The sequence below is a fragment of the Spongiivirga sp. MCCC 1A20706 genome (assembly GCF_046524175.1).
GTDB lineage: Bacteria > Bacteroidota > Bacteroidia > Flavobacteriales > Flavobacteriaceae > Spongiivirga.
The window spans coordinates 691,798-749,468 of sequence record NZ_JBEFZF010000002.1 but is presented as its reverse complement, the minus strand read 5'-3'; the positions used below and the strand labels follow the sequence as shown (position 1 = coordinate 749,468).

The window sequence follows — 57,671 nt, the reverse complement described above, 5'->3', positions numbered from 1 at the left end:
TGGTGATTGGAGTCTTGCGCTTCCTGATGTAAATGCACTACGCGATCGTGCTGATGTTGCTGCATTAGGTTCATTGGATGCTGACAGCTTCCTTGCAGAAAGAGGTAAAGAAGTTTTCCAAGAGTCTAGCAGAAGAACCGATCTTATTCGATTCGGCAGATGGGGAGACACATGGTGGGAAAAAACTAACAGTGATGCTTTCAGAACTGTTTTCCCAATCCCTCAACCACAAATAGATGCTTCTTCTGGTTCTTTAACACAGAACACCGGATACTAAAAAAGAATCATTTTTATATTAAAAAGGGTTGGTCGAAAGAACAACCCTTTTTATTTTGCACTCATAGTAATATGAAGCGATATATTTTAATAGCATTGGTTATTATTTCTTCCTGCACTGAGAATAAAATGCAAGAAGAAAAATTATTTGTTCTGAAGCAGCATACAGGCATTAATTTTAATAATCAACTTTCTTATGACGAAACCTTTAATCCTTATCTATATAGAAACTTCTACAACGGTGGAGGCGTTGCAATAGCTGACATTAATAACGATGGCTTAGATGACATCTACCTAACCGGAAATATGGTTGATAATAAGCTGTATTTAAATAAAGGAGACTGGCAGTTTGAGGATATTACCGAATCAGCAGGGGTCGATTGTCCAAATGTGTGGTCCAGTGGAGCAACTTTCGTCGATATTAACAACGATGGATTTCTTGATTTATATGTATGTAAAGCCGGAAAGCCAGAAGGTCAAAATAGAAATAATCAATTATTCATAAACAACGGAGACCTAACATTTGCTGACGCATCGAAAGAATACGGTTTAGACATTACAGGGCTATCCGTACAGTCAGCTTTTTTTGATTATGACAAAGATGGTGATCTAGATTGTTACTTGTTAAACAATTCTATTAAAGCGATCGGTGCCTTTGACCTTATTAAAGATCAGCGCAAGATTTATGATCCTGAAAATAATGGCAACAAATTACTCCGTAATGACAATGGCTATTTTGTAGATGTCACCAAGGAATCTGGAATTTACGGCAGCAAAATTGGATTTGGTTTAGGGGTTACACTTGGTGACTTCAACAACGATAACTGGCCTGACCTCTATATTGCAAATGATTTTTTTGAAAAAGACTACCTATATATAAACAATAAAAAAGGTGGGTTCACCGAAGAGTTAGAAAATTACTTCCAATCCATATCTATGGGAGCAATGGGGGCGGATTATGCTGATCTTAACAACGATCTTCAGTCAGATATTGTTGTTACCGAAATGCTTCCAAAAACAGAAGAAAGAAAAAAAACCAAAACTGTTTTTGAATCCTGGGACAAGCAACAACTAGCCAAAAAACAAGGCTATTACAATCAATTTTCAAGAAATACCCTTCAACGAAATATCGGAAATGGTAAATTCCTTGAAATAGGCAGGCAGTCAAATATCTCCCAAACAGAATGGAGCTGGGGATCATTAATATTGGATATGGATAATGACGGTTTAAAGGACATTTTCATTACTAATGGTATTTATAAAGATCTGTTAGATAGAGATTATATAGCGTATGAAGCAAACGATGAACAGATTAGACAAAAAATAAAAAAAGGTGGAAAAAGTATTATTACCGATCTGATTGATGCCATGCCCTCAAAGGCAATTAGCAATGTCGCCTTTAAAAACAATGGTAATTTTGATTTTGCAGATAGCAGTAAAGAATGGGGGCTAGATTTACCAAGTTTTAGTAATGGCAGCGCATATTCAGATTTAGACAATGATGGAGATCTCGATCTTGTAGTGAATAACGTAAACATGCCATCATTTATTTATGAAAATACTACAGACTCACTAAAAAACAGAAGCGTAAGTATTCAACTAATAAAAGATCAATCTTTTGCGGTAGGTGCAAAAGTATATATAAAGACCAGTGACGGAACAGTACGCTTTGCCGAAAATTACACCACAAGAGGATTTCAAAGCAATGTATCTCCCACTATTCATTTAGGAGTAGGCGATGCAAAAGTAATTGACTCTTTATGGGTTAAATGGCAAGATGGATCAATCACAGTAAAGACAGATTTACAAACCAATAAGAAGTATAAAGTAAATAAAGAAGACGCTACTTCATTTAACGCTTCTTCACCTCCAACTATTTTAAGTTCATCATTATTAAATAAACATGATCCTTTATTTCAATTTACGCATGTTGAAAATAAGAATGTTGACTTCAACAAAGAACGTCTAATCCCTCAAATGCATAGTAATGAAGGACCGGCACTTGCTGTAGCCGATTTAAATCATGACGGTATTGATGATTTCTTTATAGGAGGAGCTAAAAATCAATCAGGACGATTATTCATTTCATCACCAACTGGCTTTGATGAAATTACATCACCATTTATAGAAGAGATTAATTCTGAAGATACCGATGCCATTTTTTTTGATGGAGATGGTGATAATGACTTAGACTTATATATTGCTCATGGAGGAAGAGCTTATTCGCAATATTCTACCTCATTAAATGATACGTATTACACAAATATCAATAACACCTTTGTAAAATCTAAGAAAGCGTTATCATTTACAAAAACCATTGCTTCCTCAGTAGTAACAGCTAGTGACTATGATAAAGATGGTGATATCGACCTTTTCGTAGGCGAACGATATAAAACCAACTTATATGGACAGCCATGTTCAGGTCTCATTTTAAAGAATGACGGCAAAGGTAATTTCACAGAACTTAGACCTGAACAATTTAATGATATTGGCATGATAACAGATGCTGCATGGGTTGATATCAACAACGATGGTTGGAACGATCTTGTAGTATCAGGAGAGTGGATGCCCTTAAAAGTATTTATTAATGACAAATCCAAGCTGGTAGACAGTAATAAAGAATACAATTTAGATGCTACTAAAGGAATTTGGTCATCTATAGCAATAGTTGATATTGATAAAGATGGTGATAGTGATATTATTGCAGGAAATTTAGGCAGGAACAACTTTTTCTCTTCGGAAATGAAAATGTACATTGCCGACTTTGATAAAAACGGCTTCAAAGAGCAAATAATATGTAAAAAAGAGAACGGTAAATACTACCCTATTGTCGAAAAAGATGAACTTGTAACGCAACTTCCATACTTAAAAAAAAGGTTTCTTTATTATAAAGATTATGGCAAGGCAGATATTGAAAGTATTTTTACAACAGAAGCACTAAAACAAGCCCAACAATATACTATTCAAACACTCTCAAGTACTATTTTTTTCAATCACGACGGGAAGTTCATTGCTAAAAAACTTCCCAATGAGGTACAATATTCTCCAGTTTACAGCATAACCTATGGTGATATAAACGATGATGGTCATTTAGATTTGTTTTTAGGGGGAAATCAATATTTAGTTAAACCTCAGTTTGGAAGCTATGATGCATCAAAAGGATGGGCTATATTTGGACCCTTTAATAAAGACACCCCAATAGATAAGCCTAAAAACTTAGGTATAGAAGGGCAAATTCGAAACCTAAAATGGGTTACAACAAAAAACAAAAAAATACTAGTTGCAGCTATTAATAATAATCAAACAAACTTTTACACTATTAATGAAAAGTAAATATCCCCTATGTATTATGCTACTTATACTTTTGATAAGTAGTTGCAAACAAAGTGAATATTCAAAACTTGTTAAAAGGGAAATTGCCACTGAAAGAGTGAATGATTCACTGTTTTTCGGACTCAAAATTGGAGATAGCAAGCAAGAGTTTTTCGACAAATGTTGGAAACTTAATAGCCAAAAACTAGTAAAGCACGGTCCTTCCAACAATTTCGTTCAATATAATCTTCCTTCCAGAAAGAAGGATAGTGCGAATAAAAAACTTACCATGCTTTTCTATGGTATTTTTAATGAAGAAAAGACAATGACAGGATTAGATCTAAAATTTTATTATGATTCTTGGGCTTTATGGAATGAGTCTGCACATTCAGACAAACTACTTCCTGTAGTCAAAGACAGCTTATTAAAATGGTTTCCGGGAAATAACTTTATCAAAATACCCTTGAAAAAAGGTCAAGAAGAAGTATTCGTTAAAGTTGACGGCTATAGAAGAATTTTAATAGAATCTCCTGTTAATAACAGAGAAGTTGATGCTAGAATTGATGATTTACGATTTATCTTAAAAGACTAAAAATTGAAAGACTTACATATCAAACTTTTAAAAACACTGTTTTTATCTTTCCTTATTGGTTTAACGTCATGCGAATCGAAAAAAACAGCGGAAGAGCAAACGCTGTTTTCCCTACTAGATTCAACGCAAACGGGTATTAGCTTTGCTAATAACCTAAGTTATGATAATGATTTCAACGTTTATAAATATCGTAACTTCTACAATGGTGGGGGTGTTGCGCTGGGGGATATTAATAATGATGGGCTAATCGATATTTATTTTACCGCCAATCAATTATCAAATAAGTTATATCTAAACAAAGGTAACTTCCAATTTGAAGATATATCTGACAAATCAGGAACTATTGGATCAAAAGCCTGGTCTACCGGTGTTTCAATGGTCGATATTAATGCTGATGGTCTCCTTGATATATATGTTTGTAATTCAGGAGATGTGAAAGGAGATAATAAACAGAACGAATTGTTTATAAACAATGGAGATTTGACCTTTACCGAAATGGCATCAAAATATGGTTTAGACGATAAGGGATTTTCAACACATGCATCTTTTTTTGATTTTGATAAAGATGGTGATCTAGATGTATACCTATTAAATAACTCATATCAGGCTATCGGTAGTTTTAATTTACAGCGAAATGAACGGCCCAAGCGAGATCTTTTAGGTGGTGATAAACTAATGGAAAACGTTAACGGATCGTTTATAGACATAAGCGAAAAAGCTGGGATTTATGGCAGTGTTATTGGTTTTGGACTAGGTGTTACGGTAGCGGATGTAAATAATGACAATTGGGAAGATATTTATGTCTCTAATGATTTTTTTGAAAGAGATTATTTATACATAAATAATCAGAATGGAACATTCACCGAGTCTCTTACAAATCAAATGAAATCAACAAGCGGGGCTTCAATGGGAGCTGACGCAGCAGATGTTAATAACGATGGATACAACGATATTTTCATTACAGAAATGCTACCATCAGAATATGAGCGACTTAAAAGCGTCACCACTTTTGAGGATTGGAATAAGTATCAATACAACGTTAAAAATGGTTACTATCATCAATTTACTAGAAATACCCTCCAATTAAATAACACTAACAACACATTTAGTGAAATAAGCCGACTGAGTGGTGTACATGCTTCTGATTGGAGCTGGGGTGCGCTTTTTTTTGATATGAATAATAATGGAAATAAAGATCTTTTTATTGCAAATGGAATATATCGAGATCTGACGGACCAAGATTATTTGCAATACATATCCAATGAGGAAGTCATTAAATCTATTGTTACCAATAATGAGGTAGATTATGCAAGATTAATTGAAATCATTCCATCTAATCCGGTATCAAATCACTCTTATATTAACAAAGGAGGTTTAAAATTTGAAAGAGATTTTAAAACCGGTATCAATACTAAGGGTTTTTCAAATGGCTCAGCTTATGGAGACTTGGATAATGATGGAGATCTTGATCTTGTCGTGAACAATGTTAATATGTCTTGTTTTGTTTATAGAAATAATACAAGAGATAAGGATTCTACCAACTACCTAAAACTGGTATTAAAAGGAGAAAATAAGAATACCTATGGTGTTGGCTCTAAAATTAAACTAATCACCAAAAATGAAAAACTATTATTAGAGCAACAGCCTATTCGTGGTTTTCAATCGAGCATGGATCCTAGGCCCAACTTCGGCCTCAATAACGCCAACAACATTTCATTGGTTGTTGATTGGCCCTCTGGTAAACAAACCTTACTAGAAAACGTAACTCCAAACCAAACACTCATAGTTGAAGAAAAAGATGCTCTTGTAAGAGATAACGCTTCTAAAGCGGATAAATCTACTGTTCTTTTTAATAAAGAGAAAACGCTTCCATTCAAACACGAAGAAAATAAGTTTATCGATTTTCACCGTGATCGTTTACTCTATCATATGTGTAGTACTGAAGGACCTAAGATGGCCAGTGCCGATATCAATGGCGATGGCACCAAGGATCTTTACATAGGCGGCTCTAAAAACAATACCCCTACCATAATGATCTCTAAAAATGGTACCTACGAAACTTTAAATACTTCCGATTTTGATTCATCTAGGTCTTCCGAAGATGCTGCCAGCATTTTCTTTGATGCTGATAATGATGGAGATCAAGATTTATATGTGTGTAGTGGTGGTGTGGAATTTTCGCAATATTCAACCGCTTTCCTAGATCGATTGTACTTCAATGATGGAAAAGGAAACTTTACACTGTCAAAGCAAAAATTACCTTCAAAAACAAATTTTGTTAGCAGTAGCACAGTCATCAATGCAGACATTGATAATGATGGAGACCAAGATATTTTTGTTGGTCAACGTACCATTCCACTTAAATTCGGTTTACCAGGATCTGGCTTTATACTTAAAAATGATGGTAATGGAAATTTTACAGATGTAACAAATTCCGCAGCACCGGATCTTCAAGATATTGGTATGATTACGGATGCTTTATTTGAAGACATCAATGGCGACAACCTCAAAGACCTCATTATCGTAGGAGAATTTATGGGAGTTGAACTATTTATTAACAATAATGGTCAATTCAATAGAATGAAAGATAATTATACCTCAACCCTAAAGGGTTGGTGGAATACAATTCATGCAACCGATATTGATAATGATGGCGATCAGGATTTTATTTTAGGTAATCACGGGCAGAACAGTCAGTTTAGAGCAAGTACGAAAAAACCTTTAAAATTATACATCGGTGATTTCGATAAAAATGGGTTTTCTGATCCTATTCTCACCTTTACCGCTGATGATGATAAAGATTATCCTTTTGCCCTACGTCATAATTTAATTGATCAACTCAAACCACTGAAAAAGAAATTTCCCGATTACAAATCGTTTAAAAACGCCTCAATCACCGATATTTTTTCTCAAGAACAACTCCAAGCTACTAAAGTAATTGAGGCAAACATTCTTGAAAGTATTGTTTTGGTGAATAAGGGTAATTTAGAGTTTGAGGCAATAAAACTGCCTATAAGTGCCCAGTTATCACCCATATATGCAATAAATAGTGGAGATTTTGATAAGGACGGTGATAATGACATACTTTTAGGAGGTAATCTTTATAATGTTAAACCAGAAGTCGGACGATATGATGCTACTTTTGGTATTTTCTTAGAAAATAAAGGAAATCTGACATTTCAATACCATCAATCGGGTAAAGGCTTCTTTGTTGATGGAGAGATTAGAGACATTATTGTAAAAGATAATGAAGTAATTGTATCAAGAAATAGTGATTCCCTTAGCACATTTAAATATTAAAAGATCAATGAATCATTTCAATTTCAAATTGATCGTATCTTTTTTTACAACTTTATTAGTATTAGGTTGTTCTAAAGAACAGGTGAAAGAAAACGAGACTAGTTCAAAGTCTCCTATTTATTTTAATGAAGTAAATCCAGATTCCAGTGGAGTCTTGTTTTCAAATGATCTTTATCATAAAAGCGACCTAAACATTATTGAATACCTGTACTACTATAACGGAGGTGGTGTTGCCATTGGGGATATCAACAACGATGGGCTTGAGGACATTTACTTTACTGCAAATCAAAAGCCTGATAAACTGTACTTAAACAAAGGCAATTTAACATTTGAAGATATTACTGAAAATGCAGGGATCAAAATAGATTCGACATGGTCAAGTGGAGTAACCATGGCCGATGTTAACAATGATGGATATTTAGATATCTATGTTAGCAAAGTGGGAAATTATAAAAGTTTGAAAAGTGTAAACCAATTGTATTTAAACAACGGAGATACCACATTTACAGAAAGTGCAAAAGAGTATGGGCTTGACTTTTCTGGATTTTCGACACAAGCTTCGTTTTTTGATTATGATCAAGATGGGGATCTAGATATGTATTTAATGAATCACTCTATTCACACTCCCAGAAGCTATGGCAATATTAAAAAGCGGAAACAGAAAGATAGTCTCTCTGGAGATATTCTTTATGAAAACCAACTGGAAAAGAAAATCAAAGGTTTTGTGGATGTTACTGACAGTGCCGGAATATATAGCAGTGCATTAGGGTATGGATTGGCACTAATAACATCCGATATTGATAACGATGGTCTTGTGGATATATATGTAGGCAATGATTTTCACGAAAATGACTACTTATATATCAACCAAGGGGATAAAACTTTTAAAGAAGAAAGTGAGAAATTATTAAACAGCACATCCCGATTCACAATGGGTGTCGATACGGGTGACCTCAATGAAGATCTTAAGACGGATATCTTCACCTTGGACATGATGCCTGATGATGCTGAAATATTCTTAAAGTCAGGTGGAGAAGATACCGACAAAGTCAGTCAAATAAAAGAAAATTTTGGATTTCAAACCCAATATGCTCGCAATCATATGCAACTTGGGGGTGATTCCAATTTCTCTGATGTAGCGTTGCTTACCAACACGCATGCTTCAGACTGGAGTTGGTCTGCCCTAATAGAAGATTATGACAATGATGGTATCAACGATATTTTTGTGACAACAGGCATTTATAAACGCCCAAATGATCTTGATTACATCAATTATTTGAGTAGTGTAAACTTTGCATCGTATGATCAGACAAAACTCGATGAAATTGAAAAAGAGCTCATTGACCAAATGCCAACCTTAAGCATTGCAAACGCGATTTTTAAAAATAATGGCAGATTACAATTTACCAAACTTTCAGAAAACGCAGGTTTAAAACCATCATACTCGAACGGTGCCGCCATTGCTGATTTGGATAATGATGGTGATATTGACATCGCAGTGAACAATATAAATCAAACTGCTAGTATACTTGAAAATCGTTCGCACTCTAGTAAACGTAATTTCGTTTCTTTTTCTTTAAAAGGTAACGAGGAATACTTTAATGTTTTGGGTACCAAAATCAAAGTGTACACCGGTGGAGGTAAATTTGTCAAGGAATTAACCGGATCCAGAGGGTTTCAGTCATCTTCAACGCATAAAATACATTTCGGACTTGGCTCATACACTAAGATTGATTCCATAAAAATTTTCTGGCCTGATGGAAAATTACAAACTGAAAAAAATGTACCCGTAAATCAGGAAAATCTCATTACTCGTACTACCAATTTAAAATCCAGTGACCAAAAATCTAATAAGGATTTAAGTTATGAGATTTTTCCTTTTACCCATCTCGAGAATAACTATCTAGACTATGAACAGGAAGCGCTAATTCCTGAAAAATTATCAATGGAAGGACCAGCAGTTGTTCACGATGATTTTAATGGCGATGGGGTAAGCGATCTATTTATTGGCAACAGTAAAAATCAGATAGCACAATTATATATCAATGACAATGGCAACTACGTTAGGATAAATAAAAGCCAGTTTGCTATTGATCAGTTTTCAGAAGATGTGGACGCAGCTTCATTTGATTTTGATAATGATGGCGACTTAGATATTTATGTAATAAGTGGAGGGAACGATAAAGTTGAGGGAGATTTTAGCCTTCAGGATAAGGTATACATTAATGACGGTACTGGGAATTTTAAAAAACTGAAATCTATCCTACCAGCCACAAATGGCGGGAGCATTTCGGTAGGTGACTTTAATAATGATGGTTTTGATGACCTTTTTATAGGCAGTAGGTCTATGCCCGGAGGGTATGGCTTATCACCATACAGTTTTATTTTAAAGAATACGGGTAAAAACAGCTTTGAGATTCTGAAAAAAGAGCGTTTCGGCATGATCACAGATAGTGAATGGGCAGATGTTAATGGAGATTCTCTAATAGACTTAATTCTCGTTGGAGATTGGATGCCCGTAACGATTTTAATAAACAATGGAGATGATACATTTATCAATAAAACCGCCGAACTAGGTTTGGGAGATACCAATGGAATGTGGAATACTATTGAAATAGCTGATATCGATTCCGACGGAAAAGTTGATATTATTGCCGGCAATGCAGGTTTAAATATGAAGTGGAAAGCATCAAAAGAAAAACCTGTAAAACTATATATCGATGACTTCGATAATAATGAACAACCAGACCCTATCATATTCTATGATCTTAACGGCACTTATGTGCCCTTCGCTTCAAAAGATAAATTGGCAAGTCAAATGCCTTTTATTAAGAAGAAATTTACAAGTTATTCGGATTTTTCAAAAGTGAACACTATTGAGGATCTGACAGGAAAAAAAGAAAATGAAATTCTAGAAACTAGATATATAAAAGAATTGCGTTCGATGGTTTTCTATAATAAAAGCACAAAATTTGACGCGATGCCATTGCCTGTTGAAGCACAAATGAGTAGCATTGAAGATATCATTGTAGTGCCTGAAGAAAAAGGTACCTTAAAACTTATTTATGTTGGTAATAATAATAGATATGTAACAGAACTGGGCAATAATAATTCTAACGCTGGTGGCGTCTTTTATAACTATAATAACTCAAATTCTTTCAGTGCTCATCATAAACTACCAATACCAGCAAATATCAACTCCAGAAAAATTGTTAAAATAGGTAATCAAAGATATTTGGTAATTGTAAATAATGACAAATCCTATACCTTTGAATTACCTTAAAGTAACTTACTAAGTTCTTGATCATAAAATGAACAGGGTTCTCCTAAATGTGTTAAAATGAAGATTATTAAGATTTATAAAAAATGGATCGTACCATCTTTACTACTTGTTTTTATAAACACAGGTTGTAAAGAAAATACTGCATATAAAGAAATACTAAACAACCCGCAACTTTTTCATAATTCTATGAAGAAGCTAACAGACGTAATTGTTTATGACATTTTTTCCCCTCCCGTTGCTTCTAGGGTTTACATGTATCCTAGTGTAGCAGCGTATACTGTTGTTCAAAAAGGTAATACAGAATTATTTAACCCGATTGAACAGCAAATTAATGAATTGAAAGCCATTCCTGATCCAACCGACGAAAATGTAAACTTTAACCTGGCTGCACTTCATGCGTTTACTGAGGTAGGTAAAGATCTTATTTTTTCAGAAGATAAAATGACGGCCTATCAAAACAACATGTATGACAGTTTGACCAAAGCAGGACTTCCCAATAAAGTACTTGTTGCCTCAAAAGAGTATGGGGAAATTGTTAAAAATCATATTCTAGAATGGGCGGATAAGGATATGTATAAACAAACAAGAACGTATCCTAAGTATACCATATTAGAAGAAGATAAATTTTGGAAACCAACACCTCCCGATTACATGGATGGTATTGAACCGCATTGGAATGTGATGAGGACTTTAGTATTAGATTCTGCAGGACAGTTTCCACCAAAACCGCCGTTAGCATTTGACTTGACTGACGACAGTGAATTTAAAAAGCAACTTCTAGAAGTTTTTGAAAAAGGCTCAGGCCGAAATGAAGAAGAAAAGGCGATCGCTAGTTTCTGGGACTGTAATCCATATGTTTCTCATCATAGAGGTCATGCCATGTTTGCAACGAAAAAAATAACACCCGGAGGACATTGGATAGGAATTACAAAAATTGCCGCTACAAAGTCAAATAGTGATTTTGCCGAGACCGTAAATGCATATACAAATGTTTCAATTGCACTATACGATGCCTTTATTAGTTGTTGGGATGAGAAATGGAGAAGTCTTGTAGTAAGGCCGGAGACCCTGATAAATCAACATATAGATGAAGAATGGGTGCCTTTACTACAAACACCCCCATTCCCGGAATATACTAGTGGGCATTCGGTAATTTCAAGAGCTGCCGCAATCACTTTAACCGATTTATATGGTGATAATTTTGAATTTCTTGATACGACAGAATTAGAATATGGTTTGCCCGCGCGTAGTTTTAAATCATTCATTCAAGCTTCAGAAGAAGCGGCTATCTCTAGATTGTATGGAGGTATACATTATATGATGGCAATCGAAGAAGGTGTTAATCAAGGACAAAAAGTCGGAGAATTCATAGTTGATAATCTCCAAACCAAAAAAGAGGCACCAAAGGTGACGGCCATTGAATAACCCAAACAAATATGATGCATGAGATTGATTTGTTTATTATTCGTATGCTTATCTAGCTGTCAACAAGACTTCGGTCAACTGCAATATATCACCAAATTACCTGACGATCTTAAAGAAAATTCAGGTATTGCATTGCTCAACACAGATGGTTTGTATTGGTTTATTGCCGATTCTGGTAATAAAGATCATTTATACGGAATTGATGCTGACGGTAAAATTCAAAGGGACATAAATATAAAAGGCGCCAAAAATACCGATTGGGAAGATTTAACTTCAGATGAAAATGGCTCCATATATATTGGTGATTTTGGCAATAACAGTAATAAACGTAAAAAATTGTCAATTTATATTGTTCCGAATCCCGAGAACAATAAAAAAACGAACCTAGAAGCGGAAGAAATTAAATTTAGCTTTCCTGAGCAAAAGAAATTCCCACCTAAAGCAAAAGACTTTCTTTATGATGTGGAAGCATTTTTCTATTTAGATGGGCAGTTATACCTATTTACAAGAAACCGAACTTCCAAAAAACATTTTGATGGAACGTCATTGGTTTATAGGGTACCGGCTAAAGCCGGAGAGTACAAAGCAGAGCTTCTAGGTAGGATTAAAACATGTGAACAATCCAAACAGTGTCAAATCACCTCTGCGGCCATTCATACCGATACGAAAAAAGTTGTACTACTGGGGTATAACAAAATATGGGTCATCGATTCTTTTGATGAAAAAAACATCGGTTCAACCAATCTACAGACCATCTCTTTAGACCATTTTTCACAAAAAGAAGCTATTTGCTTTTTAGATGAGACTACACTTTTGATTTCTGATGAACAATATCAACTTGGAGGTCAAAACCTATATTCTTTTAAGCTAAATTAAATTTCACTTTTTTATTTAATTGATCTTCAGGCTTTTATGTTTTTTAAAAAGCTGACAATTGTCATTAAATAGAGCGTATTCGTTTACGAAATTTGAAAGGTTAATCCTTCATTATGAAAAATCGATTACCTCTTCTGTTTTTTATCCTATTTATTTCTAACCATTGTTTTTCTCAATTAAAAATTGACGCAGATATTCGACCTCGCTTTGAATATCGCCATGGTTTCGGCAATCTATTTCCAGACAATGCCGACCCTGCAGCGTTCGTAACGCAACGATCAAGACTTAATATTAATTACGCTTTAGATAACCTTTCATTAATGGTTGCCGTACAAGATGTAAGCACCTGGGGAGATACCAGACAAATACTTCCTGTTGATGGTAATGATTCATTTTCCCTATTTCAAGCTTGGGCAGAGTTACGATTAGATGCGCATTGGTCTACCAAGTTGGGGCGACAGGTTATTTCCTATGATGATGAGCGTATTTTTGGTGGTCTCGACTGGGCAATGCAGGGTAGATTTCATGATGCCACATTGGTAAAATTTGAAAAAGAGGGGTTTAAAGCTCATTTCGGATTTGCATTCAGCCAGCAAACCGCAACCCAAAATGAAGGCACTGCATTCAATATCACTGGGTTTTTCACCTACAAAGCGATGCAATACGCATATTTAAAAAAGCAATGGGAAAAATCATCGGCTAGTTTTCTGTTTTTAAATACGGGCTTTCAAAAATTCACCGGGGTTAATAATGACATTGCTGACGGCACTTTTTATAGACAAACGACCGGTGGTTTTTTTAGTTTCCCCTTAGGCTCGTTAAAAATGAATGGTTTTGCCTACTACCAATTTGGTAAAGCTACAGCGACTGCAGATTTAAGTGCCTATGACCTATCATTAGAAGCCATTTACAAACCATCAAAAACAGTGTATGGTCTAGGGTTTGAAATTTTGAGCGGTACAGATCAAGGCAGCACAGGTGATAACAATTCGTTCTTCCCTCTTTATGGAACCAACCATAAGTTTAATGGATTTATGGACTATTTCTATGTAGGAAATCACGCAAATAATGTTGGATTAAATGATATTTACGCAAAAGCAGTATTTAAAACTGGAGAGCGTTCAACATTGCTTATAAAGGGGCATTATTTTCTATCTAATGCAGAATTGGCTAATGACGCTGATAGCTATTTAGGAACTGAAATTGACATTGTTTTTACCCAAAAGGAGCTCATCAAAAATGTAGTTTTAAATCTGGGATACTCACATATGTTCGCGGGTGAAAGTATGAGCTTAATAAAGGGAGGGCGACCAAATGACAACACTAATAATTGGGCTTGGGCGCAACTACTTATTCGACCTACACTGTTTAATTCTGCAAATAATTGATAAACCAAGGATTGATTAATCGTTTATATATCGATTTTTCACTAAATTGAACAACCTAACTAACTCAAAATCAAATGACAATAAAGGATCGTTTTCTACCAAAAAAGGGATCAAATTGGCGATCCATAGCTGTATTGATGCTAGGTGCGTTTTTGGGTTTAGGTCTGTTTGTCGCTAAAGAAGCTGAGGTAGTATCATATTTATCTGACGACCCTCAAGCATGTATTAACTGCCACGTGATGACCTCAGTTTATAAAAGCTGGTCCAATAGCTCACACCATAAGGTTGCGAGTTGTAACGATTGCCATGTACCGCAAGACAATGTGGCAAAAAAATATTACTTCAAAGCTAAAGATGGATTATATCATGCTTCCGTTTTTACCGCCCGCAATGAACCACAGGTGATTCGAATAAAAGAAGATTCAGAAGCAGTAGTACAGCAAAATTGTATTCGTTGTCATGTTGGCCAGGTGACGGATAGTAAGCTAACGGCTTATTTAGACGATCATATCGAGAACCGAACAACAAGAAAATGTTGGTCATGTCATCAAAATGTACCGCATGGAGATGTTCATGGAAGCAGTTCTATAACCTATCATATAGCACCAAAACCTACTGATGAACTGGATAAAAAAACCAAAATTCCTGAATGGCTCAAAGAAGCCGTAAAGGAAAAATGAAATATATTTTTAGATTATGAAAAACTGGGTATTACTTGTAATTACTATTATTGTTGTTTTCGGTTTAGGCCTTTTAGCCTCTAGTGTTGTAAACAGAAAGTCTGAAGCACAGTTCGCTTATGCTCCTGAGCTTAATATATCAGAAAACGAGCCTAGAAATGAAGTTTGGGGTAAAAACTTCCCGAAAGAATATCAATCGTTTTTACAAACTGCAGATACATCCTTCGCCACGTACCAAGGTGGGTCAAAAATGCGTGATGTACTAGAAGAAGATCCTAGATTAGTAATGCTTTTTGCAGGTTACGGCTTTGCCAAAGATTATAACCAAGGAAGAGGACATCAATATGCAATTGAAGATTTACATAATTCATTACGAACAGGTGCTCCGACAGGACCAGATGATGGCCCAATGCCTTCAACCTGTTGGACTTGTAAAAGCCCTGATGTCCCTCGGCTAATGAATGAAAAAGGAATAGCAGAATTCTACTCTGGGAAATGGGCTTCAAAAGGAGAAGAAGTCGTTAATGCAATAGGTTGTGCCGATTGTCATAATCCGAAAGATATGGGATTACGTATTTCTAGACCAGCGCTTGTGGAGGCGTTTCAATCGATGGGAAAAGATATAGAAAAGGCAACCCATAACGAAATGCGTTCGCTTGTTTGTGCGCAGTGTCACGTAGAGTACTACTTTGATAAGAAAAAGCCAGGAGCAGAAGGCGTACCTTATCTCACGTTCCCGTGGCAAGGTGGTATGACAGTTGAAGCAATGGAAAAGTATTATGACGATCTAAATTTTAAAGATTGGACCCATGCAATTAGTAAAGCGCCAATGTTAAAGGCACAGCATCCTGGCTATGAAATTTTCATGACCGGTATTCATGCAGAACGTGGTGTATCATGTTCAGACTGTCATATGCCCTACCGCACCGAAGGAGGTATTAAGTTTACAGATCACCATGTTAAATCTCCTTTGGATAATGTTGCAAATTCATGCCAAGTATGTCACCGTGAAGAAGCTACAGAGTTGATTACAAATGTTTATGATCGTCAACAAAAAGCTGCCGAAAATAGATTAAAATTAGAAGATGCACTAGTAAGAGCACATCTTGAAGCTGGCAAAGCCTGGGAATTAGGCGCCACCGAAGAACAGATGAAAGACATTCTCCAAGACATAAGACATGCGCAATGGCGATGGGATTACGCGTCTGCGGCCCATGGTGGTTCATTCCACTCTCCTGTTGAAACGGCTAGGGTTATAGGAAGTGGCACCAATAAAGTTCAGGATGCTAGATTGAAGCTTGCCCGTTTATTGGCTTCATTAGGTTTTAATGAAGAACTCCCACTACCCGATATTGACACAAAAGAAAAAGCTCAAAAGTATATTGGTCTAGATATTGAAAAAATGGAAGCCGACAAAGAACGATTTACCAAAAATCTTGTTCCTAAGTGGTTGGAGAACGCTAAAAAACGTGAGGCCGCATATGATAGCAAAAAAGTAAGTTCTATTAATTAAAATATAGTATAGTATACTTCAACTAAAATATCCCAGGCACTAGTTGCTGCCTGGGTTTCTTATGAAAAAAATATACCATTTTCTTTTCTCCCCATCCTGGGCCGTTTTTCTACTTGTTGCATTTGCTGTGGCCATGGCAGCTGCAACGTTTATTGAAAATGACTTTGGCACTTCCACTGCTAGAGTTCTAGTGTATAATGCCTGGTGGTTTGAACTTATCATGCTATTGCTTGCTATCTGCTTCATTGGTAATATTTATAAATATAGATTATGGCGTAAAGAAAAATGGGGTATCCTTCTATTTCATCTTGCATTCATAATCATAATTATCGGAGCAGGCATAACCCGCTTTACTGCTTATGAAGGTGTGATGCGTATTCGTGAAGGTGATACTTCAAATACCATCATTTCCGATAGAAATTTTATTCAAATACATATTCACGATAAGGAACAACCAAAACAGCTTACTAAAGAGTTTTATTATTCTGCAGTAAAAGACAATTCTTTTAGTATAAAAACAAAATTCAGAGACACCCCTATAAACATCACTCATAAGCGATTTATTGCGGATGCAACACCAGAAATTGTGAATACGAACGCGGAAGGTGAAGCCATCATTCAACTTGTTATATCATCCGGTAGCGGCCGTGAAACTGTCTTCCTAAAAAAAGGAGAAGTTGAGTTTATTGGAACTCATAAACATGAATTAGCATTTGATAGTTCAAGTGAGAGTGCCATCCAAATAAGTGAAAGAGAAGGACAGCTTTTTTTGAAGACACCACATGAAATAAGTTATTTTAGGATGGCTGAACAGATTGGTGGTACTGTTTTAAAAGATAGTATGCAACCGCTACTACTGCGAACATTATATCGTTCAGGTGACTTTTCATTTGTCCCCATGTCGTATCATCAAAATGCAACTATAGATTTTGTTAGCAATGCAGAAAAACCAAAGGATAATAACGAGTTAAAGGAAGATGCAATTGTCTTATCCGTTTCTATTGATAACACACAAAAAGATGTTAACCTTTTTTACAGAGAAGGTCATTTACCAATTTGGCAAGATGTTGAAATAAATGGTGTTTCCATGTCATTAGCATACGGCGCTATACCCATTAATGTCCCTTTCGGAATTAAATTACGTGATTTTCAACTAGAGCGCTATCCTGGTTCAACCAGTCCTTCCTCCTACGCCAGTGAGGTAAGTGTTGTTGAAAATGGAAAGGAAGCGCCTTACAGAATATTTATGAATAACGTGCTAGACCATGGCGGTTATCGTTTTTTTCAAGCCAGTTATGATACTGATGAAAGAGGAACCGTTTTATCGGTTAACCATGATCAATGGGGTACTTATGTTAGCTATCTAGGCTATTTTTTAATGGGATTAGGTATGTTTTGGACGCTTTTTGGAAAGGGTTCTCGTTTTGTAGAAATAAACAAAAAACTGAAAAAGCTTAAGCAAAAATCGTCTATTGCTGTCTTTGCTCTTTTGCTGTTAAATGCTAGTACTTTAATAGCCAATGATAGCGATTCACTAGCTTTTAAGATAAAAGAACGTATTAAACTGCAAGAAATAGAAATTAACCATGCCAATTTATTCGGCAGGCTCATGGTGCAAGATCTTGATGGACGTATTAAACCTATCAATACTTTGGCTTCAGAGTTTTTACGAAAAGTTTCTAGAAAACCCTATTACAAATTTGAATTAGGAAATCAAGAAGTAAGATTCACTGCTGATCAGGCTTTTCTTGCCATGCATGCTGACCCAAAAGCTTGGCAAAGTATTCCACTTATAAAAATGGACAAGAAAAAAGGAGGTGAAATTCTAAAACCTTTGATAACAACCAATCAAGGTTTAGTATCTTTTAATGGGTTGCTGAATAATGATGGTAGTTATGTATTAGCCGATGCTGTGGAATTAGCAAATGCTAAAAAACCAGCTAACAGAAGTGAACTTGATAAAGAAATACTGAAAATTGATGAACGCTTCAATATACTTTTCAACGTTTTTTCAGGCAACTATTTAAAAATCTTTCCTAAAAAGGATGATCACAATAATTCGTGGTTTGGACCTACCCATCATTTTAATGACTTTCCGAGAGAAGATGCGCAGTTTGTACAAACCATCTTACCATCATATTACAACGATATAAAAAATAACGACTGGAATGCGGCCACTAGCAAACTTGCTTACATAAAAACATATCAAGATGTACTGGGAAAAGAAATTATCCCTAACAACAAACGTGTGGCAGCTGAATTATGGTATAACGAACTTAATCTAAATTTCTGGCTCTTTCAGGTATTTTTCACGTTGGGATTCGCTCTTTTAGCTTTGGCAATTGCAAGGATTTTTAGAAATAACAAGTTCATCAGCATACTTTGGAATACACTAGTTATCCTATCACTAATAAGTCTCATTTTGTTTACGGGAAACATCATCCTAAGATGGTATGTTGCGCAACATGCACCTTGGAGTAATGGCTACGAAATGTTAGTCTTTGTCGCTTGGGTACTAATGCTGTGTGGTATTCTTACCTACAGGAAATCTGACTTTGCTTTACCGTTGGCAACATTATTTACAGGTGCTTTGCTATTTGTAAGTTATTTGGATTGGTTAAATCCTGAGATTACGAACCTCATGCCGGTACTAAAATCATATTGGCTAAAGGTGCATGTAGCGACCATAGTAAGTAGTTATGCTCCGTTAGCTTTGTCAGCAATTCTTGGGTTGATGGCTTTGTTACTAATGATTTTTAAAACTGAGAAACATGCGAAAACTATTACGGTAAAAATTAAAGAGCTTACCTATATTAACGAAATATCAATGACCATCGGACTATTTGTTTTAGCCGTAGGAACCTTTTTAGGTGGTATATGGGCCAATGAAAGTTGGGGGCGTTATTGGGCGTGGGACCCCAAAGAAACCTGGGCTTTAATTAGTATTATTATTTATGCTGCGGTGTTACATCTTCGTTTTATTCCTGGTTTACGAAGTCGTTATACACTTAATACGGCTAGTGTTTTCGCTTTTGGTTCTATCATCATGACCAGTTTTGGGGTTAACTACTATTTATCTGGGTTACATAGCTATGCAGCTGGCGATCCATTACCAATACCAAAGTTTATTTATGTTTTGGTATTTTTGGTAATATTGGTTTCAGTGATTGCATATTTTAGAGTAAAGCAAAAATCGATATCAACTACGAAATAATCTTATCTGAAAAAGTCGAGAATACTACTAATTATTCCTCCCCCCTTTTTCATACTACTTTCTTCACGAGTTTGTAACCAAATATTACCCTTTCCTTTTATCCCGTATAAGAAACCTTCCCCACTACTTACCAATTCTTTAACCCCCCGCGTCACAGCTCTAACTTCTAAGCTTTCATCATATGCCAATAAGTAGTCTTCATCAACCCAAATCTCCTTCTCAGTATCTATAACTTTTTCAATAATTTTTCCATAACCAATAAGCACTAACTCACCCTTTCCTTTAGTTCTCATCTTAAATCCATCCCAAAAGTTTTTAAAAGCACTCTGCTTAATCATAGTTAGCTCAACTTCACCAATACGCGCGAAGTGAGCCGATGGTTCAATTATAATAGGTCTTTTATCACTTACATCGAGCTTTAGAAGTTCGCCATTCTTATCTGGTGTAAACAACAACGATGTTTTCGATTTTGCTTGATATATATTATATCTAAAACTTTTGCCTTCAAAAATTCTAAGTATCCAACTATTCAAATTTTTGACTTCGTATTTTGTACTTATGCTATAATCTCCTTGAGCAAAAATCATTGAACCCCTTTCGGTGAGAATATGTTCTCCCTGATCCAATTCAACTTGCAAATATGTATTTGGGTAAGATGATATTTCTGAACGCATAGAAAGCTATAACTATATTAAAACCCAAAACCAAAACGGAATGCGAATCGACCGCCATCATCTGACCCAAAAAATGAGACGTTCGCGGTTAACATATTTACAGCGTTGATAAAAATACCACCCCCCGCAGCAGTGTTAAACGGAGTACGAACCTCCCCAGGAATCCATACTTTTCCGTAGTCGAAGCCAGCGTATAATCCTAAGTTTAAAGGTACTAACCCTGATTTTATCTTCTTTATATTAATACGCAAATCAGTATTCTGATAAAAAGAACTCTTCCCCGTAAAGCGTTGATTTCTATATCCACGAGGTCCATCATTAGCTCCAATACTAGCGGCTTGATAAAATTCAAAATCGTCACCAAATGTTAAGTGACTTTTTATCTTGGTTGCCAATACTACCGCACCACTGGGTACCAGTTTGTGATCGAATGATAAACTAGGAATCAAATAAGCAAAAGCTCTTCTGGTATCATCGGCGTTTACCTTAAAACCACCGTGCAACTCTGCCCCCATACCCAAGGTTGGAAAAGCAATGTTATCTGCATTGTTAAAAGTATATTTTGCATCGGTACCAAAGAAGTTTTTAGAAATTTCTCCTGTGGTATTTAAAAACTGATTAATAAAACGATCCTCTGTTTGTTCTACCTCAACATTTTCATAAGAAACCCCAACCTGAAACTTAGCCCCTAATTCGCCACGCCAAACCAACGAGGGTGCAAAACGAGAGGTTGATAGTCGGACCCTATTAAAATTAAGCCCTAGCTCATCATCATTATTTTCCGTTTCATTACCAAAACCAAAAAAGTTAATCGCATAATTCGAACTTGTAAAAAGCCCTTCAATCATAAAATTCCACTTACCAAATACTTTGGCAAATTCTCCTTCGTATGCTAACGAGAAACCACTTGTGGCAAAAAAGTAATTGGCTCTTAAAGTATGTTGCTGAGTGAATGGGTTTCTGGCAAAACCGTTGTATATAAATTTATTATTAACCCCTATTTTAAATCCATCATCGGGGTTAAACCCAATTACCGGTATTAGTTGATTAATGTTATTTTTAAGTTTTTTGTAGTCATATACATTGGTTTCATAATCGTTGGTTAGATGAATGTTTGCTTTATTACCGATTATTTCGCTCTTCTTCGATATGAAATCATACACATGGGTGCGTCCATCTCCATTTAACACATAGGTGTCTTTATTTTGCCCTCCAATTAATCGAACTTTTATTTTGCTTTTCCAACCTTTAAGTACTTCAAAATGGTCATCATCATCTAAGCCATATATCCATATTTCTTTCGTATCTGCTTTTTTATAAATCCGCTCGTGAAATTTTGTTGCTTTCTTTCCTTTTTTAATTCGAAAGGCCGTCACCTTTATGTTGCCATTCTGTAGTGCTTCAATATCAAACCAATCGTCTTTGTCGGTACCTTTTACCACAGTAAAGCGATTCATATGTTTATAATATTCATCCGATATTTTTTGCAAATTGCGCAAACGACCTTTTAGCTTTAGCTTAATTTCGGTAATGGTCTGGTCTTGAACCTCCTCCGGCATTTGCCTAAATGCATCGTGAATAACCTCATCGGTCAATCCATTTTTGATTGCCTGTACCTGAGCATCCCAAACCGATTTATCAGAACTATCAATAAGTGCCATGTCGAGTGGATACGGCTCTACATTAAACCATTTGGTGCTTTTTAACTTTTCATCATACGAAGTAAGTAAACGGATAGTAGGTATGATTTTAACCCCTAAACCAAGTAAAAACCCATCAGACATTATAGAAAATGCCTGATCTCGATCTCTTGGCACAGGCCTATACACTATGTGGTTATCTTCTTTAAATTCAGCCCATCGCCATTGATCTTCATGGCGATCCCAATCGCCAATTACCATATCAAACAGTCGCGCTCTTATATATGATTCTTCATCAATCTTATATTTCTCATCTTTTCTAAGATTCTCAAACAGCTCATCGGTGCTAATTAATTCGTCACTATTTCCGAAACTTGATTTATCACCATGCCCGGAGGCTGCGCGCTCTTCAATCATGTATAATTCGTCTCCGAATTCATTGTTATACTCGTTTAATGCCGCTTGTTTGGGCACAAAGTATAAGGTAGGGTTTGTGTGAAATACTTCAACTTCATCGGCCAATTTACCGATAACAAATGGTGCATAGGGATGAGATCCCGTAAATACATCAAGCAGTAGCTTCTCGGTATAGGTGTTTTCAAACTGTCCCTGGATATACTGATCTTTAAAGGCTACCGCCTGTAAATATTGTAAGGCGCTTTTTCTTAGGGCTCGCATTACATACTCTCGACCATCCTTATCTTCTAATCGCAACGATTTAGATTGATGCCCACCGCCTTTTCTAATTGGTGTAAGTCCGCCAAACAACGTATCTAATAAAACTGTAGGTGCGTTGACCTTTGTACCATAGTACTTGCGATAACGCTCTCCCCACATGCCTTTAAAAAACCTTCCTTTAGTCACTTCCTCTTCGGTATAAATCGAAGCTGAAACGCTTGTTGGTATTTCCTCTTTAAAATCAGTATAAATTTGCGTGTTTTTCGGCTTTAAAACCTCGGTACTAAATACTTCTTTTGTATCATTTTCATCCACACCATAAAATCGGACGAATGAAGAACCATCCTTAAAAATATCAAGACGTGCAAACCCATTTTTACCATACGAGAATTGACCTCCGTCAACTGTTCTTGTTGCCGATTCCTTAGAGCCCGAACCGCTAACTATTTGAACCGTATTATCATTGACTATATATTGTAACGAATGTTCATGTCCGGATACGATAATCACTTTTTCAGATTCTTGTGCCAATGTTATAATGCGCTTTCTAAGTTCGCGATACCTTTTGTGTTGAAGATCTTGTGGTGATATACCTCCTGTTTTTCTGATTAAGTTAGCAATAGATCCTAAGATTGGTAGTGGTATGCCTTTCCCTGTAGGATAAAACTGTTGTTTTATTGAATATTGACCACCGTGAGGCCCATTTGTAAACATAGGGTGATGTGCCGCTAAAATGGTTGTCCGACCTCTGTTTTTTTTGATAAGACCTTCTAGCTCATCGAAAAACTTCGTACGTGTTTTTATCTCGCAATTATCGTTAATTGTCGGATGATTATCCCAATTAGCTAAATACCATTGAGTATCTATAGCAATCACAACAATATCATCATTTACCTTTACTTGCTTCAAAGGGCACCCATCTTCTGGAAAAAACACCTTTTTACTATTGAGCTTCTTTTCAATATACTTTTGCTGTCTACTAAGCCCATCAAGACCGTCACTATACCAATCATGATTACCGGGAATAAACATTGTTTTTCCTTTAAAATTTGCAACCGCATCTGTTTGTACGTCCAATTGATGTTCGGCAATTTTTCTATCCGGATGTGCTTTATCCGGTAATCCGTCTGGATAAATGTTGTCTCCTAAAAAAATGGCTGTACTGTTTTTAGAAGCCTGACCAAGGGCTACTTTAAAGGCAGTAATAGCTGGAGCAGTTTTATTCATTTCTGATAAACCGGCATCTCCAAGCAAGTAAAATGAGTGAGTAATCGTCTTTCCTTTAGGAAAGGATACCTTTTTCTCTTCGTCTAAATATTGAGGTTTAAAAGTGGCACAAGCACCTAGAAATAATGTGATTACAAGATAATAAAGCCCCCTTTTACCCATAAATCGATTACTGATAATTAATGTTTAAATTCGTACTAAATTAATTCTTTTGTATGGAACAGCTTCTCATAGATACTGAAAACTATGTTATTTCACTCTTGAAAGAAAAACTATCACATAAGTATATATACCATAATGTTTACCATACCATTCGAGTAGTTAAAAATATAAACACTCTTATCTCGAAAGAATCATTAACTGATGATGAGAAAACTATCTTACAAATAGCTGGTTGGTTTCATGATACAGGATTTACAAAAGCGCATGAAAATCATGAAGAAAATGGAGTGGCAATCGCCACAAAGTTTTTAGAATCTAAAAACGTAAATCAAGAAATTATCGACGGAGTGACTCGCTGTATTTTAGCTACTAAAATGAATTCAGAACCAAGTTCATTGCTAGAAAAAATTGTAAAAGATGCAGACTGTTCCCACTTTGCGGCTAAGAGTTACACGGAAACTAACGAGTTGCTTAGGGAAGAACTTGACCAGCTAGGTATTAAGTCATTTTCAGACATGGAATGGGCTAAAGAAAATGCTCGTTTTATGAGTTCGGAGCATCAATATTATACCAAGTATGCACAAGAAAAATGGCAAAAGGGAAAAGAGCGCAATCTGGCTTTACTTTATAAAAGAATTAAAAAACTAGAGCAACAAGCTGATAAAAAGAAACATAAAGAAGAAGAATTCGCTTTTAAAAAGAAAAAAGCTACGATGCCCGAGCGTGGTGTCGAAACAATGTTTCGGGTAACTTTAAGAAATCACATTACATTAAGTGATATTGCCGATACCAAAGCCAATATTTTGCTGTCAGTAAATGCTATTATTATCTCTTTAGCACTCTCTAACTTGATTCCTAAACTGGACAACCCTTCAAACCAATACCTAATTGTACCAACCGTTATTTTTATCATTTTTAGTGTAGCTTCCATGTTTTTGTCGGTATTAGCCACACGTCCAAATGTGACAAGCGGGCAGTTTTCTAAAGAAGATGTAACGAATAAAAAAGTGAACCTGCTTTTTTTCGGAAACTTTCACAAAATGAGGCTTGATGATTTTGAATGGGCCATTCAGGAGGTTTTAAAAGATAAAGATTACTTGTATTCTTCAATGACCAAAGACCTTTATTTTTTAGGAAAGGTGCTGCATAGAAAATATAAAATACTACGACTCACCTATGCTATATTTATGATAGGCATTATCGTATCGGTAATTTCTTTTGGGATTGCTTTTAAGTTTTTTAGTATGCAATAGGGGAAATAGTAATATCAACGAAACTAGGCCTCTAACTCCTTCATTAGATCGTTGTACGTATATAGCTTTTCATCCTTATCACTACTATAAAGTACATCTGCTCGAATGGCTTTTAGCCCGGTAACACCTTGTAAGTCTTCCAGCTCGACTATTTCAATTCGCTTGTCTAGATAATTTTTAGACTGAAGGAATCGTATATAATCTAGGTATTCAATCTCGTCGCTTTTTTGAGCATATACTATTGTGATCTTTCCTTTTTCAGTGATACGCTTGGTAGTACCTTTAATGATCGCTTTATCAACTCGTTTTTTAACTACTTCATAACGAGCATTATAGGTTCCATCGACGTCAAATTGCTTTTCGTCCATTCTGAAACTAATACTTAGCGGACTACTAAACACCAATATCATTGATGCTACATCTAGTTGCATCGGGAAATCAGAGCGCATATGGTAGTATTCATTTTCCATTTCGCACATGACTTGTAATTGCCACAATCGCAGATTTCTAAGATAAAGAGGGTTGAAACTATCCTCCTTAGTTATCGATTCTCCGATATACATATTATGCTCAACACCATCTGTTTTAAAGCGCTCAAAATAATGTGGATACATTTCCTGGGCACCTTTTTGTTTCTCGTCTAGTAATTCAGCCATACGCTGATTAACCATTGAAACGGTATTATCGTAATCTTTCCGATGTTTATAAACCAATCCTAAGCTATCATCTAATAACTTATAATAGTTTTCAACTTTTTCATATAAGTCAGATCTTTTCTTCTCTAAATGTTCGAATAACGGATGTACCTCGCTATGCAAGAACTCTGATATTTGTTGCTCGCTATCTACCTGAAAGAAATTTTGAATCCCGCCAAGTATTCTATCTATTTGATACGACAATTGATCGTAAATGGGCAAAGGCTCAAACTCAACTGCTGCTTCAATAACACCTTTTGCTGCATTTAACTGCTCTGTTAAGTCAAATTTTGTAGCTTGATTTCTAGCATCTGATGATCCTTTTATATCGATCTGGCCATATAAAGGATATACATTATCAAACGAAATATTACTAAACACCGGTTTTTCGCCTTTGTACTCACTCTTTATAAAGTTCTTAGCTTCTTTCTCAAAACGCCAATATACACTTGGGTGAATCGAGGTACACTCTCGTTGAATAATTGCCTCTATTTCGTTTTCTTCTTCGTTCTTTGAGCGTTGTACCGATGAAACAATAAAAGGCATAATATCCTCAAGCTTATGCGCCACAACGCTGTTTAGCATTCTTGCCTTTTTCGAAACCAACTCTATAATACCTAATAGCTCATCTTCAAAAACAATAGGAGCAAAAACTACACTTTTAATACCATTTTCATATAATGCCTTGTATGGATTTTGACCATTAGACATTTTATAATACTTATCTACATCTGAAATGGCAAAATAGGTTTTTTCAGTGATAAGTGCTCCGTACGATCCTTTACATAAAATATCGTTACAAGAAGTTTGGTCCTTGTCAAATAGCAAATAGCTCTTTATACCTTTTCCGTAAACACGTTCGAAGGTTTGTTCTTCTTTATTAAAAACAGAAAACCCTACTTGAAGGTCCGGAATATTGAAAAACGACTGAAATACCCCATGAAAGTCTGTCATGAAATTCTCACTTTGCCGTTTATCAGCCTTAATTAAAGTCGATTTAATATTGGAAATAGAAACATCAGCGGTAGCATCAAACATATTGGCTATTATGAAACCTCTCGAGTCATAACTATCTACCGGAAACTTTTCTTTCCACAATGCTATATTCTCAAAATTATCCATCAACTCATCAACATCATCTTGAGTAATGGGGAGTGCATTTTTATTAGCCGTTACTTCCATAAAATCTGCATTGTATAAAATGCGATAATATTTGGTGATTCCGTTTTGATCAGGGATTTCAAAATAAAATGGTCTTCTAAAATCAAGTTTATAACCATGGCACATTTGCAAGGCAACTACACAACCCATTATATAAAATTGGTCGTCACTCATATTGGTAATTTCCAAATCAAAATCTTTACCAGCTTCTTCTACTATTTTCTTAAATCTGCTAGAAGAATTGAAAATTGTTTTATGAAATGGTATTGTTGCAGCTTTTATCTCGTTATTAGTAAGTACAGGAGAAAATGTATCACGCAGTAATTGCGCTATTTGAGGCTTGTACAATTCTAACTTTTCGAGTTCCTCAAACCCATCTCGCAGCTCAGGGTATTCCTTTGCAATGGCAAGCATTTTTCGCGCATTTTCGGCAACAATTTCGTCATCATTGTCAATCAACTGCTCATATTGCTCTAATAATTTATTAAAGCTAATTTTTAGTCTTAATGGTGATATATAATCTTTGGTTAACTTGCTCATTTTGGTCTGTTAACTACAAAATTAAGTTAATTTAGCATGTATTAGACGTAAATATCTGTTAAACCTTACAGGGTATAATCTGCTATTAATCACTACTTTTATTGAACAAAATAGGATATAACGCTGTCTGGAATTCCAATAAATAGGCATTCTAGACTGGTTAATAATAAAACCAACCTTTTAAATTATGTCATCACAAACCCGACTGACTAGGGCCTATAAAAATGCGAAACGTATTGATTTTGATGACAGTTCTAAGATTGTTTTATTCAGTGATTGTCACAGAGGTGATAATAGCTTTGCTGATGATTTTAGCAATAATAGAAACATTTATTTTCATGCATTAAAGCAATATTATCAAGAAGACTATACTTATATAGAGCTAGGTGATGGGGATGAATTATGGGAAAATCTCACTTTTGAACAAATATTGGTAGCACATAAAAATGTATTTCAGTTGATGCAGATGTTTCATAACAAGCATCGTCTTCACCGTATTTGGGGAAACCACGATATGGTTTATCGCGATCCAGCCTATGTTAAAAAACATTTATTTGAATATTTTGATGAACGGGACGGTTGCAATGAACCGTTGTTTCCTGATATCGAATTACACGAAGCAATTGTGTTAGTCCATCGGGAAACCCAAAAGGAAATATTTTTGTCACATGGTCATCAGGCAGACTGGTGGAACTACCTTTTTTGGAGATGGAGTCGATTTTTAGTAAGAATATTATGGAAACCGCTACAAGTTGTCGGTATTGCAGATCCTACCAGCCCTGCAAAGAATTATAAGGAGCTCATGAAAATTGAGCGCAGAATCAAGAAATGGATCGCAGCTAACAATAACATCATGACTATTGTTGGGCATACTCATAGACCTCGGTTTGCTCATCCTGAAGATAAATTCCCATTTTTTAATGATGGTAGTTGTGTGCATCCTAGAAGTATCACTGGAATTGAAATTGAAAATGGCACCATTAGTTTGATTAAATGGCATATTGCAACATCTGAAGACGGTGTACTACAAATTAAGCGCTCCATATTAGAAGGGCCTGAAAAACTTAGTAGTTATCAATAAAATTCTAGCTTTCGGGGGCTAACTCAACTTCTAAACCATCTAACTCCTTAGTAATAGGAATTTGACAACCTAGTCGGCTGTTGTCTTTTACATAGAAAGCTTCGGCAAGCATCATATCTTCATCAATACCCATTTCCGGCAATTGGTGATCAGATATTATATAACACTGACAAGATGCACACATGGCCATACCTCCACAAGTGCCTTCTACTGGGAGTTCGTATGACTTGCAAACTTCCATCAGGTTCATAGCCATATCGGTGGGTGCGAGTAATTCGTGTACTTGACCTTCTCTATCAGTTACTTTTATGTTGATGTCTGACATTTTCCTTTTGTGAAATAGCCCTACCGGTTTCTTTGAATCTTGTAGGTTAGGGTTTAAAAATTTAACTAATTGTTTTCACCACTGCTTTTGGTGCTTCTTTTTTACTACCATCAAAACCGCTTACACCGCTCACCGTAGTATATTTCATTACATGTTTTTTTCCAGGGTTAATGCGTTGGTATGCACTTTGACACATTAATGTCGCCTCATGAAAACCACATAAAATTAGTTTCAACTTTCCAGGATACGTATTGACATCACCAATAGCATATATGCCTGGAATATTAGTTTGATAATCGAGCGCATTATTCACCACAATGGCGTTTTTTTCTATTTCTAACCCCCAATTAGCAATAGGACCCAGCTTTGGTGCTAAACCAAATAGTGGAATGAAGTGGTCACATCGGTGATCAAACGGTTCTTCACCTTGTTTGTGAATAGTTACTGATTCCAATCGATCAGTGCCATGTAGCGCTGTTATTTCAGCTGGGGTAATAAGTTCTATACGCCCAAGTCGTTTTAGTTCGGCCACCTTTTCAACAGAATCAAGGGCCCCTCTAAATTCATTTCTGCGGTGCACCAATACCACCTCACCCGCGACATTTGATAAATATATGGCCCAATCAAGCGCAGAGTCACCGCCACCGGCAATTACTACTCGTTTTTCTCGATATATTTCTGGATTTTTAATGATGTATTCAACCCCCTTATCTTCAAACTTAGTGATATTATCTAAAGGTGGTTTTCTTGGTTCGAAACTTCCTAAACCGCCTGCTATGGCCACTACAGGAGCATGATGTTTGGTGCCTTTATTGGTAGTAACAATAAAGCTTCCATCTTCTTGTTTTTCGATTGTTTCAGCGCGTTCTCCTAACGTAAAACCTGGCTCAAAAGGTTTAATCTGCTCCATCAAATTGGTCACCAAATCACCAGCCAACACTTCGGGGAAGGCCGGAATATCGTAGATGGGTTTTTTAGGATAAATTTCCGTACACTGGCCACCCGGTTGGGCCAAGGCATCAATTAAATGACACTTTAATTTTAATAATCCAGCTTCAAAAACGGTAAAAAGACCTGTGGGTCCTGCCCCAATTATTAGAATATCTGTTTTGATCATTTTTTAAAAAGATTATGGGAATCTTGCGTGAGGGATTGAGTTATTGTCGCAGCTCGCCACCAAAACATTAAGCATTTTGGTGGAAGCGACTAGCGAAAGCTCGACTGCAGTCACGCCCTAAGCTGGTTCTACATTAACTACCTCTTCTATTTGTGGAGCGTACTTTTTGATAGTCATTTCAACTCCTGATTTTAATGTCATTTGATTGACGCTACACCCGATGCAAGCCCCTTCAAGCTGCACCCTGACAAGTCGATCATTCTCAATAGACAATAAGGAGATATCACCTCCGTCAGAATTAAGGAACGGCCTGATCTCATCAAGCGCTTTTTCAACATTTTCCCTGATCTCTTCAGTCGTCATACTTACTTTTTTACAGCAGAACATCCCGCCATTGTTGTTATCTTTATTGCCTCAGTAGGTGGTAATTGGTCGTTACGATTTACTACTTCTTGCACTATGTTTTTTGTTAACTCGTCAAAAGCTTCTTCGAGTGGGGTAGCAGTTTGTAAAGCTGCTGGCCTACCCACATCACCTGCTTCGCGAATACTTTGCACCAATGGTATTTCTCCTAAAAATGGTACTTCCAGATCCTGGGCTAAATGTTTTGCCCCTTCTTTACCAAAAATATAATATTTATTTTCTGGTAATTCTTCCGGAGTAAAATATGCCATATTCTCAACAATGCCTAATACTGGAACGTTGATGTTTTCTTGCTGAAACATTGCCACTCCTTTCTTAGCATCAGCCAGCGCCACATGCTGGGGTGTACTTACTATTACAGCACCTGTAATTGGCAACGATTGCATAATTGATAGGTGGATATCGCCAGTACCTGGAGGCAGATCTATTAGTAGGAAATCTAGCTCGCCCCAAGCGGCATCAAAAATCATTTGATTAAGTGCTTTTGCAGCCATAGGTCCTCGCCAAATCACAGCCTGATTTGGTTTGGTAAAAAAGCCTATTGATAAAACTTGTACCCCGTAGTTTTCCACGGGCTTCATTTTTGATTTACCATCGACATTAACCGCAAGAGGTCTTTCAAACTCTACATCAAACATAATAGGGACTGATGGGCCATAAATATCAGCATCAAGTATTCCTACCTTAAATCCCATTTTGGCAAGCGTTACCCCAATATTAGCTGTTACTGTAGACTTCCCTACACCGCCCTTGCCTGAAGCTACTGCGATAATATTACGAATGCCCGGCACTGGTTTGCCTTTAATCTCATTAGGGTTTTTAGGGGCATCTACTTTTATATTGACAGTAACCTTAGCATCGGCCGAAACTTTTTCATGAATAACCTTCACTACATCAGCTTCTGCTCTCTTTTTTATATGCATTGCTGGTGTAGCCAATGTTAAATCTACCACTACTTCGTTAGCAAATGTCATAATATTTCGCACCGCACCACTTTCTACCATGTTCTTCCCATCTCCCGCAAGTGTAATGGTTTGTAGCGCTTCTTTTACATCATTTTTAGTGAAACTCATTCGCTTTTGTTCTTCGCTATTTTATACTGATTCTAAATTACAAATATAGGCCTTAAACTTCAGATTTCATTGACTATTTATCGAATGCATTGATAGACAAATTGAAGTAATTTATGTTGTGGTATGATTTGTGATACTGGTTATCAAACTAAAATAACCTAATACGATGATAAGAAGTATCATTACACTATTTCTGATTCTATTTATCTCTTTAAATACGGTTGCACAAACGCGATTAGCACGTGCGAAAGATGACCTGAAAAAGAGCAGTAGTTCTTCTAGCATATCGTCTTCAAATAGCGATGATGATGATGACATTGATTATTCATTTTTAATTGAATTGGCTGAGCCATTGGTTCGTGTTGTCGGTTTTATCTCATATGGTATTTTGGTGGAATCTGAATGGGAATTGGAAAGCAACATGCATTTTGCCAGATTTACTCCCTACCCTTACGCCTTTGATAATTATGGTGACTACATATACGAAGAGCCTAAAGCTATAGATGGCATTACGCCAGCTCGAGTTACAATAAACAATAATTTTGTGAGAGCTGATAGCAAGCTTTGGGGAAATCACTTAAACGGTCAATTACGGTTTGAAAAACGCTTTTCGATAGATGCGGGTTATTTGCAACTTTTTGAGCAAGGCCCTTTTGGAACCGAATCGTTTAGCTTGTTTAATTTTACAGCAAACTACTATCGTATTCGTACTCCTAATTTTATGCTTTGGTATGGCCCCGGGATTACTTATGTTGGAAATGAGGTTAATCAGTTTGGTTTCACTCTCAATGGGGGTGCCGAGTGGTTTTTAGGGAAACCCATAGGTCTTTACGCAAATTACAAGCATGCCTTTTTAGGCAGTGATAGTGTTGGTATACTTGAAAGTCGTTTGAAATATCACCTAAAACGATATCATCTTTCCGGTGGTTTCGAGCGATATCGCCTAGGAAGTGTTTTTATTTCCAATGTAGCATTTGGAGTTGGTGCGACTTTTTAAATAACCACTATCGATTTTTAAGATATGCTAACTAACAACAAGGGTTAAATTCTAAGGAAAAAACAATCGCCTACACTAAGAGACAGTTGTTGAAAGTTAAATCCTAACTTTGTTTCAATTTTGAGCAATGAGTCTACCAATACTGGTTTTTCTATTTTTTACCTTTCTTGGATTTTTACTCTCCATATTCTTTTTCCTTAAAAAGCATGGTGACCATTTTGCAAATCGTTTATTAGGTCTCTATACCTTTTTATTTGCGTTAGAAATGCTCCATGGCTGCCTAAAATGGTCAGGCCTATTAGTCTCACCTTACTTTACACACTTCACTTTAATCAATGCGCTACTATGGACGAGTTACGGTCCAATTGTCTATGCATATATTAGGCGAGTTTTTACTGCTGAAGGGATGCAACTTAAAGACTTTATTTTATGGTTACCAACAGCAATTGTGTTCTTACTGCATTCTCCGTTTTACTTTAAATCTACTAGAAGTAAGATTGACATAATTACCAGAGGCGAGACTTACGAACATGCGATTTTCCCTCCCTACGCGATATGGTTAGTTATAATGGTCATGACTTTTTATGCCGTTTATACATTTATCATTTTTACCAAAAAAAAAGCTGGATATAGGGAAACTGTGTGGCTAAAATGGTTTATGTCAACCTATATAGGCTTTGTATTTTTCTTCTTTTTGTATGTGTTTTTAGTGCGTTTCGATTTTATGGAGGCCAAATACGATTATTTCATAGACGCCATCATTACTATTTTTATCATAGCACTTGCATATTTTGGTTTTGTACAACCTGAAGTTTTTAAGGGGGCAAAACCTTTAAAAGAATTAATTCCTTTTACCAAATACCGCAAAACCGGATTAACACCTTTACTATCGACAGAACTTAAGAACAAATTAGACGGTATCATGGAGGACGAAAAACCATACCTGAATCATGATTTACGTCTCAACGATGTAGCGACTTTGTTGAATGTAAGTAGAAATCACGCATCTCAAATCATTAATGAGAATTATAATTTGTCCTTTTTTGATTTTGTAAACAAGTACAGAATTGATGAAGCGATCAGATTGTTGTTGAACAACGAAAATGTTCATTTGAACATTACACAAATTGCTTATAGTTCTGGTTTTAATAGTAGAGCATCTTTTTACAAAGCATTTAAGAAATTTACAGATGTCTCACCTACATCATATTTAAAACACATATCAGCTTCGTAAGTGTCTCCAATTGTAGGCAAGTTTGTCTCTTAATGTAAGCCTTGACCTTTATACGAGGGAAATGGCATAATTTTCTTTGGCAAATAGAAATTGGTTAAAAATGAAAATTATGAAATTACGACATCCACTATTAAAGCTTTTGGTAACATTTAGTATGACGCTGGTGCTATGCAACCAGAATATATCAGCCTTTCCAACCACATCTTTCATCACCAAAAAAACAACAGACATCAGAGAAATTAAAGGAGAAGTTATAGATGCAGATACCAAAAAACCACTAGTTTTTGCAACCTTAAATTTATTAGGATCCAATATAAGTTCCATCACAAATACTGAAGGCAAGTTCGTTTTGAAAGTACCTAGTTCGTTAAATAAAGGCAAAGTGCTGGTGTCGTTTTTAGGTTATAAATCAAAAGAGATCACACTATCCCAACTTTCAAAGGACTTTAATACCATATCATTAACTGAATCAGTTACTGAACTAAAAGAAATCAGTGTGATATCTGTAAGAGACGCAGCAAATTTAGTACGAGAAGTATTCAAAAACAAAGCAGACAACTATTTGAAAGATCCAACAACAATGACGGCCTTTTATCGTGAGAGCATTAAAAGAAGAAATAGAAATGTAATGCTTTCTGAAGCTGTAGTAAATATTTACAAACAACCCTACACCAATAAAGGCAGAGATAATATTAAGATTTACAAAGCCAGAAAAAGTACTGATTATAGACGTTTAGACACAGTGGCATTTAAGTTACAAGGTGGCCCTTTTAACAGTTTGTTTCTTGATGTAATAAAGTATCCCGAATATATTTTTAATGAATTTATTGACCAATATAATTTTAATTTTGATCGTTCTACAGAGATCAATGGACAGCCAATTTATGTCATAAATTTTGCTCAAAAAAAGGGCATTGATGATCCGTTATACAAAGGTGAACTATTTATTGAGCCTAAACATAAGGTGTTGGTTAGTGCCGTATACAGTTTGAATATAACAGATTCAAAAGAAGCTAGTAAACTTTTTGTACGCAAAAAACCAAGAAACGCCTCGGTATATCCTAAAGAAGTTGTGTACAGGGTAGATTATAAAGAAAGTCAGGGTAAATGGCATTATTCGTATGGTAACGCTATGCTAAAGTTCAAGATTGACTGGGACAAAAAACTATTTAATAGCACCTATACCATGAATTCTGAAATGGCAATTACTGATTGGCAAAAGAGCACTATTGATACACCTAAAAGAAAGGATTTTATTAAGTCGTCAATTATTTTAAGCGATGAAACTTCCGGTTTTTCAGATCCTGATTTTTGGGGGGATTATAATATCATCGAACCTGAAAAAAATATAGAGTCTGCTATTAAAAAAATCCGTAAACAATTAGAACGAACAAAAGCAAAACAAGGCAGTTTTTCCAAACCTTAATTAATGAGATACATTTTATTTATAGTTGCTGTTCTTATTTTTACTTCATGTCGAAACGAGAACGGTAATATCTTAAAAGGCGCTTGGCTGGTTGAAGAAATTCATTGGATCACTAAGGATACCACCTATTCTATAAACAAGGCTCAACCAGGAATTTTTATAATAAGTGATTCTGTTTATAGTTTCATTTGGACACCGATAAAAGAAAAAAGAAAGTCATTTAAAAAATTGGCAACGCCAACTACGGAAGAAATCATCTACGGTTTCCAATCAATAGTGCTCAACGCAGGAACTTACCAAATGACCGATTCTGTTTTAACAATAAACGCAATTGTTGCTAAAGTACCGGGATTTGAAGGTGGTCAACAAACATTTTCTTACCAAATAAATGATGATACACTACAGCTAAAGATGGTAGACGAGACATATCCCAACGGAGCAAAGCCAGCATGGTTTGGTAAGTTGGAAACTCAATTTGTGATGAGCAGATTAGATTAATTTAAGACTTAAATACCGAAACAAGCTTAAAATATTTAAGTTCAGTATATAAAATTTAGAGTTCTTTAGCTGGGTCCCAGAAAATTGCATCGAAGTTTTGAATTTGATTTTCGACAACCTCAATCCCTTCGCTTTCTAATAACTGTTGCATAAGATTAGTGCCTTGAAAATGGTGCTTCCCTGTTAGCAGTCCTATTTTATTGACTACTCGATGTGCAGGTATATCTTCTTTGTTAAAAGACCCATTCATTGCCCATCCAACCATACGGGCACTTCTAGCAGCACCAAGGTATTTAGCAATAGCTCCATATGAGGTTACCCGACCATACGGTATTAATCTGGCTACATCGTATACCTTTTCAAAAAAATTCTCATTTTCTTTCTTTGCCATTTTATCTATTATAGATACGAATTATGGTAAATACTGCTACGAACATCGTAATTACTGCCAAAAAATAGTTGATGTTGTTGGCAAAAGCTTCGCCTCGTTCTTTCAACTTTCTTATCAAAAAAGTATATAACCACAATGCTAAAAATGTACCTATTGCAGCACTCGCAACAAATGTTGAAACCGTCATCATCTCGAAAGTAAATAATGAACGTGCACTTAAAAACGTACTGTAAGCCACATAAAATGGTATGGGAAAAATGTTAATTGACGATAAGAACAAACCCAACCCAAAGACGCTTTTTTTGTTCTTTATTTTAATCTCATTAGCCGATTTATGCTCTGCTCTTGCCTTAAAAAAGAAATAAATTGAAAGAATAAAGAAAATACCAACTGCTACCTTTTCTAAAAATTCAATAACCTCAGGATGCTTGTTTAGATATTTTGAAGTTAAAACTGCAATAGAAACCTGCGCAATCACAATTAACGAAGCTCCCAGTGAAAATAATAATGACTTCGCTTTACCTTGATTAACGCACAATTTGGCGGCGGTCATATTGAGTAAACCGGGCGGAATTACCCCTATAAAACCAGCTAAAAAGCCAAATAAAAAATGAGATGCAATGGTCAAAGGTTAGGTAAATTTAAACCGAATATACGTAATCGCTTTGTTTTTTTCTAGGTATTGTTTTTCATAGAAGGTTTGAATTGAAATCACCTCCTCGGGGCTATACGTATTACTATAGACATCATGATGCGCATATTCAACCTCATAACCCAAAGCGTGCAACAACCCTAGGGTATAGCCATGCATAAACTCACTATCTGTTTTTAAGTGCATTACGCCACTTGGTTTTAAAATAGCTCGGTACTTTTCTAGAAAATCAATGTTAGTTAAGCGATGTTTCGTACGCTTATACTTTATCTGCGGATCGGGAAACGTAATCCAGATTTCAGACACCTCATTTTCATCAAATAACTGATCAATCAGTTCAATCTGTGTGCGTAAAAACCCGATATTCTTTATATTTTCTTCTATTCCAGTTTTTGCACCTCTCCAAAAACGCGCGCCTTTTATATCAACCCCGATAAAATTCTTATTCGGATATTTTTGTCCTAATGCTACAGTATATTCCCCTTTTCCGCAACCTAATTCTAACACAATGGGATTATCGTTTTTAAAAAAATCAGAACTCCATTTTCCTTTTAAGGCAAATTTTCTGTTTGTAATTTCATCTCGATTTGGCTGAACTACATTTTTAAATTGCTCGTTTTCTCTAAATCTCTTTAATTTATTCTTGCTACCCACGTCGCGCTAAACTTTGTTGCAAAATTAACAAACATATCAGGAATTGCTCTCAGATAAATTCATATTGTGATATCATAATTACCGGTATTAAACATAACTTAAAGTCTTGGTTTGTATTGATGTGATTAGTTTATCTTTGTTTGCATGACCAAGCAAAAAACCATTCTAGTAGCGCCTTTGAATTGGGGATTGGGGCATGCTACGCGCTGTATTCCTATTATCAAAGCCCTACAAGAAAAAGGATTTAACGTACTTGTTGGCAGTGATGGTGTTGCCCTGAGTTTGTTACAGAAAGAATTTCCTGAAATAAGCTTTATTGAACTTCCTTCTTATAACATAAAATACGCCAAGAAAGGGAAAAACTTTAAGTTGAAAATGATCAAAGATTCACCTAAAGTTTTAAAGGCTATAGCTAATGAAAAAAAGGTGATTAAAAAGCTTGTAAAAGAAGGCCGTATTCAAGGTATTATTTCTGATAATAGAATGGGAGTTCGACATAAATCGGTGCCCTGCGTTTTCATAACTCATCAATTGAACGTATTGTCGGGAAGTACTTCTTGGTTAAGTAGTAAATTACATCAGGAAATTATCAAAAAGTTCCAAGAATGCTGGGTGCCGGATGTAGAGGGAAAGCCAAATTTAAGCGGAAAACTAGGTCATCTAAAAAAAACAACATTACCTATAAAATATATAGGTCCGTTAAGTAGATTGAACAAATTAGAAGCAATCACTTTTTATGACTTGATGGTTATTATTAGCGGACCTGAACCACAACGAACACTGCTGGAAGAAAAACTTTTTGAAGAAGTAAAAATGTTCAATGGTAAGGTACTTTTTATACGAGGAAAAATTGAAGCGAAACAAGAAAAGTTCGATTTTTTAAACACCAGTGTATTTAATTTTATGAATAGCGAATCACTTGAATTGGCATTTAATCAAAGTGAAATGGTTTTGTGTAGATCTGGCTATACCACTATTATGGACCTTGCCAAATTGGAGAAAAAGGCTTTTTTTATACCAACACCGGGCCAATTTGAACAAGAATACCTTGCTAAGAAACTAGATAAACAAGGAATAGTCCCTTTTTGCAATCAAGAAGACTTTAGCATTAGTAAACTTAACAGGGTGAAGGAATACCAAGGTTTTTCTGCTTTTAATAAACCTATAGCACTAACAGATTTATTTGGTCTTTTCGAGGGTGAATGAAAATTCTGATCCTACCCCAAAATCGCTTTCTACATAAATACGCTCAGAATGAGCTTCAATAATATGTTTCACAATAGAAAGTCCTAGGCCTGAACCTCCTTCTTTTCTAGAGCCACTTTTATCAACTCGGTAAAAACGTTCAAAAATTCGCGGTAGGTGTTCTTTAGCAATACCTTCACCATTATCGGTAATACGAACTATTACCTTATTCATAATCAGGTTTTCTATACTAACCTCGGTAGTACCGCCTTCTGCACCGTATTTTATTGAGTTAACCACCAAATTAGTAACTACCTGTTGTATGCGCTCTTTATCTGCGTTTACCCATATGGGTTCTTCATACTCCATATCAAACATTAGGGTAATGTCCTTTTTGGAAGCCTTCATTTCAAGAAGATCAAATACATTCTGTACCAGATCAACGATATCAAAACGTTCGTATTCTAAATTAAGATTACCCATTTCTAATTTGGTAATCATATCAAGATCACTAACTATATAGACTAATCGCTCGACCCCCTTACTTGCCCGTTGTAAGTATTTTTTTTGAAGTGAAGGATTGTTCATGGCCCCATCAAGCAAGGTCAATATATACCCTTGAACTGTGAATAATGGTGTTTTCAACTCATGAGATACGTTCCCCATAAATTCCTTTCGGTAATTTTCTTTAATGCGAAGCGTTTCCACCTCAAGTTTTTTGTTTCTGGCGAACTGCTCGATATCCCTGGTCAGGGTTTTCATATCTGTCGTAATGGGTTGTTTTTCAAAAGTGGTAGATTCTAAAAGCGTAACATCATCATATATCTGTTTGATTCTTCGATATATAAAACGTTGCACCCCATATTGAATGACTAAAAAACAACTGACGAATACCAGCGTAGGGAATAGAATGGAAATCCACAGATTAAATTCAAAATATAATAATTGAAGAACTACAAATACGATTGTTAAAACAACAGCGATAAAGATCGAAGCTCGCAGTGCAAACCTATAAGAAGTTTTAAGTTCTCTAGACATTTATTGTATATACTTGTAACCAACACCTTTGATTGTTTGAAAGTATTGATCCCCTATCTTTTTTCGCAATTTACGAATATGTACATCAATAGTGCGTCCGCCAACAATGACCTCACTTCCCCATACCTTATCGAGAATTTCTTCGCGCTTAAATACTTTACCCGGCTTTGAAGTAAGTAATGCCAACAATTCAAATTCTTTTCTAGGCAAAACCATTTCCTCTCCGCTTTTAATGATCTTATACGCTTCGCGATCTATAGTTATTTCACCTACAGATACTACTTGGGGATTACTATCAGCATCTTTTAAACGTCTTAGCAGCGCTTTTACTTTACTTACCAAAACCTTGGGTTTAATAGGTTTAGTAATATAGTCATCTGCTCCAGCTTCAAAACCGGCCACCTGAGAGTAGTCTTCACCACGAGCGGTCAAAAAAGTGATTAGCACATTGTTCATATCCGGAAGTCTTCTAATCTCCTCGCAAGCCTCAATACCATCCATTTCTGGCATCATTACATCCAAAATAATTAAATGAGGTTTGTGCTTTTTAGTCTTTTCAATGGCTTGAACTCCATTTTTGGCGGTTATTACGTTATAACCTTCAGATGATAAATTATAACCGACAATTTCTAAGATATCCGGTTCATCATCCACTAAAAGAATTTTAGTATCCTTTTTTTTCATGTTGCTTTACGCATGATTGTTACCCAAAAGTAACGATTAAATTAATTGATTGTCTGAATTTACATTGATTTAATATAGGTAACACATAGTTAACAAATTGATTAAATGCCCTTTACCATTCATCGATTTTTAATGTAAAATGCTAAAAAAAGATTGTTTTTCTCAATTAGCTTCGTATATTGCTTATCTGTTAGACCCCAATCTGGCACCTAAAACTTACACCTATGAACAAATTATGCACAGCATTTATGCTAAGCATCTTACCTTGCTTGGCACTTGCCCAAATGGCGGCAACGCCGAACGAAAATCCGGAAAAAGACATTCAAAAAATCTCTTCTAAAGAAGAAGCCGTAAAACAAGACGGAGGCATTTTAATGTATCCTAACCCTGTTGTTCACAGTAAATTTGTTACTATCACATCTGACAAAGAACTACAAAAAGATGTGCTGGTCTACAATGTAATGGGCAAAGAAATCTTAAAACAACAATTAAAAAATAATCGCTTAGATGTAACCAGCCTTAACGCAGGTATTTACATCATGAAAGTTGTTCAAGATGGAAGATATATTGCTAGAAAATTGGTAATCAGGTAAATACTAATTTTATTTAGTGTCATGGTTTACCCTACTTTTGTAGGGTATGATTACACACGACATTTTTTCAATACAAGATGAACAAGATTTCAAAGAAGCGGCACTTGCCACCTTTGCTTATCAATTTGAAAATAATGTCGTGTATAGATCATATTGCGATCTATTATATAAGCATCCTGGTGATATACAAGTGGTAGAGGATATCCCTTTTTTACCCATTCAGTTTTTTAAATCGCATAGAGTAATAAGTACTCAAGCTAGCAGCTTCACAAACTTCACTAGCAGCGGCACAACAGGAACATCAAGTACTCATTTTGTAACTGATATAAACCTTTACGAAAAAAGTTACTTAAGTGCATTTCGTCATTTTTACGATTCGGTTAGTGACTATGCGGTTTTAGCGTTGCTTCCATCATATTTAGAAAGAGAAGGCTCTTCATTAATATATATGGTGGACGACCTTATTGCAAAAAGTAATCATCCAAAGAGTGGTTTTTACCTTCACGATCTCGATTCATTAGCAAATACTTTAAACGAATTAGAAAAACAAGGACAACAAACTTTGCTTGTAGGAGTTTCGTTTGCACTATTAGATCTTATTGAAGAGAAATCATTCAACTTAAGTCATACAACAATTATGGAAACAGGAGGAATGAAAGGTAGACGAAAAGAACTTACCAGAGCTGAATTACATGAACAACTTAAACAAGGATTTGGTGTAAAGAGCATACATAGTGAATATGGTATGACCGAATTACTCTCACAAGCATATTCAAAAGGAAATGGCATTTTCAAATGCCCTCCATGGATGCGTGTAGTTGCCAGAGAAACAGATGACCCATTGAGCATTAAGCAAGACAATACTACAGGTGGCTTAAATGTGGTCGATCTTGCCAACTATCATTCCTGTTCATTTATTGCGACTCAAGACCTATGTAAAATTCATACAAAAAATACATTTGAAGTGCTTGGTAGGTTTGATAATGCTGACGTTAGAGGTTGTAATTTAATGGTGTTATAATTTTCGTAGTCACCTAAAAATGCTAAACTTTTCTTAATGCTGTAATGTCTTTTCTTTTTTGCGACCTAAACATTATTCAAAGATGTAAAAATGAAAAAAATATTAGGAGTCTTATTTTTTTTAATTGCTTTTGTAAGTAATGCTCAAAGTATAGACTACTATACCAAGAAAGGATTTGCTGTCGAAGGTTATGATGTCGTTTCTTATTTTGATGGCACACCTAAAAAAGGGAGTAAAAGCATAACAAGCGAGCACGACGGAGTAAAGTTTAGTTTTTCATCAAAAGCTAACTTAGAACGTTTTAAAGCAGACCCTGAAAAGTATATTCCCGAGTATGGTGGATACTGTGCTTATGCAGTAGCAGTGAAGGGTAAAAAAGTAAAAATTGACCCTGAGACCTACGAGATTAGAGATGATAAATTGTATCTTTTTTATAATGCATGGGGCACCAATACACTAGAACTGTGGACAAAAGAAGGCGCTGAAAAGTTAAAGACAGATGCCGACAAAAAATGGGAAAAAATTAAAAAGAGAAAAAGTTAAGGTTAGTTGTTTAGTTATTTAGTTTCGAAAAGCCTCGCATATCTACAAAAAATGCGGGGCTTTTCATTTTTAGCTCATTTTACTGTTTATATCACTCAAAAATCACCAAGTAATTATTTCTTTTCCCTTTTTGTAATAACACGTACTTCTCATTTATTAAATCGGAAGCAGAAATAGTATAATCTTCTTTTACCTTTTCCTTATTAACAGCTATCGAATTTTGTTTTAGTTCTCGTCTTGCTTCACCGTTTGAGCCCAAAAATCCAGTTTTTGCTGCTAACGCACCGATCATGTCTAAACCGTTTTCAAGTTCACTTATCGGTAAGGTTGCTTGCGGCACTCCTTCAAATACATCTAAAAACGTTTGTTCATCTAGTTGATTCAGATCATCGGAGGTAGATTTACCGAACAAGATAGCCGATGCCTTTATTGCATTATCAAGATCGTCTTGACCATGAACCAGTTTAGTAACTTCTTCAGCAACTCGTTTTTGTAATAATCGTAAATGCGGATTTTCTTGATGTTCTTTAATTAAACTATCGATTTCATCTTTTGTAAGAAAGGTGAAAATCTTCACATATTTCTCAGCATCAACATCAGTAGCATTTAACCAGTACTGATAAAATTTATATGGTGATGTCCTTGTTTTATCTAACCAAACATTACCTCCTTCGGTTTTGCCAAATTTGGTCCCGTCTGCTTTTGTAATCAGCGGACAGGTAAGTGCATAGGCTTTTCCTCCTGACTTCCTTCTAATCAACTCAGTCCCTGTGGTGATATTTCCCCACTGATCTGATCCCCCCATTTGCAGCAAGCAGTCATATTCGTTATATAAATGCAAGAAATCATATCCTTGAAACAGTTGGTAAGTAAACTCAGTAAATGACATTCCAACCTTAGATTCCGCGCTCAATCTCTTCTTAACGGAGTCTTTAGCCATCATGTAATTAACGGTAAGATGCTTCCCTATATCGCGTACAAAATCGATTAACGAAAAGTCTTTCATCCAATCGTAATTGTTCACCAATTGCGCACTATTTCCATCTTTTGAATTGAAGTCAAGAAAGCGCTCAAGTTGCGCTTTAATCCCTTTAATATTCCTTTCTAAGGTAGCTTCGTCTAATAAATTTCGCTCGTCTGACTTACCTGAAGGATCACCAATCATACCGGTAGCCCCACCAACAAGTGCAATAGGTGTATGACCTGCACGCTGAAAGTGCATCAATATCATTATTTGCACAAGGCTCCCAATATGCAATGAATCGGCTGTTGGATCAAACCCGATATAGCCAGCAATGGATTTTTTAAGCAAGGTTTCCTCAGTTTCCGGCATTACATCATGCACCATACCTCGCCACCGAAGTTCTTCAACAAAATTTATACTCATCTCATTCTTTTAAATTACGGGCAAATATACTAATTGCATCACGCTAAAAAACGCAAAAAACACCTGAAAATTTAGCCGTTTTACTATGTGCTTTAACCACAATGTGAAGTTCTATTTCATAAAACGGATTAAACCTTACTTATTCTTGTTTTGTTTAACCATTAACTAGGGTTAAAACTGATTTCCGCTAGCAATACACTACAGAATCGTATTTCAGATCAAAGTTCTTTTTAAAAACAAAAAAACCGCCCAAAAGGCGGTCTTATTTACTTGGTCGATAATGCTACTAAATGGTGAAGAATCCGGTACAGATTCTAAATACAAATGCAAATAGCCCAATAACAGTAGTCCCCAACACGAACCAAGCTATACTTTTTAACAGCATTTCATATGCCGTATTTAGTCCGTTGAATGCCTCAGCATATAATCTTTTAAAGAGTAGTAGTGTTGTCATAATCTATTGTTTTTAAACGTAACTTTATTAAAACAATAGGTTCTACAGATTGGTTGGTTCAAATGTAGAACTGGGCTTTAAACCCTGCAAATTGATTAAATAAAATACTCGTTTAGCCCATTTAAAAAATCGTTGATTGCCATATATGTTAATTTTTTAACATTTTGTATTAACAAAAAATTAACATTTCTGATTGCTTAAACCTTCAACTGTAATTAACACGTTAATAACTACTTTTACCACATGATACTTGTCACAGGAGCAACAGGTTTAGTCGGAAGTCATTTGTTAGCTAAACTCTTACTTAGCAATACCCAGGTTCGCGCCATATACCGAACCGAAAAAAAGCGGCTAGCTGTAAAAAAAATAATTGCTTATTATTCAGACGCCTCCGAGGTTTTGTTTGACAAAATTGATTGGATTCAAGCAGATATCAATGATATTACTCAACTTTCTAAAGCTTTTGAGCAGATTAACATCGTTTATCATTGTGCTGCTGTTATTTCTTTTGATGAATCTTTCGGAAAGCATTTGAGAAAAGTAAACATCGAAGGCACTGCCAACATTGTCAACCTGTGTTTAAGCAATAGGATTAAAAAACTATGTTATACAAGTTCAATAGCAACTTTAGGGCTAAGCGATAACAACGAGCCAATTACTGAGGAAACTCATTGGAATCCTGAAGCACAAAACAACATATATGCGATTACCAAATACGGGGCTGAATTAGAAGTTTGGAGGGCTTCACAAGAAGGATTAAACACGGTAATTGTCAATCCCGGTGTAATTTTGGGAAGTGGATTTTGGGATGAAGGAAGCGGACAGCTAGTAAAGCATATAGCAAGCGGGTTTAAATATTATACGATGGGCAGCGTTGGCTACGTTGATGTTGAAGATGTTGTACAAGCAATGATCAAACTTGTAGAAGGTGGCATTATTAATGAGCGGTTTATTCTGGTTTCTGAAAACAAGTCTTTCAAAGAAGTTTTTTCAATGATGGCAACTTCACTTGGTGTAAAACCGCCCTCTGTTTTAGCAACAAACTGGATGTTAGGTCTTGCTTGGCGATTTGACAAATTAACCCACTTTCTTTTTAGAAAAAAACGTGGCTTTTTTAAAGCTAGTGCTATTTCAGCTACTCAGGAGCTAGATTATAGTAACCAAAAAATAAAAAAAGCCTTAGGGTTTGAGTTTACTCCATTAGATAAAACCATAAAAAAAGTTACTCGATACTATCTTGCTGAGGCTTCTCAGCAGTAAGCATTTTTTCTTTTTTTCTTTCCTCTAATAAGGAGTCTTTTAGTTTTATACTCTTGGCCTTTAATTTGTTCTTCTTACTAATCGAATCTCGCTCTTTTTCAAAAATTTTCTTTTGTTCTTCTAAACGACTATTAATTACATTGTACATTTCGGCCATCTCAGAAGGTTTAGACGCATAGTAAGTCATGCTCTTAGCCAGCTGGATACTATCAATACTGTATTTTGTAAATACATATTGATCTGCATCGATGCTATTATCAGACAATACTTCTTTTGCGCTACTTTTTGTAGCGCTTAGCATATGAAGGTCATATAGTACTTGAACCATCTTATCTTTTCCAATTAAGTTATCCGGTTTTTTGATGGCATTTGGTTTCTTACAAGAACAAACCAATATCAATATCACAGCAAGTAACTTTCTCATCGGTCGAATGTCAGTTGTTTTCCATGTAACTCATTATCAAAATTCCCATTTTCATACGCCAATCTACCATTTACAAACGTATGTGTCACCCGATGGTTAAAAGTAGTTCCTTCAAAAGGTGACCAGCCGCACTTATAAAGAATATTGCCTTTTTCAACAGTCCAAGAAGCTTCAGGAGATACCAAAACTAAATCAGCATAGTATCCTTCTTTAATAAATCCTCTTTTTTCTATATCAAACAAAATTGCAGGATTATGACACATTTTTTGCACAGCTTTTTCATAGCTTATTTTTCCTAGGGTAACCGCCTCCAAAATGCCCACCATGGCATGTTGTACTAACGGACCACCTGATGGTGCTTTGGTATAAACATTGGCTTTTTCATCAATAGTATGCGGTGCATGGTCAGTAGCGATAACATCAATACGATCATCGAGCAGTGCCTCCCATAGTTGCTCACGATCGGAGGCAGTTTTTACTGCTGGATTCCACTTTATATGAGTGCCTTTAGTAGCGTAGTCCTCATCTGAAAACCATAGGTGATGTAAACAAACCTCTGATGTTATTTGCTTATTTTTTAACGGGGTTTTATTCTCAAATAATCCAGTTTCTTTTCCTGTAGATAGATGAAAGACATGTACTCTAGCTCCAGTTTCTTTGGCCAATTCAATTGCATTTGAAGATGAAATATAACAAGCCTCTTCGCTTCGTATTTCTGGATGCTTTTCGATAGGAATGTCATCACCATACGTAGCTTTATAATCTGCCAGATTTTTCCGAATGGTTGTTTCGTCTTCGCAATGTAACGCAATGCGGAGTTTGGTATTACTGAAAATGTTGCGAAGTACTTCCTCATCATCTACCAACATATTGCCAGTACTACTTCCTAAAAACAGCTTTAATGCAGCTACTTTTTTAGGATCAATCTTCAATATTTCGTCTAAATTATCATTCGTACCACCAAACATAAAGTTATAGTTGGCATAACTTGTTTTAGCAGCAATTGCTAGTTTTTTATCAAATTCCTCTATCGTCGTAGTTTGCGGATTGGTATTTGGCATCTCTATGAAGGAAGTTATCCCTCCAGCTATAGCTGCTTTCGATTCTGTTGCTATAGTACCCTTATGGGTTAATCCAGGCTCTCTAAAATGCACCTGATCATCTATCATTCCCGGCAACAAAAGTTTACCGCTAGCATCAATAACAGTATCTTGGTCACTAGCCTCAATAGAAGGTGCAACTTGAACAATAAAATCTCCTTCTATCAGTACATCATTGTTACCAGTGCTTCCTTCATTAACAACTAATGCATTTTTAATTAGTGTTCTATTTTTGCTCATATTGTTTTCTATTAAAAATACTGCGCAGCTTCATTGTCATTATTCCGAATATCGCTTCAGAAAAAATCGAAGTGTTCATTTTTGATTTACCGTATGCTCTATTCGTAAAAATAACTGAAACCTCCTTTATTTTAAAGCCCTTTAACCAAGCTTTAAACTTTAATTCGACTTGAAAAGCATATCCTACAAATTGAATTTTTTCAAAGTTAATTGCTTCTAAAACTTCTCGTTTATAGCAAATAAAACCAGCGGTCGCATCTTTTACCGGAAGTCCTGTAATAAAACGAACGTACATACTTGCAAAATATGAAAGTAATACACGACCTAAAGGCCAGTTTACCACGTTGACCCCTTTTACATAACGAGATCCTACCGCAACATCATAACCATCTTCTTTACAGGTATTGTATAATTTGATTAAATCATTAGGGTCATGAGAATAATCCGCATCCATCTCAAAAATAAAATCATACGAACGCTCCAAAGCCCATTTAAAGCCGGCTATATAGGCCACTCCTAAACCTTTTTTTTCTTTCCTGTTCAGCATAAAAAGCTGATGTTCATAACGCTGCTGAAGCTTTGTCACCAACGCAGCCGTACCATCAGGAGAATTATCGTCAACCACCAATACATGAAAAGAGGGACGCTTTGCAAATACGGCATTTACAATACGGCTTATATTTTCTAGCTCATTATACGTAGGTATGATTACCAGCGCATCACTCATTTAGTCAGTGTTTATTTTGGGCAACAAAAGTACACATTTTGATATGCATGATCTTTATATGATTGCATTGAATTAACACAATAATAGTATTTTTACAGCCAATGGATACAGCTGTACTAAGGCACATAGAAACTAACGACTGGCTCACTATTTTATTGGTGATTGCTCTAATATTGGTAGTAGTGGCAAAAGCATTGTTTGAATCTCGTTTTGCCTATTTCACCTCTTTGTTTGCCAACAACAAGTACATTTCTATATATGGTAAGGAAAAAAGCTTGGTTCTAAATTGGTTCAATTTGTTACTATTTTCGGCTCAAGTAATTAGCCTTGCTATTTTCGTTTACCTTTCTTTTAACGCACTATCTAATTCGGCAGTTGTCACGGACTATTTATTCATAAAAATAATCTCTTATTTGGTGGTAATCATAGCATTTAAATATTTTTTAGAAAAAACAATTGCCGCGATCTTTGAAGTGGACACTCTTTTTGAAGCATATAATTTTCAAAAAATAAGCTATAGAAATCTGATTTGCTTATACTTAATTCCTATAAATGTATTGTTGATTTATTTTAGTTTTAGCAACAATACGTTATTATATGTAGTCATTAGCTTGTTTATCTTGGTAAATGTGGCTGTTCAACTAATTATTTTCAGAAAATATCAAAAGTTAATCATAGACAATCTGTTTTATTTTATTTTGTATCTTTGCGCACTTGAAATAGCACCCTATTTAGTTGTGTTAAAAGTGATTCACCTAAACGCAAATTAATACAGAAGATCGCTTATGAAAGTGAAAACCATTCTAGTTTCTCAACCAGAGCCTAAAGTAGAAAACTCTCCTTATTTACAGCTTATTGAGAAGCAGAAAGTAAAGATTGATTTTAGACCCTTTATTCATGTAGAAGGAGTTGATGCAAAGGAAGTAAGACAACAAAAAATCGACCTGAACAACTTCACTGCAATTATACTTACTAGTCGTAATGCAGTTGATCACTTTTTTAGAATCGCAGAAGAAATGCGATTTAAAGTGCCAGACACAATGAAATACTTCTGTCAGTCGGAAGCTGTTGCCTACTACCTTCAAAAATATGTAGTTTACCGTAAGCGTAAAATTTATGTCGGCAAACGCACTTTTCAGGATCTGTCAGTTATCATTAAAAAGTATAAAGACGAAACTTTTTTACTGCCAAGTTCTGATAAATTAAAGCCTATTGTTCCTGAAATTCTTGATGAGTTAAGCGTAGCTTGGACAAGAGCTACTTTATACAAAACAGTAATTAGTGATTTATCAGATTTAAGAAATGTATACTATGACATTTTAGTGTTTTTTAGTCCTTCTGGTATTCAATCACTTTTTGAAAATTTCCCTGATTTTGAACAAAATGATACGCGTATAGCTGTATTTGGAAATACCACAGTAAAGGAAGCTAACAACAAAGGCTTACGTATCGATATTCAAGCTCCGACACCAGAGACGCCATCAATGACAATGGCACTAGAAAAATATATTTCTCAGGCCAATAAAAAGTAACATATAGAGCAATTAAATTGCTTACATATAAAAAATCCCTGAAAATTAAACTCAGGGATTTTTTGTTGAACTTATGTTAGATTTAAAAAGCATATCGTTGGGGGCCTCCTCTTCGAATCTCTTCATTCGCATAGGACTCAAACTGCTTGAAATTTTCCCGAAAAGCATTCGATAAGGTAAAGGCCTTTTTATAATACGCATCATCATCATTCCATGTCGCTCTTGGGCTCAGTACTTCGGTAGGTACCCCAGGGCAAGATCGTGGTTGTGCTACACCAAAAACCGAATGAATATGGTAGTCATCATAATTATATAATCCTAAATCACCATTTAGCACGGCATTAATCATTGCTCGTGTATACTTCAGTTTAATTCGCGTTCCAACTCCGTAGGGGCCGCCTGTCCAACCAGTATTTACTAACCATACATTGACCCCCGCTTCTTTCATTTTTCTGCTTAACATCTCAGCGTATTCGGTTGGGTGAAGTGGCATGAATGGTGCTCCAAAACAAGCCGAGAATGATGGGATCGGTTCTTTAACACCCGCTTCTGTACCTGCAACTTTTGCTGTGTAGCCTGATATAAAATGATATGCAGCCTGACTAGGCGTTAGCTTAGAAATTGGAGGCAACACACCAAAAGCATCAGCTGTTAAGAAGAAAATATTTTTAGGATTGTTACCAATAGACGGTTTTTGAATATTTTCAATGTGATAAATAGGATAGCTTACTCTTGTATTTTGCGTAATGCTTGTGTCAGCAAAATCTACCGCGCCTTTATCATCAATAATTACATTTTCTAAAATTGCACCATGCTTTATCGCTTGATAAATTTCTGGTTCTTTTTCTGCTGATAAATCTATCACCTTAGCATAACATCCGCCTTCAAAATTAAATACGGTATTCTCGTTCGTCCAGCCATGCTCGTCATCTCCTATCAGTTTGCGATTGGGGTCTGCAGATAAGGTTGTTTTTCCAGTTCCTGACAAGCCGAAGAAAATAGCTGTATCTCCACCTTCTCCAACGTTTGCCGAACAATGCATTGGCAAGGTATTTTTAAATACAGGTAGTATAAAATTAAGTGCGGAAAAAATTCCCTTTTTAATCTCTCCTGTATATCCCGTGCCACCGATCAATGCTATTTTTCTTGCAAAATCAAGAATAGCAAAATTCGCTTGTCTCGTTTTATCGATGGCAGGATTGGCTAAGAAACCTGGAGCATTTACAACCAGCCACTCTTCCTCAAAAGTTTTCAACTCTTCTTCCGTTGGGCGCAAAAACATATTATAAGCAAACATGTTTGACCAAGGATATTCATTTACCACTCTAATATTAAGCTTGTAATTATCATCTGCACAAGCATAGCAGTCTCGTACAAATACTTCTTTATCTGCCAGATAATCTACAACCTTGTTATATAAGAGGTCGAAATCGTCACTTTCGAAAGGAATATTAATATCACCCCACCAGATTCTGTCTTTAGTAATATCATCTTTAACTATAAAACGATCTAATGGTGATCTTCCAGTGAACTTGCCTGTATTAACAGCTAACGCCCCTGAATCTACCTCGACGCCTTGTGCTTTTTCTATTGCGCTATCATGCAACTCGGCTGGACTTAGTTGGTAATTAACCCGCTCTGTTTTGATTCCATACTTTTTTAACGAAATCGATTTCGTTAATTCGGTGTTTGAAGCCATGAATTTGTGTGTTGTGTTGTTATGTTTTGTTTCTTTAAACGAAAAGGCAAAACTATAAATTATTTAGGCAGTACAGTCCTTTAAGTGTTATTATTTCGTCTTTATTTTGAGCACATTAACGAATAAAACTACCCAACCACTTATTAATAAAGTGCCTCCTAACGGAGTTATTAATGCTATAGACTTAAAATCAAATGAGGTAAGGTCGTTAGTTGCAAGGCCATAAATTGATCCCGAAAACAGAATAAGCCCAATAGTTACCAACACCCAAATAGTACTTTTGGTTCGAAAACTTATTGATCTAAGATTTGCAATAACTAGAAGAAATAACGCGTGATACATTTGATACTTTACGCCAGTTTCAAATGTTTGCAACTGATCCACATCAATTAGCTGTTTTAATCCGTGGGCTCCAAACGCGCCAATTAATACGGCAATTAAACCAAAAACTGCGGCTGTAGTTGCCAGCTTTTTTTCAACCTTATCCATTTTAAACATATATAAAATATAACATTTAGGTATATTTGTGTTACATATATAACATACTATTGTCACCACAAAGCTATGAGAAAAATTCTGGTAATTGGCGCTGGGAGATCAGCTTCCTCTTTAATTCAATACCTTTTAAACAAATCTGAAACAGAACAGCTTCATATTACCATCGCAGATGTGAATTTGAGAAACGCTCAGAAGCTTACTAAACGGCACTCAAATTCAACTGCTATCGAGCTTGATGTTTTTAATGATGAGAGAAGACAAAAGGCAATAAAAGATTGTGACATAGTAATTAGTATGCTGCCTGCACGTTTTCACATAGAAGTTGCTAAAGACTGTATTACTTATAAAAAACATATGGTTACTGCCTCCTATGTAAGTAACGAAATGCTAGCGCTAGATGATGATGCAAAACAACACAATCTGGTATTTATGAATGAGATTGGTCTCGATCCGGGTATTGATCACATGAGCGCAATGCAAATTATTGATCGTATTCGAGACGGAGGAGCAAAATTACTGCTGTTTGAGTCATTTGCAGGCGGACTTGTTGCGCCCGAAAGCGACAACAACTTATGGAACTACAAATTTACTTGGAATCCCAGAAATGTGGTTTTAGCCGGACATGGAGGTGCTGCAAAGTTTATTCAGGAAGGAAGCTATAAGTATATCCCATATCACAAAGTTTTCAGACGTACGGAATTTTTAGAGATTGAAGGATACGGACGCTTCGAAGCCTACGCCAACCGAGATTCTTTAAAATATAGAAGTGTGTACGGCCTTGATGATATACTTACCTTATATCGAGGCACCATGAGAAGAGTAGGCTTTAGTAAAGCTTGGAATATTTTTGTTCAGTTAGGTATGACCGATGACACTTATATTATGGAAGGTAGCGAAGATATGAGTTATCGTGATTTCGTCAACTCCTTTTTACCGTACAGCCTTACAGATAGCGTTGAGTTAAAGCTAAGACATTTGTTAAAAATAGATCAGGATGATATTTTTTGGTTGAAACTTGAAGAGCTAGACCTTTTTAATCCTGATAAAAAAATCGGTCTAAGCAATGCCACTCCTGCTCAAATGCTGCAAAAAATACTGATGGATAGTTGGACTCTTGAACCAGAGGACAAGGACATGATCGTAATGTATCATAAGTTTGGATATGAGCTTAACGGCAAGAAAAAACAAATTGATTCCAATCTTGTCGTTATTGGCGAAAAGAAGCCTTATACGGCGATGGCCAAAACTGTAGGCTTGCCGGTAGCAATGGCGGCAGTTCATATTCTGAATGGGACCATTAAAACTCCTGGTGTACAAATTCCTATTCACAAGGAAGTTTACAATCCTATTCTAAAAGCGCTACAAGACTATGGTATCATTTTTCATGAAAAACAAGTCCCCTATATAGGTTACAATCCTCAAAATAAGTAAGCACTAGTATTTCACTTTAAGAGCTTTTAGCTACATTTACTTTCAATTCTGTTGTAAATGAAGCTAAAAAATGAAATTATTCAAATAGACGGTATCGATAAAAAGATCCTTCGTTTTTTAATGGATGATGCCCGTAAACCCATTTTAGAAATCGCTAGACAGATAGGGATTTCGGGTGCAGCAATACATCAACGCTTAAGAAAGCTAGAATCCTCAGGATTAATTTCCGGCTCAAAATTCATCATCAATCCAAAGGCATTAGGATACAACACCATGGCTTTTATTGGTATTTTTTTAGATAAAGCGATGAGCAACCCCGATGCAGTCCGGCAGTTAAAACAGATTCCCGAGGTGCTAGAATGTCATTACACTACCGGAAACTGGTCCATTTTTATTAAAATACTGTGTAGGGACAATGAACACTTAATGAATTTATTGAACAAAGAAATTCAGACGATAAAAGGAGTACAGCGGACAGAGACCTTTATTAGCTTAAACCAACAAATTGAACGGCAGATTAAGGTGTAATATTCAACAAACAGTCTACAGTAAACAGCATAAAATACTTTTAGGTGCTACAAATAGAATCGATTAATATTAGTCCTTTACTATTCTAATGAATAACATAATTGTAATAAAAAACCACCAACATATTGATATGTTGGTGGTTTTAAAATTATCCTATAGTGGGTCTTAATCGCTTCCTAAAAAGCTAAGAGCTAAATATACTAGCGTAGCCAAAGACCCTAGCGCAGCTACCACATAAGTGCGAGCGGCCCATTTAAGGGAGTCTTTTGCTCCTGCCAACTCTTCACGACTCACCATGTTTTTTCGTTCTAGCCAAGCTAGTGCTCGATTACTAGCATCATATTCCACAGGCAGCGTAATAAAACTAAAAAGGGTCCCCATTGCAAACATTCCTAATCCTATCAGCAATACCATTTTACCAATTCCAACACTAGCGGCACTCATTAATATGATTCCGCCCATAATAGCGAACATTGAAAACTTCGACGCCACACCAACCACAGGTACTAATTGTGATCGCATCGTCAACCAACCATAAGCTTGAGCATGTTGTACGGCATGACCTACCTCATGAGCAGCTACAGCTGCCGCCGCAGCATTCCGCTGACTGTAAACAACATCACTTAAATTTACGGTCTTATTTCTAGGGTTATAATGATCAGTTAATTGGCCAGGTGTAGAAATCACCTTCACATCTGTAATTCCGTGGTCAGCCAACATTTTCTCTGCTATTTCAGCACCACTCATGCCATTTCGTAAATGAACCTTTGAGTAGTGTTTAAATTTCGATTTTAGGCGATTACTCACTAACATGCTGATTAAAGCAATCGCACCTACTAATATATAATACATCATAATGCCTTTAGTTTTTATTTAAAGATACTTATTAAAAAGCAAAAACCCCGCCAATGTAGCGAGGTTTTAATTTGGTGTCATTTTCGTGCAAATTTGTCAGTTTTGACAGTTTTGCACTCTAAACTTTCCTTCTATAAAGTTATCAGTATCAATCTCATGACTTAACGTACCCTGTACATGTTCATCATCAATACTATCGATAGTAACTGTGGTATTTTGTATTACCGTTCCGTTAGCAAGGTTTTCCCATAATATCACTTCAGCACCATCTACATCTCCGGTTTCATTTTTCGATTTGATCGTAATATGTGATTCGTTGGTCAGATTAAGGTCACTACACGAAAACTCAACTTCTGATAATACGATAATCAGTTGGTCATTTCCATTAATCAGGGCAAAACCATTCTCAGGCGTAAAATCATCTCCGCTGATCTTTCCTACAGGAATAAAATTATCAATAGTCATTAAATTCTCTTCTGCTAAATCAACCGATTCATCTTTAGAACACGATTGTAATAAGAAAAAAGCAAGGATTAAGATTGGAAGGGCAAGGGGAAATTTAGTTTTCATTTTGGTCATTAATATGTTCGTATATAAAACAGTTTAATAACCGAAAACCCTACCTTTTCAAGAATAATTTTTACATTATATTGATTTGATTATCAATAATTTACGATGTTTTTAAAAATAAAAAGACCTTGCTTTTGAGCAAGGTCTTTCAAAAATATTTTTACACTTTATTAAATTACTAAATACCCTCTAAAATTTGGCATCATAACTGTCATTTTAATAATCCTAAGCTAATAAATAAACATAATAAAAGTTGACTGCATTATTTGTTTATTGAAACTATGGCTAATTGGATTTCTGTATTTTCTATTTCAGTGTCAGATGACTCTAGGGCAATATTTGCAAGACTTAATACTAATGCAATTGCGAAATATATTAATCCTCTTTTAATTTGTTTTGTACGTCTCATGATTAAAAAGTTTGGGGTTACTTATATAACAACAATGTTCTAAAAAACCCTACCTAAAGTATGAATATTTTCACAATTAACCAATTGACATCCAATTTATTACATGTAATTTATTACACACAAAAACCCCGCTAGATAGCGAGGTTTTATTTTAATTTTTTTAGTCAATTTTTAGCCTATTGCAATAAGAATAAGTGTAGTGACTAGCGAGCAGTAGATTAATAACTTTTTCATGTTGTTCAGTTTTACAATTTGGGATTGTGTATATATAACAACCTAAAAACGAAATACCCTACCTCTTAATAAATCTAATTTCCTAATTATATATAGCGGTATCAAAAGTAAAGGCATCGGCTATCTCTTTATAAAGAACTTCGCCTTCAACAATATTTAACCCTTTGGCTAGTCCTCGATTAGCTTCACAAGCCTTCCTCCAACCATTATCCGACAGTTGAAGAACATATGGCAACGTTACGTTGGTAAGTGCCAAGGTAGAAGTATGAGGTACAGCACCTGGCATATTAGCTACACAGTAATGTACTACATCATCAATGATATATATGGGTTCTTCATGAGTTGTAGGCCTTGTGGTTTCAATGCAACCTCCTTGATCAACAGCAACGTCAACAATAACAGTGCCTGGTCTCATCTCTTTTAACATCTCTTTTGTTATCAAACTTGGCGCTTTAGCACCGGGAATCAGCACACCTCCAATAATTAAGTCATGAGTTTTAATATGCTTTCGAATATTAAATTCATTTGAAAACTCAGTTACTACATGACTTGGCATTACATCATTTACATAACGCAAGCGCTTCATATTTATATCCATTATAGTAACATGCGCACCTAGACCAGCAGCCATTTTTGCAGCTTGAATACCTACTGTACCTGCCCCTAGTACCAATACTTTTCCAGGAGGAACACCGGGCACACCACCAAGTAAAACTCCGCGTCCCTTTATTGGTTTCTCTAAATATTTTGCTCCTTGTTGTATGGCCATTCTACCAGCCACTTCGGACATTGGAATTAATAAAGGAAGACTTCCATCTTCATCTTCTACAGTCTCATAAGCTATACAAATTGCTTTCGCATGAAGCATCGCTAAGGTTAGTTGCTCACTACTGGCAAAGTGGAAATAGGTAAATAGTATTTGCCCTTCTTTAATCAAAGGGTACTCCTCTTCTATAGGTTCCTTAACTTTCACTATCATATCAGCAACCTGATAGACTGCATTTATGGTAGGAAGTATTTTAGCCCCTACAGATTCATAAATAGCGTCGGAAAAGCCACTACCTAGTCCGGCAGTAGTCTGCACAAAAACCTCGTGGCCTCTTTTGGTGAGCTCAAAAACACCAGCTGGTGTCATACCTACACGGCTCTCATTGTTCTTAATTTCTTTTGGGATTCCTATTTTCATACCTATTTTTTTTGACATCATTCAATGAAGTAACGAATATGAATTTTTATATGTTTATTTTTAAACATACTCGACAAAATAGGGGGTCAAATCGACAAAATAATAAATATAATAGCATAGACCCTATTTTATTAAGGGTATATTATCAATTTTGTGTTTATTTTGCTAATTTTACCCTATCAAATATAGAGTTTGACAATTTTATGGCTAATTCAAATTAAGCGTAAGAAAACCTCTTCAGAAAAGAAGAGGTTTTTTTCTTTCAGTTATAAAAAGATCTTACCCAACTATGTTAACGATCTTTCCCGGTACT

50 protein-coding genes (2 of these 50 only partly in view) are annotated in these 57,671 nt (G+C 35.7%); 26 read left to right on the top strand and 24 right to left on the bottom strand.

What is annotated here, in order from left to right:
- From ABN763_RS07540 to ccsA, 11 genes are all read left to right on the top strand, one after another.
- Window positions 1-277 carry the 3' end of a RagB/SusD family nutrient uptake outer membrane protein gene (locus tag ABN763_RS07540; protein WP_410484835.1) on the top strand. The gene continues 1,331 nt to the left of window position 1, outside the view, so only the last 277 of its 1,608 coding nucleotides appear in the window; its start codon lies beyond the left edge, outside the window; it ends in the stop codon at window positions 275-277.
- A gap of 71 nt (window positions 278-348) precedes the next feature.
- Complete coding sequence (locus ABN763_RS07535) at window positions 349-3,609, top strand: VCBS repeat-containing protein (protein ID WP_410484834.1); 3,261 nt, start codon at window positions 349-351, stop codon at window positions 3,607-3,609.
- Between the two features lie 16 nt (window positions 3,610-3,625).
- Window positions 3,626-4,180, top strand: coding sequence for a hypothetical protein (locus ABN763_RS07530; RefSeq protein WP_410484833.1), 555 nt, complete (start codon window positions 3,626-3,628; stop codon window positions 4,178-4,180).
- 3 nt (window positions 4,181-4,183) lie between these two features.
- A complete protein-coding gene (locus tag ABN763_RS07525; RefSeq protein WP_410484832.1) occupies window positions 4,184-7,480 on the top strand; it encodes a VCBS repeat-containing protein in 3,297 nt (1,098 codons plus the stop codon).
- A 7-nt stretch (window positions 7,481-7,487) separates the two neighbouring features.
- Entirely contained in the window at window positions 7,488-10,763 is a 3,276-nt protein-coding gene (locus ABN763_RS07520) for a VCBS repeat-containing protein (protein WP_410484831.1), read from the top strand.
- Between the two features lie 57 nt (window positions 10,764-10,820).
- A complete protein-coding gene (locus tag ABN763_RS07515; RefSeq protein WP_410484830.1) occupies window positions 10,821-12,188 on the top strand; it encodes a vanadium-dependent haloperoxidase in 1,368 nt (455 codons plus the stop codon).
- Between the two features lie 18 nt (window positions 12,189-12,206).
- On the top strand, window positions 12,207-13,064 hold the full coding sequence (locus ABN763_RS07510; RefSeq protein ID WP_410484829.1) for a hypothetical protein: 858 nt from the start codon (window positions 12,207-12,209) through the stop codon (window positions 13,062-13,064).
- A gap of 113 nt (window positions 13,065-13,177) precedes the next feature.
- A complete protein-coding gene (locus ABN763_RS07505) occupies window positions 13,178-14,452 on the top strand; it encodes an alginate export family protein (protein WP_410484828.1) in 1,275 nt (424 codons plus the stop codon).
- Window positions 14,453-14,526: 74 nt separating this feature from the next.
- Window positions 14,527-15,132 (top strand): cytochrome c nitrite reductase small subunit, encoded by a 606-nt coding sequence (nrfH, locus tag ABN763_RS07500; RefSeq protein ID WP_410484827.1) that lies wholly within the window; start codon window positions 14,527-14,529, stop codon window positions 15,130-15,132.
- Window positions 15,133-15,148: 16 nt separating this feature from the next.
- A complete protein-coding gene (nrfA, locus tag ABN763_RS07495) occupies window positions 15,149-16,645 on the top strand; it encodes an ammonia-forming cytochrome c nitrite reductase (RefSeq protein ID WP_410484826.1) in 1,497 nt (498 codons plus the stop codon).
- Between the two features lie 61 nt (window positions 16,646-16,706).
- Window positions 16,707-19,859: a cytochrome c biogenesis protein CcsA gene (ccsA, locus tag ABN763_RS07490; RefSeq protein ID WP_410484825.1), complete on the top strand. Its 3,153-nt coding sequence runs from the start codon at window positions 16,707-16,709 to the stop codon at window positions 19,857-19,859.
- A 2-nt stretch (window positions 19,860-19,861) separates the two neighbouring features.
- Here ccsA and ABN763_RS07485 read toward each other — a convergent pair whose 3' ends face one another.
- Both ABN763_RS07485 and ABN763_RS07480 read right to left on the bottom strand, forming a co-directional pair.
- Window positions 19,862-20,533 (bottom strand): TIGR00266 family protein, encoded by a 672-nt coding sequence (locus ABN763_RS07485; protein WP_410484824.1) that lies wholly within the window; start codon window positions 20,531-20,533, stop codon window positions 19,862-19,864.
- 17 nt (window positions 20,534-20,550) lie between these two features.
- Window positions 20,551-24,240 carry a metallophosphoesterase gene (locus ABN763_RS07480; protein ID WP_410484823.1) on the bottom strand — a complete coding sequence of 1,230 codons (3,690 nt, stop codon included), beginning with the start codon at window positions 24,238-24,240 and terminating at the stop codon, window positions 20,551-20,553.
- Window positions 24,241-24,293: 53 nt separating this feature from the next.
- On the opposite strand from ABN763_RS07480, the gene ABN763_RS07475 reads away from it, so the two are divergent.
- Entirely contained in the window at window positions 24,294-25,493 is a 1,200-nt protein-coding gene (locus ABN763_RS07475; protein ID WP_410484822.1) for a Pycsar system effector family protein, read from the top strand.
- Window positions 25,494-25,516: 23 nt separating this feature from the next.
- On the opposite strand, the gene ABN763_RS07470 is transcribed toward ABN763_RS07475, so the two are convergent.
- The gene (locus tag ABN763_RS07470; RefSeq protein ID WP_410484821.1) at window positions 25,517-27,889 is read right to left on the bottom strand and encodes a GAF domain-containing protein; all 2,373 of its coding nucleotides are present in this window, start codon (window positions 27,887-27,889) and stop codon (window positions 25,517-25,519) included.
- 187 nt (window positions 27,890-28,076) lie between these two features.
- On the opposite strand from ABN763_RS07470, the gene ABN763_RS07465 reads away from it, so the two are divergent.
- Window positions 28,077-28,970, top strand: a complete 894-nt coding sequence (locus tag ABN763_RS07465) for a metallophosphoesterase (RefSeq protein WP_410484820.1) — start codon at window positions 28,077-28,079, stop codon at window positions 28,968-28,970.
- A 4-nt stretch (window positions 28,971-28,974) separates the two neighbouring features.
- Here the strand turns inward: ABN763_RS07465 and ABN763_RS07460 are convergent, their stop codons facing one another.
- The 4 genes from ABN763_RS07460 to ABN763_RS07445 form a co-directional block, all read right to left on the bottom strand.
- Window positions 28,975-29,295 carry a ferredoxin gene (locus ABN763_RS07460; RefSeq protein WP_410484819.1) on the bottom strand — a complete coding sequence of 107 codons (321 nt, stop codon included), beginning with the start codon at window positions 29,293-29,295 and terminating at the stop codon, window positions 28,975-28,977.
- Between the two features lie 61 nt (window positions 29,296-29,356).
- On the bottom strand, window positions 29,357-30,412 hold the full coding sequence (locus ABN763_RS07455) for an NAD(P)/FAD-dependent oxidoreductase (protein WP_410484818.1): 1,056 nt from the start codon (window positions 30,410-30,412) through the stop codon (window positions 29,357-29,359).
- 117 nt (window positions 30,413-30,529) lie between these two features.
- Window positions 30,530-30,775 carry a NifU family protein gene (locus ABN763_RS07450; protein WP_410484817.1) on the bottom strand — a complete coding sequence of 82 codons (246 nt, stop codon included), beginning with the start codon at window positions 30,773-30,775 and terminating at the stop codon, window positions 30,530-30,532.
- A gap of 2 nt (window positions 30,776-30,777) precedes the next feature.
- Window positions 30,778-31,908 (bottom strand): P-loop NTPase, encoded by a 1,131-nt coding sequence (locus ABN763_RS07445; RefSeq protein WP_410484816.1) that lies wholly within the window; start codon window positions 31,906-31,908, stop codon window positions 30,778-30,780.
- 166 nt (window positions 31,909-32,074) lie between these two features.
- On the opposite strand from ABN763_RS07445, the gene ABN763_RS07440 reads away from it, so the two are divergent.
- The 4 genes from ABN763_RS07440 (at window position 32,075) to ABN763_RS07425 (ending at window position 36,063) form a co-directional block, all read left to right on the top strand.
- Window positions 32,075-32,905 (top strand): hypothetical protein, encoded by an 831-nt coding sequence (locus ABN763_RS07440; protein WP_410484815.1) that lies wholly within the window; start codon window positions 32,075-32,077, stop codon window positions 32,903-32,905.
- 127 nt (window positions 32,906-33,032) lie between these two features.
- Entirely contained in the window at window positions 33,033-34,139 is a 1,107-nt protein-coding gene (locus ABN763_RS07435) for a helix-turn-helix domain-containing protein (protein WP_410484814.1), read from the top strand.
- Between the two features lie 109 nt (window positions 34,140-34,248).
- Window positions 34,249-35,565 (top strand): carboxypeptidase-like regulatory domain-containing protein, encoded by a 1,317-nt coding sequence (locus tag ABN763_RS07430; protein ID WP_410484813.1) that lies wholly within the window; start codon window positions 34,249-34,251, stop codon window positions 35,563-35,565.
- A gap of 3 nt (window positions 35,566-35,568) precedes the next feature.
- Entirely contained in the window at window positions 35,569-36,063 is a 495-nt protein-coding gene (locus ABN763_RS07425; protein WP_410484812.1) for a hypothetical protein, read from the top strand.
- A 55-nt stretch (window positions 36,064-36,118) separates the two neighbouring features.
- Here the strand turns inward: ABN763_RS07425 and ABN763_RS07420 are convergent, their stop codons facing one another.
- From ABN763_RS07420 to trmB, 3 genes are read right to left on the bottom strand one after another with little or no spacing between them, the layout of a single operon-like run.
- The gene (locus tag ABN763_RS07420) at window positions 36,119-36,454 is read right to left on the bottom strand and encodes an MGMT family protein (RefSeq protein WP_410484811.1); all 336 of its coding nucleotides are present in this window, start codon (window positions 36,452-36,454) and stop codon (window positions 36,119-36,121) included.
- 1 nt (window position 36,455) lies between these two features.
- Window positions 36,456-37,082 (bottom strand): LysE family translocator, encoded by a 627-nt coding sequence (locus ABN763_RS07415; protein WP_410484810.1) that lies wholly within the window; start codon window positions 37,080-37,082, stop codon window positions 36,456-36,458.
- A 3-nt stretch (window positions 37,083-37,085) separates the two neighbouring features.
- Window positions 37,086-37,760 carry a tRNA (guanosine(46)-N7)-methyltransferase TrmB gene (gene trmB, locus ABN763_RS07410; RefSeq protein ID WP_410484809.1) on the bottom strand — a complete coding sequence of 225 codons (675 nt, stop codon included), beginning with the start codon at window positions 37,758-37,760 and terminating at the stop codon, window positions 37,086-37,088.
- A gap of 144 nt (window positions 37,761-37,904) precedes the next feature.
- On the opposite strand from trmB, the gene ABN763_RS07405 reads away from it, so the two are divergent.
- Window positions 37,905-38,966, top strand: coding sequence for a glycosyltransferase (locus ABN763_RS07405; protein WP_410484808.1), 1,062 nt, complete (start codon window positions 37,905-37,907; stop codon window positions 38,964-38,966).
- On the opposite strand, the gene ABN763_RS07400 is transcribed toward ABN763_RS07405, so the two are convergent.
- On the bottom strand, window positions 38,940-39,983 hold the full coding sequence (locus ABN763_RS07400) for a sensor histidine kinase (protein ID WP_410484807.1): 1,044 nt from the start codon (window positions 39,981-39,983) through the stop codon (window positions 38,940-38,942). The two genes, ABN763_RS07405 and ABN763_RS07400, sit on opposite strands and share 27 nt — an antisense overlap.
- The gene (locus ABN763_RS07395) at window positions 39,984-40,667 is read right to left on the bottom strand and encodes a response regulator transcription factor (protein WP_410484806.1); all 684 of its coding nucleotides are present in this window, start codon (window positions 40,665-40,667) and stop codon (window positions 39,984-39,986) included.
- Between the two features lie 224 nt (window positions 40,668-40,891).
- On the opposite strand from ABN763_RS07395, the gene ABN763_RS07390 reads away from it, so the two are divergent.
- The 3 genes from ABN763_RS07390 (at window position 40,892) to ABN763_RS07380 (ending at window position 42,824) form a co-directional block, all read left to right on the top strand.
- Window positions 40,892-41,260, top strand: coding sequence for a T9SS type A sorting domain-containing protein (locus tag ABN763_RS07390; RefSeq protein ID WP_410484805.1), 369 nt, complete (start codon window positions 40,892-40,894; stop codon window positions 41,258-41,260).
- Between the two features lie 46 nt (window positions 41,261-41,306).
- Window positions 41,307-42,281, top strand: coding sequence for an acyl transferase (locus ABN763_RS07385; protein ID WP_410484804.1), 975 nt, complete (start codon window positions 41,307-41,309; stop codon window positions 42,279-42,281).
- A gap of 90 nt (window positions 42,282-42,371) precedes the next feature.
- Window positions 42,372-42,824, top strand: a complete 453-nt coding sequence (locus tag ABN763_RS07380) for a YHS domain-containing (seleno)protein (protein WP_410484803.1) — start codon at window positions 42,372-42,374, stop codon at window positions 42,822-42,824.
- A 91-nt stretch (window positions 42,825-42,915) separates the two neighbouring features.
- Here the strand turns inward: ABN763_RS07380 and tyrS are convergent, their stop codons facing one another.
- The gene (gene tyrS, locus ABN763_RS07375) at window positions 42,916-44,211 is read right to left on the bottom strand and encodes a tyrosine--tRNA ligase (RefSeq protein ID WP_410484802.1); all 1,296 of its coding nucleotides are present in this window, start codon (window positions 44,209-44,211) and stop codon (window positions 42,916-42,918) included.
- Between the two features lie 286 nt (window positions 44,212-44,497).
- Window positions 44,498-44,665, bottom strand: a complete 168-nt coding sequence (locus ABN763_RS07370) for a DUF6747 family protein (RefSeq protein ID WP_410484801.1) — start codon at window positions 44,663-44,665, stop codon at window positions 44,498-44,500.
- A 243-nt stretch (window positions 44,666-44,908) separates the two neighbouring features.
- On the opposite strand from ABN763_RS07370, the gene ABN763_RS07365 reads away from it, so the two are divergent.
- The gene (locus ABN763_RS07365) at window positions 44,909-45,925 is read left to right on the top strand and encodes an NAD-dependent epimerase/dehydratase family protein (RefSeq protein ID WP_410484800.1); all 1,017 of its coding nucleotides are present in this window, start codon (window positions 44,909-44,911) and stop codon (window positions 45,923-45,925) included.
- Here ABN763_RS07365 and ABN763_RS07360 read toward each other — a convergent pair.
- Genes ABN763_RS07360 through ABN763_RS07350 form a run of 3 tightly spaced genes read right to left on the bottom strand, consistent with a single transcriptional unit; the run spans window position 45,888 to window position 48,416 of the window.
- On the bottom strand, window positions 45,888-46,349 hold the full coding sequence (locus ABN763_RS07360) for a DUF4296 domain-containing protein (RefSeq protein ID WP_410484799.1): 462 nt from the start codon (window positions 46,347-46,349) through the stop codon (window positions 45,888-45,890). The genes ABN763_RS07365 and ABN763_RS07360 overlap by 38 nt on opposite strands.
- A complete protein-coding gene (locus ABN763_RS07355; RefSeq protein ID WP_410484798.1) occupies window positions 46,346-47,689 on the bottom strand; it encodes a dihydroorotase in 1,344 nt (447 codons plus the stop codon). The genes ABN763_RS07360 and ABN763_RS07355 overlap by 4 nt, the downstream gene beginning before the upstream one ends.
- Window positions 47,676-48,416: a polyprenol monophosphomannose synthase gene (locus ABN763_RS07350; protein WP_410484797.1), complete on the bottom strand. Its 741-nt coding sequence runs from the start codon at window positions 48,414-48,416 to the stop codon at window positions 47,676-47,678. The genes ABN763_RS07355 and ABN763_RS07350 overlap by 14 nt, the downstream gene beginning before the upstream one ends.
- Window positions 48,417-48,517: 101 nt before the next feature.
- Between ABN763_RS07350 and ABN763_RS07345 the strand changes: the two genes are divergently transcribed.
- Window positions 48,518-49,186 (top strand): DUF4271 domain-containing protein, encoded by a 669-nt coding sequence (locus tag ABN763_RS07345; protein WP_410484796.1) that lies wholly within the window; start codon window positions 48,518-48,520, stop codon window positions 49,184-49,186.
- 15 nt (window positions 49,187-49,201) lie between these two features.
- Entirely contained in the window at window positions 49,202-49,948 is a 747-nt protein-coding gene (locus ABN763_RS07340; protein ID WP_410484795.1) for a uroporphyrinogen-III synthase, read from the top strand.
- Window positions 49,949-50,030: 82 nt separating this feature from the next.
- On the opposite strand, the gene pckA is transcribed toward ABN763_RS07340, so the two are convergent.
- Window positions 50,031-51,647, bottom strand: coding sequence for a phosphoenolpyruvate carboxykinase (ATP) (gene pckA / locus ABN763_RS07335; RefSeq protein WP_410484794.1), 1,617 nt, complete (start codon window positions 51,645-51,647; stop codon window positions 50,031-50,033).
- 90 nt (window positions 51,648-51,737) lie between these two features.
- A complete protein-coding gene (locus ABN763_RS07330) occupies window positions 51,738-52,136 on the bottom strand; it encodes a DUF423 domain-containing protein (RefSeq protein WP_410484793.1) in 399 nt (132 codons plus the stop codon).
- A 75-nt stretch (window positions 52,137-52,211) separates the two neighbouring features.
- Between ABN763_RS07330 and ABN763_RS07325 the strand changes: the two genes are divergently transcribed.
- Entirely contained in the window at window positions 52,212-53,576 is a 1,365-nt protein-coding gene (locus ABN763_RS07325; RefSeq protein WP_410484792.1) for a saccharopine dehydrogenase family protein, read from the top strand.
- A gap of 57 nt (window positions 53,577-53,633) precedes the next feature.
- Complete coding sequence (locus ABN763_RS07320; protein WP_410484791.1) at window positions 53,634-54,104, top strand: Lrp/AsnC ligand binding domain-containing protein; 471 nt, start codon at window positions 53,634-53,636, stop codon at window positions 54,102-54,104.
- Window positions 54,105-54,269: 165 nt separating this feature from the next.
- Here ABN763_RS07320 and ABN763_RS07315 read toward each other — a convergent pair whose 3' ends face one another.
- The 5 genes from ABN763_RS07315 to ABN763_RS07295 form a co-directional block, all read right to left on the bottom strand.
- Window positions 54,270-54,962: a zinc metallopeptidase gene (locus ABN763_RS07315; protein ID WP_410484913.1), complete on the bottom strand. Its 693-nt coding sequence runs from the start codon at window positions 54,960-54,962 to the stop codon at window positions 54,270-54,272.
- A 93-nt stretch (window positions 54,963-55,055) separates the two neighbouring features.
- A complete protein-coding gene (locus tag ABN763_RS07310) occupies window positions 55,056-55,529 on the bottom strand; it encodes a hypothetical protein (protein WP_410484790.1) in 474 nt (157 codons plus the stop codon).
- 262 nt (window positions 55,530-55,791) lie between these two features.
- A complete protein-coding gene (locus ABN763_RS07305; protein WP_410484789.1) occupies window positions 55,792-55,938 on the bottom strand; it encodes a hypothetical protein in 147 nt (48 codons plus the stop codon).
- Window positions 55,939-56,254: 316 nt separating this feature from the next.
- Window positions 56,255-57,358: an alanine dehydrogenase gene (ald, locus tag ABN763_RS07300; RefSeq protein ID WP_410484788.1), complete on the bottom strand. Its 1,104-nt coding sequence runs from the start codon at window positions 57,356-57,358 to the stop codon at window positions 56,255-56,257.
- Window positions 57,359-57,637: 279 nt separating this feature from the next.
- On the bottom strand, window positions 57,638-57,671 hold the 3' end of the coding sequence (locus ABN763_RS07295) for a leucine--tRNA ligase (RefSeq protein WP_410484787.1). It continues 3,032 nt past the right edge of the window; the window shows 34 of its 3,066 coding nt (coding positions 3,033-3,066); its start codon lies off the right edge, out of view; it ends in the stop codon at window positions 57,638-57,640.

What these genes read in the sequence shown, in the direction of transcription:
- ABN763_RS07535 (WP_410484834.1), top strand. Translation starts at nt 349, where the DNA reads ATGAAGCGATATATTTTAATAGCATTGGTTATTATTTCTTCCTGCACT.
- ABN763_RS07530 (WP_410484833.1), top strand. Translation starts at nt 3,626, where the DNA reads ATGCTACTTATACTTTTGATAAGTAGTTGCAAACAAAGTGAATATTCA.
- ABN763_RS07520 (WP_410484831.1), top strand. Translation starts at nt 7,488, where the DNA reads ATGAATCATTTCAATTTCAAATTGATCGTATCTTTTTTTACAACTTTA.
- ABN763_RS07515 (WP_410484830.1), top strand. Translation starts at nt 10,821, where the DNA reads ATGAAGATTATTAAGATTTATAAAAAATGGATCGTACCATCTTTACTA.
- ABN763_RS07510 (WP_410484829.1), top strand. Translation starts at nt 12,207, where the DNA reads ATGAGATTGATTTGTTTATTATTCGTATGCTTATCTAGCTGTCAACAA.
- ABN763_RS07505 (WP_410484828.1), top strand. Translation starts at nt 13,178, where the DNA reads ATGAAAAATCGATTACCTCTTCTGTTTTTTATCCTATTTATTTCTAAC.
- nrfH (WP_410484827.1), top strand. Translation starts at nt 14,527, where the DNA reads ATGACAATAAAGGATCGTTTTCTACCAAAAAAGGGATCAAATTGGCGA.
- nrfA (WP_410484826.1), top strand. Translation starts at nt 15,149, where the DNA reads ATGAAAAACTGGGTATTACTTGTAATTACTATTATTGTTGTTTTCGGT.
- ccsA (WP_410484825.1), top strand. Translation starts at nt 16,707, where the DNA reads ATGAAAAAAATATACCATTTTCTTTTCTCCCCATCCTGGGCCGTTTTT.
- ABN763_RS07485 (WP_410484824.1), bottom strand. Translation starts at nt 20,533, where the DNA reads ATGCGTTCAGAAATATCATCTTACCCAAATACATATTTGCAAGTTGAA.
- ABN763_RS07480 (WP_410484823.1), bottom strand. Translation starts at nt 24,240, where the DNA reads ATGGGTAAAAGGGGGCTTTATTATCTTGTAATCACATTATTTCTAGGT.
- ABN763_RS07475 (WP_410484822.1), top strand. Translation starts at nt 24,294, where the DNA reads ATGGAACAGCTTCTCATAGATACTGAAAACTATGTTATTTCACTCTTG.
- ABN763_RS07470 (WP_410484821.1), bottom strand. Translation starts at nt 27,889, where the DNA reads ATGAGCAAGTTAACCAAAGATTATATATCACCATTAAGACTAAAAATT.
- ABN763_RS07465 (WP_410484820.1), top strand. Translation starts at nt 28,077, where the DNA reads ATGTCATCACAAACCCGACTGACTAGGGCCTATAAAAATGCGAAACGT.
- ABN763_RS07460 (WP_410484819.1), bottom strand. Translation starts at nt 29,295, where the DNA reads ATGTCAGACATCAACATAAAAGTAACTGATAGAGAAGGTCAAGTACAC.
- ABN763_RS07455 (WP_410484818.1), bottom strand. Translation starts at nt 30,412, where the DNA reads ATGATCAAAACAGATATTCTAATAATTGGGGCAGGACCCACAGGTCTT.
- ABN763_RS07450 (WP_410484817.1), bottom strand. Translation starts at nt 30,775, where the DNA reads ATGACGACTGAAGAGATCAGGGAAAATGTTGAAAAAGCGCTTGATGAG.
- ABN763_RS07445 (WP_410484816.1), bottom strand. Translation starts at nt 31,908, where the DNA reads ATGAGTTTCACTAAAAATGATGTAAAAGAAGCGCTACAAACCATTACA.
- ABN763_RS07440 (WP_410484815.1), top strand. Translation starts at nt 32,075, where the DNA reads ATGATAAGAAGTATCATTACACTATTTCTGATTCTATTTATCTCTTTA.
- ABN763_RS07435 (WP_410484814.1), top strand. Translation starts at nt 33,033, where the DNA reads ATGAGTCTACCAATACTGGTTTTTCTATTTTTTACCTTTCTTGGATTT.
- ABN763_RS07430 (WP_410484813.1), top strand. Translation starts at nt 34,249, where the DNA reads ATGAAATTACGACATCCACTATTAAAGCTTTTGGTAACATTTAGTATG.
- ABN763_RS07425 (WP_410484812.1), top strand. Translation starts at nt 35,569, where the DNA reads ATGAGATACATTTTATTTATAGTTGCTGTTCTTATTTTTACTTCATGT.
- ABN763_RS07420 (WP_410484811.1), bottom strand. Translation starts at nt 36,454, where the DNA reads ATGGCAAAGAAAGAAAATGAGAATTTTTTTGAAAAGGTATACGATGTA.
- ABN763_RS07405 (WP_410484808.1), top strand. Translation starts at nt 37,905, where the DNA reads ATGACCAAGCAAAAAACCATTCTAGTAGCGCCTTTGAATTGGGGATTG.
- ABN763_RS07400 (WP_410484807.1), bottom strand. Translation starts at nt 39,983, where the DNA reads ATGTCTAGAGAACTTAAAACTTCTTATAGGTTTGCACTGCGAGCTTCG.
- ABN763_RS07395 (WP_410484806.1), bottom strand. Translation starts at nt 40,667, where the DNA reads ATGAAAAAAAAGGATACTAAAATTCTTTTAGTGGATGATGAACCGGAT.
- ABN763_RS07390 (WP_410484805.1), top strand. Translation starts at nt 40,892, where the DNA reads ATGAACAAATTATGCACAGCATTTATGCTAAGCATCTTACCTTGCTTG.
- ABN763_RS07385 (WP_410484804.1), top strand. Translation starts at nt 41,307, where the DNA reads ATGATTACACACGACATTTTTTCAATACAAGATGAACAAGATTTCAAA.
- ABN763_RS07380 (WP_410484803.1), top strand. Translation starts at nt 42,372, where the DNA reads ATGAAAAAAATATTAGGAGTCTTATTTTTTTTAATTGCTTTTGTAAGT.
- tyrS (WP_410484802.1), bottom strand. Translation starts at nt 44,211, where the DNA reads ATGAGTATAAATTTTGTTGAAGAACTTCGGTGGCGAGGTATGGTGCAT.
- ABN763_RS07370 (WP_410484801.1), bottom strand. Translation starts at nt 44,665, where the DNA reads ATGACAACACTACTACTCTTTAAAAGATTATATGCTGAGGCATTCAAC.
- ABN763_RS07365 (WP_410484800.1), top strand. Translation starts at nt 44,909, where the DNA reads ATGATACTTGTCACAGGAGCAACAGGTTTAGTCGGAAGTCATTTGTTA.
- ABN763_RS07360 (WP_410484799.1), bottom strand. Translation starts at nt 46,349, where the DNA reads ATGAGAAAGTTACTTGCTGTGATATTGATATTGGTTTGTTCTTGTAAG.
- ABN763_RS07355 (WP_410484798.1), bottom strand. Translation starts at nt 47,689, where the DNA reads ATGAGCAAAAATAGAACACTAATTAAAAATGCATTAGTTGTTAATGAA.
- ABN763_RS07350 (WP_410484797.1), bottom strand. Translation starts at nt 48,416, where the DNA reads ATGAGTGATGCGCTGGTAATCATACCTACGTATAATGAGCTAGAAAAT.
- ABN763_RS07345 (WP_410484796.1), top strand. Translation starts at nt 48,518, where the DNA reads ATGGATACAGCTGTACTAAGGCACATAGAAACTAACGACTGGCTCACT.
- ABN763_RS07340 (WP_410484795.1), top strand. Translation starts at nt 49,202, where the DNA reads ATGAAAGTGAAAACCATTCTAGTTTCTCAACCAGAGCCTAAAGTAGAA.
- pckA (WP_410484794.1), bottom strand. Translation starts at nt 51,647, where the DNA reads ATGGCTTCAAACACCGAATTAACGAAATCGATTTCGTTAAAAAAGTAT.
- ABN763_RS07330 (WP_410484793.1), bottom strand. Translation starts at nt 52,136, where the DNA reads ATGGATAAGGTTGAAAAAAAGCTGGCAACTACAGCCGCAGTTTTTGGT.
- ABN763_RS07325 (WP_410484792.1), top strand. Translation starts at nt 52,212, where the DNA reads ATGAGAAAAATTCTGGTAATTGGCGCTGGGAGATCAGCTTCCTCTTTA.
- ABN763_RS07320 (WP_410484791.1), top strand. Translation starts at nt 53,634, where the DNA reads ATGAAGCTAAAAAATGAAATTATTCAAATAGACGGTATCGATAAAAAG.
- ABN763_RS07310 (WP_410484790.1), bottom strand. Translation starts at nt 55,529, where the DNA reads ATGAAAACTAAATTTCCCCTTGCCCTTCCAATCTTAATCCTTGCTTTT.
- ABN763_RS07305 (WP_410484789.1), bottom strand. Translation starts at nt 55,938, where the DNA reads ATGAGACGTACAAAACAAATTAAAAGAGGATTAATATATTTCGCAATT.
- ald (WP_410484788.1), bottom strand. Translation starts at nt 57,358, where the DNA reads ATGAAAATAGGAATCCCAAAAGAAATTAAGAACAATGAGAGCCGTGTA.